General features: G+C 49.7%; 52 protein-coding genes and 1 pseudogene (1 of these 53 running past the window's edge). 17 read left to right on the top strand and 36 right to left on the bottom strand.

The window, feature by feature from the left end; genetic code table 11:
- A protein-coding gene (gene ilvB / locus AB1552_10430) for a biosynthetic-type acetolactate synthase large subunit (GenBank protein MEW6054183.1) crosses the window boundary here: on the bottom strand, positions 1 to 949 show its 5' portion. Its footprint begins 782 nt before the window's first position; the window shows 949 of its 1,731 coding nt (coding positions 1-949); the start codon lies at positions 947 to 949; the stop codon falls past the left edge of the window.
- 54 nt (positions 950 to 1,003) lie between these two features.
- Here ilvB and AB1552_10425 point away from each other — a divergent pair, with 54 nt between their 5' ends.
- The 3 genes from AB1552_10425 (at position 1,004) to AB1552_10415 (ending at position 2,963) form a co-directional block, all read left to right on the top strand.
- On the top strand, positions 1,004 to 1,222 hold the full coding sequence (locus AB1552_10425) for a hypothetical protein (GenBank protein MEW6054182.1): 219 nt from the start codon (positions 1,004 to 1,006) through the stop codon (positions 1,220 to 1,222).
- Between the two features lie 278 nt (positions 1,223 to 1,500).
- A complete protein-coding gene (locus AB1552_10420) occupies positions 1,501 to 1,992 on the top strand; it encodes a MerR family transcriptional regulator (protein ID MEW6054181.1) in 492 nt (163 codons plus the stop codon).
- A 416-nt stretch (positions 1,993 to 2,408) separates the two neighbouring features.
- Entirely contained in the window at positions 2,409 to 2,963 is a 555-nt protein-coding gene (locus AB1552_10415) for a flavin reductase family protein (GenBank protein ID MEW6054180.1), read from the top strand.
- Positions 2,964 to 3,034: 71 nt separating this feature from the next.
- Here the strand turns inward: AB1552_10415 and AB1552_10410 are convergent, their stop codons facing one another.
- From AB1552_10410 to AB1552_10365, 10 genes and pseudogenes are all read right to left on the bottom strand, one after another.
- Positions 3,035 to 3,316 carry a two-CW domain-containing protein gene (locus AB1552_10410; protein MEW6054179.1) on the bottom strand — a complete coding sequence of 94 codons (282 nt, stop codon included), beginning with the start codon at positions 3,314 to 3,316 and terminating at the stop codon, positions 3,035 to 3,037.
- Positions 3,317 to 3,486: 170 nt separating this feature from the next.
- On the bottom strand, positions 3,487 to 3,612 hold the full coding sequence (locus AB1552_10405) for a hypothetical protein (GenBank protein MEW6054178.1): 126 nt from the start codon (positions 3,610 to 3,612) through the stop codon (positions 3,487 to 3,489).
- 28 nt (positions 3,613 to 3,640) lie between these two features.
- Positions 3,641 to 4,876 (bottom strand): NrfD/PsrC family molybdoenzyme membrane anchor subunit, encoded by a 1,236-nt coding sequence (gene nrfD, locus AB1552_10400; protein MEW6054177.1) that lies wholly within the window; start codon positions 4,874 to 4,876, stop codon positions 3,641 to 3,643.
- The gene (locus tag AB1552_10395) at positions 4,869 to 5,756 is read right to left on the bottom strand and encodes a 4Fe-4S dicluster domain-containing protein (GenBank protein MEW6054176.1); all 888 of its coding nucleotides are present in this window, start codon (positions 5,754 to 5,756) and stop codon (positions 4,869 to 4,871) included. The genes nrfD (AB1552_10400) and AB1552_10395 overlap by 8 nt, the downstream gene beginning before the upstream one ends.
- Before the next feature lie 47 nt (positions 5,757 to 5,803).
- On the bottom strand, positions 5,804 to 7,504 hold the full coding sequence (hmcA, locus tag AB1552_10390) for a sulfate respiration complex hexadecaheme cytochrome HmcA (GenBank protein MEW6054175.1): 1,701 nt from the start codon (positions 7,502 to 7,504) through the stop codon (positions 5,804 to 5,806).
- Between the two features lie 34 nt (positions 7,505 to 7,538).
- Positions 7,539 to 8,855: pseudogene (locus AB1552_10385) on the bottom strand ((Fe-S)-binding protein).
- 40 nt (positions 8,856 to 8,895) lie between these two features.
- Positions 8,896 to 9,570, bottom strand: a complete 675-nt coding sequence (tmcC, locus tag AB1552_10380; GenBank protein ID MEW6054174.1) for a TmcC family electron transfer complex membrane anchor subunit — start codon at positions 9,568 to 9,570, stop codon at positions 8,896 to 8,898.
- 15 nt (positions 9,571 to 9,585) lie between these two features.
- Positions 9,586 to 10,842, bottom strand: a complete 1,257-nt coding sequence (gene tmcD, locus AB1552_10375; GenBank protein MEW6054173.1) for an electron transfer complex subunit TmcD — start codon at positions 10,840 to 10,842, stop codon at positions 9,586 to 9,588.
- A gap of 387 nt (positions 10,843 to 11,229) precedes the next feature.
- Positions 11,230 to 12,345: a hypothetical protein gene (locus AB1552_10370; protein MEW6054172.1), complete on the bottom strand. Its 1,116-nt coding sequence runs from the start codon at positions 12,343 to 12,345 to the stop codon at positions 11,230 to 11,232.
- Between the two features lie 54 nt (positions 12,346 to 12,399).
- Positions 12,400 to 13,560 (bottom strand): FAD/NAD(P)-binding oxidoreductase, encoded by a 1,161-nt coding sequence (locus tag AB1552_10365; protein ID MEW6054171.1) that lies wholly within the window; start codon positions 13,558 to 13,560, stop codon positions 12,400 to 12,402.
- Positions 13,561 to 13,834: 274 nt separating this feature from the next.
- On the opposite strand from AB1552_10365, the gene AB1552_10360 reads away from it, so the two are divergent.
- The 8 genes from AB1552_10360 to AB1552_10325 all read left to right on the top strand — a co-directional run bounded on the left by AB1552_10360 (position 13,835) and on the right by AB1552_10325 (position 20,546).
- Positions 13,835 to 13,996 (top strand): hypothetical protein, encoded by a 162-nt coding sequence (locus tag AB1552_10360; GenBank protein MEW6054170.1) that lies wholly within the window; start codon positions 13,835 to 13,837, stop codon positions 13,994 to 13,996.
- Between the two features lie 96 nt (positions 13,997 to 14,092).
- Complete coding sequence (locus AB1552_10355) at positions 14,093 to 14,464, top strand: TusE/DsrC/DsvC family sulfur relay protein (protein MEW6054169.1); 372 nt, start codon at positions 14,093 to 14,095, stop codon at positions 14,462 to 14,464.
- Entirely contained in the window at positions 14,454 to 14,807 is a 354-nt protein-coding gene (locus tag AB1552_10350) for a TusE/DsrC/DsvC family sulfur relay protein (GenBank protein ID MEW6054168.1), read from the top strand. Before AB1552_10355 ends, AB1552_10350 begins: the two co-directional genes overlap by 11 nt.
- Positions 14,808 to 14,889: 82 nt before the next feature.
- Complete coding sequence (locus AB1552_10345) at positions 14,890 to 15,639, top strand: radical SAM protein (GenBank protein MEW6054167.1); 750 nt, start codon at positions 14,890 to 14,892, stop codon at positions 15,637 to 15,639.
- Between the two features lie 326 nt (positions 15,640 to 15,965).
- A complete protein-coding gene (locus AB1552_10340; GenBank protein MEW6054166.1) occupies positions 15,966 to 16,721 on the top strand; it encodes an N-acyl homoserine lactonase family protein in 756 nt (251 codons plus the stop codon).
- A gap of 140 nt (positions 16,722 to 16,861) precedes the next feature.
- A complete protein-coding gene (locus tag AB1552_10335) occupies positions 16,862 to 17,350 on the top strand; it encodes an OsmC family protein (protein MEW6054165.1) in 489 nt (162 codons plus the stop codon).
- On the top strand, positions 17,343 to 18,527 hold the full coding sequence (locus AB1552_10330) for a DUF1343 domain-containing protein (protein ID MEW6054164.1): 1,185 nt from the start codon (positions 17,343 to 17,345) through the stop codon (positions 18,525 to 18,527). The genes AB1552_10335 and AB1552_10330 overlap by 8 nt, the downstream gene beginning before the upstream one ends.
- A gap of 42 nt (positions 18,528 to 18,569) precedes the next feature.
- A complete protein-coding gene (locus tag AB1552_10325) occupies positions 18,570 to 20,546 on the top strand; it encodes a phosphotransferase (protein MEW6054163.1) in 1,977 nt (658 codons plus the stop codon).
- Here AB1552_10325 and AB1552_10320 read toward each other — a convergent pair.
- The 16 genes from AB1552_10320 to AB1552_10245 form a co-directional block, all read right to left on the bottom strand.
- Positions 20,530 to 20,985: a hydrogenase maturation protease gene (locus tag AB1552_10320; protein MEW6054162.1), complete on the bottom strand. Its 456-nt coding sequence runs from the start codon at positions 20,983 to 20,985 to the stop codon at positions 20,530 to 20,532. The two genes, AB1552_10325 and AB1552_10320, sit on opposite strands and share 17 nt — an antisense overlap.
- 65 nt (positions 20,986 to 21,050) lie before the next feature.
- Complete coding sequence (gene nrfD / locus AB1552_10315; GenBank protein ID MEW6054161.1) at positions 21,051 to 22,277, bottom strand: NrfD/PsrC family molybdoenzyme membrane anchor subunit; 1,227 nt, start codon at positions 22,275 to 22,277, stop codon at positions 21,051 to 21,053.
- Positions 22,249 to 23,193, bottom strand: a complete 945-nt coding sequence (locus AB1552_10310; GenBank protein ID MEW6054160.1) for a 4Fe-4S dicluster domain-containing protein — start codon at positions 23,191 to 23,193, stop codon at positions 22,249 to 22,251. The genes nrfD (AB1552_10315) and AB1552_10310 overlap by 29 nt, the downstream gene beginning before the upstream one ends.
- An 82-nt stretch (positions 23,194 to 23,275) precedes the next feature.
- The gene (locus AB1552_10305) at positions 23,276 to 23,410 is read right to left on the bottom strand and encodes a hypothetical protein (GenBank protein MEW6054159.1); all 135 of its coding nucleotides are present in this window, start codon (positions 23,408 to 23,410) and stop codon (positions 23,276 to 23,278) included.
- Positions 23,411 to 23,423: 13 nt separating this feature from the next.
- Positions 23,424 to 25,013 (bottom strand): sulfate respiration complex hexadecaheme cytochrome HmcA, encoded by a 1,590-nt coding sequence (gene hmcA / locus AB1552_10300; GenBank protein MEW6054158.1) that lies wholly within the window; start codon positions 25,011 to 25,013, stop codon positions 23,424 to 23,426.
- Positions 24,991 to 26,352 (bottom strand): (Fe-S)-binding protein, encoded by a 1,362-nt coding sequence (locus AB1552_10295; GenBank protein MEW6054157.1) that lies wholly within the window; start codon positions 26,350 to 26,352, stop codon positions 24,991 to 24,993. The genes hmcA (AB1552_10300) and AB1552_10295 overlap by 23 nt, the downstream gene beginning before the upstream one ends.
- Positions 26,353 to 26,416: 64 nt before the next feature.
- Complete coding sequence (gene tmcC, locus AB1552_10290; GenBank protein MEW6054156.1) at positions 26,417 to 27,094, bottom strand: TmcC family electron transfer complex membrane anchor subunit; 678 nt, start codon at positions 27,092 to 27,094, stop codon at positions 26,417 to 26,419.
- A gap of 43 nt (positions 27,095 to 27,137) precedes the next feature.
- Positions 27,138 to 28,397, bottom strand: coding sequence for an electron transfer complex subunit TmcD (tmcD, locus tag AB1552_10285; protein MEW6054155.1), 1,260 nt, complete (start codon positions 28,395 to 28,397; stop codon positions 27,138 to 27,140).
- Between the two features lie 118 nt (positions 28,398 to 28,515).
- Entirely contained in the window at positions 28,516 to 28,812 is a 297-nt protein-coding gene (locus AB1552_10280; protein ID MEW6054154.1) for a DUF134 domain-containing protein, read from the bottom strand.
- 45 nt (positions 28,813 to 28,857) lie between these two features.
- The gene (locus AB1552_10275) at positions 28,858 to 29,358 is read right to left on the bottom strand and encodes a (Fe-S)-binding protein (protein MEW6054153.1); all 501 of its coding nucleotides are present in this window, start codon (positions 29,356 to 29,358) and stop codon (positions 28,858 to 28,860) included.
- A gap of 21 nt (positions 29,359 to 29,379) precedes the next feature.
- On the bottom strand, positions 29,380 to 30,192 hold the full coding sequence (locus AB1552_10270) for a (Fe-S)-binding protein (protein MEW6054152.1): 813 nt from the start codon (positions 30,190 to 30,192) through the stop codon (positions 29,380 to 29,382).
- The gene (tmcD, locus tag AB1552_10265) at positions 30,186 to 31,439 is read right to left on the bottom strand and encodes an electron transfer complex subunit TmcD (protein ID MEW6054151.1); all 1,254 of its coding nucleotides are present in this window, start codon (positions 31,437 to 31,439) and stop codon (positions 30,186 to 30,188) included. Before tmcD (AB1552_10265) ends, AB1552_10270 begins: the two co-directional genes overlap by 7 nt.
- A gap of 37 nt (positions 31,440 to 31,476) precedes the next feature.
- The gene (locus AB1552_10260; protein ID MEW6054150.1) at positions 31,477 to 31,845 is read right to left on the bottom strand and encodes a CGGC domain-containing protein; all 369 of its coding nucleotides are present in this window, start codon (positions 31,843 to 31,845) and stop codon (positions 31,477 to 31,479) included.
- Between the two features lie 111 nt (positions 31,846 to 31,956).
- Positions 31,957 to 33,012 (bottom strand): hypothetical protein, encoded by a 1,056-nt coding sequence (locus AB1552_10255; protein MEW6054149.1) that lies wholly within the window; start codon positions 33,010 to 33,012, stop codon positions 31,957 to 31,959.
- Between the two features lie 95 nt (positions 33,013 to 33,107).
- Positions 33,108 to 34,079, bottom strand: coding sequence for a porphobilinogen synthase (gene hemB / locus AB1552_10250; protein MEW6054148.1), 972 nt, complete (start codon positions 34,077 to 34,079; stop codon positions 33,108 to 33,110).
- Positions 34,080 to 34,201: 122 nt separating this feature from the next.
- Complete coding sequence (locus AB1552_10245; protein MEW6054147.1) at positions 34,202 to 34,546, bottom strand: iron-sulfur cluster assembly accessory protein; 345 nt, start codon at positions 34,544 to 34,546, stop codon at positions 34,202 to 34,204.
- 196 nt (positions 34,547 to 34,742) lie between these two features.
- Between AB1552_10245 and AB1552_10240 the strand changes: the two genes are divergently transcribed.
- The 5 genes from AB1552_10240 (at position 34,743) to AB1552_10220 (ending at position 43,966) form a co-directional block, all read left to right on the top strand.
- Positions 34,743 to 38,465 carry a PAS domain S-box protein gene (locus tag AB1552_10240; GenBank protein ID MEW6054146.1) on the top strand — a complete coding sequence of 1,241 codons (3,723 nt, stop codon included), beginning with the start codon at positions 34,743 to 34,745 and terminating at the stop codon, positions 38,463 to 38,465.
- 101 nt (positions 38,466 to 38,566) lie between these two features.
- Positions 38,567 to 39,976: an HD domain-containing phosphohydrolase gene (locus AB1552_10235; protein ID MEW6054145.1), complete on the top strand. Its 1,410-nt coding sequence runs from the start codon at positions 38,567 to 38,569 to the stop codon at positions 39,974 to 39,976.
- A 47-nt stretch (positions 39,977 to 40,023) separates the two neighbouring features.
- The gene (locus tag AB1552_10230; protein MEW6054144.1) at positions 40,024 to 42,594 is read left to right on the top strand and encodes an ATP-binding protein; all 2,571 of its coding nucleotides are present in this window, start codon (positions 40,024 to 40,026) and stop codon (positions 42,592 to 42,594) included.
- Entirely contained in the window at positions 42,587 to 42,961 is a 375-nt protein-coding gene (locus tag AB1552_10225) for a response regulator (protein ID MEW6054143.1), read from the top strand. The genes AB1552_10230 and AB1552_10225 overlap by 8 nt, the downstream gene beginning before the upstream one ends.
- Before the next feature lie 6 nt (positions 42,962 to 42,967).
- Positions 42,968 to 43,966, top strand: a complete 999-nt coding sequence (locus tag AB1552_10220; protein MEW6054142.1) for a response regulator — start codon at positions 42,968 to 42,970, stop codon at positions 43,964 to 43,966.
- 14 nt (positions 43,967 to 43,980) lie between these two features.
- Here the strand turns inward: AB1552_10220 and AB1552_10215 are convergent, their stop codons facing one another.
- The 9 genes from AB1552_10215 to AB1552_10175 all read right to left on the bottom strand — a co-directional run bounded on the left by AB1552_10215 (position 43,981) and on the right by AB1552_10175 (position 56,132).
- A complete protein-coding gene (locus AB1552_10215; protein MEW6054141.1) occupies positions 43,981 to 44,961 on the bottom strand; it encodes an NrpR regulatory domain-containing protein in 981 nt (326 codons plus the stop codon).
- Positions 44,962 to 45,015: 54 nt separating this feature from the next.
- Complete coding sequence (locus AB1552_10210) at positions 45,016 to 47,685, bottom strand: molybdopterin-dependent oxidoreductase (GenBank protein MEW6054140.1); 2,670 nt, start codon at positions 47,683 to 47,685, stop codon at positions 45,016 to 45,018.
- A gap of 32 nt (positions 47,686 to 47,717) precedes the next feature.
- Positions 47,718 to 49,340 carry a NuoF family protein gene (locus tag AB1552_10205; protein MEW6054139.1) on the bottom strand — a complete coding sequence of 541 codons (1,623 nt, stop codon included), beginning with the start codon at positions 49,338 to 49,340 and terminating at the stop codon, positions 47,718 to 47,720.
- Entirely contained in the window at positions 49,330 to 49,809 is a 480-nt protein-coding gene (gene nuoE / locus AB1552_10200) for an NADH-quinone oxidoreductase subunit NuoE (GenBank protein MEW6054138.1), read from the bottom strand. Before nuoE ends, AB1552_10205 begins: the two co-directional genes overlap by 11 nt.
- Before the next feature lie 15 nt (positions 49,810 to 49,824).
- Positions 49,825 to 50,046, bottom strand: a complete 222-nt coding sequence (locus AB1552_10195) for a hypothetical protein (protein MEW6054137.1) — start codon at positions 50,044 to 50,046, stop codon at positions 49,825 to 49,827.
- A 52-nt stretch (positions 50,047 to 50,098) separates the two neighbouring features.
- Positions 50,099 to 51,664: an FMN-binding glutamate synthase family protein gene (locus AB1552_10190; GenBank protein ID MEW6054136.1), complete on the bottom strand. Its 1,566-nt coding sequence runs from the start codon at positions 51,662 to 51,664 to the stop codon at positions 50,099 to 50,101.
- A gap of 441 nt (positions 51,665 to 52,105) precedes the next feature.
- Positions 52,106 to 53,080 (bottom strand): NrpR regulatory domain-containing protein, encoded by a 975-nt coding sequence (locus AB1552_10185; protein ID MEW6054135.1) that lies wholly within the window; start codon positions 53,078 to 53,080, stop codon positions 52,106 to 52,108.
- Between the two features lie 62 nt (positions 53,081 to 53,142).
- Entirely contained in the window at positions 53,143 to 54,744 is a 1,602-nt protein-coding gene (locus AB1552_10180) for an FMN-binding glutamate synthase family protein (GenBank protein MEW6054134.1), read from the bottom strand.
- A gap of 131 nt (positions 54,745 to 54,875) precedes the next feature.
- Positions 54,876 to 56,132, bottom strand: a complete 1,257-nt coding sequence (locus AB1552_10175; protein MEW6054133.1) for a helix-turn-helix domain-containing protein — start codon at positions 56,130 to 56,132, stop codon at positions 54,876 to 54,878.
- Between the two features lie 1,149 nt (positions 56,133 to 57,281).
- Here AB1552_10175 and AB1552_10170 point away from each other — a divergent pair.
- Positions 57,282 to 57,671, top strand: a 390-nt coding sequence (locus AB1552_10170) for a M48 family metalloprotease (protein MEW6054132.1), incomplete at its 3' end; no start/stop codon positions are given.

Below are 57,671 nucleotides of genomic sequence, written 5' to 3'. Positions count from 1 at the left end.
CAATGGGGATATCCACCCGCACATTTTTCTTGATTGATGTCGGATCAATATCAATATGGATTATCTTTGCATTCGGCGCAAAGGCATCAAGCTTGCCTGTTACCCTGTCGTCAAAACGCATTCCTATGGCTATCAGAAGATCTGAATCCTGGATCGCCTTGTTTGCATAATAGGTGCCGTGCATTCCCGGCATGCCCAAGGAAAGCTTGTTGCTTCCGGGAAATGACCCAAGTCCCATGAGTGTCATGGTAACCGGCAATTCGGTGATCTCGGCAAGCTCTTTGAGCTCTCTGGCTGCGCCTGAAAGGACAACGCCGCCTCCGGCTATGATCAGCGCCTTCCTCGATTTCGCGATCAAATGCGCTGCCTGGCTGATCATCCACCTGTTGCCCTCATAAGTCGGATTATAGCTCCGGATCTTTATTTCAGGCCATATGAATTCCGCCTTCGCAGAGGTCACGTCCTTGGGAAGATCAATAAGAACCGGTCCTGGACGGCCGGTGGATGCGATATGAAATGATTCCCTGACAATCTTCGCAATGTCTTTCACATCTTTGGCGAGAAAATTATATTTTGTGCATGGCCTTGAAATACCGACAATATCAGCCTCCTGAAATGCGTCATTTCCGATAAGCATCGTCGGCACCTGACCGGAAAAAACTACCAATGGAATTGAATCCATGGAAGCGGTTGCGATCCCTGTGATTGTATTGGTGGCGCCGGGCCCCGATGTCACCAGCACGACACCCGGCCTGCCGGTCGAACGTGCATAGCCATCCGCTGCGTGTACCGCACCCTGCTCATGTCTTGTAAGGATGAGCTGGATGTCCTTGTCATCATAGAGCAGGTCAAAAATATTCAGGATTACCCCACCGGGGTATCCAAAAATATGCTTGACCCCTTCACGTTTTAAACTCTCAACAAATATTTCGGCGCCTGATATTTTCATATGACAATCTGCTCCTTTGGAAATTACATCATTTTACCATAAATAGTTTCTGAGATGGTAATCACCCAGCCCGCATTGCGATCGTTCGGAATCCCGGTAGTCCTGCATCCGGAACAATACAAACTTCTCCGGCGAACGCTTTCCCGTCATCCCGGATTTTCCGGTCCGAAGGCATCCGAATATTTCGGCAGATTCTGTCCTCAGGGTGCGCTCATCACCCTGAAAAGACAGCCAAAACAGCACGCGGAGCAATGTGACAATCCGGTCCTGTGATGCCGGGGTTGAGACATGACGGGATACAAGGATATCGCTCAGATAAAATTAGTCAACATGTAGTTATAAAAATATGTTATTATATTATTTAAGTATTGCAATATGCATGTAACTTATATTTAAATATATAATATATGTCAAAAATACGGCGCCGGCACGTTGACGAAGATATGTGCAAAGAGCGCAGTCGCTAAACCGAAGCGTAATAAGGGTATATTTTGAACGTAATAGAGCACTTTGCTCATAAAAAACTTTTATTAGAGGGGGAGCAAGACTGTATGGCCAACAGAAAAAGGAGCTTCGACTTCATTGAGGAAAAAGACAAAAAAGATCTTCCGCTGTATACCATAGGAATTGTTTCAGAATTAGTCGGTACGACAAACCAGACACTGCGTCTTTATGAAAAGCACGGCCTTGTAAAACCGGACCGCAAGAACAAGAACAGGTTCTATTCTGAAAACGATATCAGATGGCTCCTCTGTTTACGCCTGCTGATTCACAAAAAGAAGATCAGCATCGAAGGCATCAAAAAGCTTCTCGAGTACGCTCCCTGCTGGGAAATTACCGGCTGCCCGGAAAAAATGAAAAGCGAATGCCGGGCGTATATCAATAATATCAAGCCTTGCTGGGAATACAATCACATGATCTGCAAAAGGAAACCTTCAGACACCTGTGATGACTGTATTGTGCTGCTCTCAAAAGGACAGCCAGGGAGAGAACCAAAAGAAGACGGAAACGGCAACGGTAACGGGTCTGAAGATTCCGTGTAACCTGCGGCAAAACTGGAGTAGTGGTGTATCAGTAGTGGTGTATCATGCACATACCAAATCTACAGCACCCCTGGAGCAGCACATGCTATCCGGCAGACAGTCATACTGAACCCGGCCCGGAATCCTGCTGCAAATAATACTCTTAGAAAGCGGGATTCCAACACACGTACTGAATGATACCCTGCCGGTCATATGCCTTGTACATCCGCCACGACCTCAGGGATATTCACTGACATCAAAACATTATCTTTCGGCATGAAAGAAGGCTCACCTTGTCTGCTCTCCAAAGGCAGTTTCCAATTTTTTTGATTCCTGATTATGGATAGACAAGATAAGCTATATATATTAGAATAATATATGATATATAAATTTAAAATTTATATATTAGAATACTGCATATTCCGGAGTGGTGGCATATGGCTGTAGTAGGTGAGTTTTGTGCTCTCGACAAAAAAACGATGGTGGAAGCCAGGGCGCTTGCTCTGGTTGGCTGCGGCATGTATGTAATCAGCTCCAGAAAGGGAGATAAATATAACTGCCAGATCGCCAATTCCCTTATTCAGGTTTCGTCAACTCCTCCAAAGGTTCTGGTGACTGTCAATAAGGAAGCCCTGACCCATGAATATATCCAGGAGAGCAAGGTATTCAGCGTGTCGGTGCTTTCATCAAATACACCTAAGAAATTTATCATGCTTCTGGGCTTCAGAAGCGGAAGGCAATCCGACAAGTTCAAGGAGCTCAGTTTCAAGACAGGTGTTTCAGGGACCCCGATTATACTGGAACACACTGTTGCCTATCTGGATTGTCAGGTGACGAACAGTTTTGACTGTGAAACCCATACCCTGTTTATTGGAAAAGTTATCGACGCAGAGCTGCTGAAGACTGACAAGCCGATGAGTTATGCCTACTATTGTGACGAATTGAAAGGAAAGACTCCCCCTGCTTCACCCACTTACCTGTGCGGATGCTGATAACAGAATTGCCTGCCGGTTCGGCGGGACCCCGGGAAAAGAGACCTCAGATTTTTTCTGTGTCCCCTGCATTATCCGATATGATAGATAAAATTATCGCCTTCTTCTTCTCTGACAACCTGAAAAACCATACATTGTGAACATTCCCATTGCTTCTTAAGCCGTTTCCCCTTCATCTTTATATCACACATTGTGCCAGATACTAACCAGCATGACCTGCCGCATCTCTTGCCGCGGTTAACACCCTCATATTTGTCATCAACAGCCGCGGGGCAGACTCCCAGTTCCTCTACTTTTGCACCACCGGGTTCCCTGCCGCACTTCTTAAATTCCCAACAATTAAGAACAGGCACGATTTACCTCTGTCAATATCATTTCTTGCAAAAGAAAAAAGCCGAATTTACCTAAAGGTTCCTTCTTTCGGAAACTCGGCCGTCCTCTGTTAAGATCCGCCGCATCTTCCCCTCCCTTCACTGAGGATTTGACATGAGAGGGAATTACCGCACAGACATTCGGAAAATATTCACCGAAGGTCATTCATGTTCACAAATCTCCAGAATGCCAGTATAACGATCAGAAAAGCGATGATAATCAGATATTCAGCGCCCTTTGATGCAAACATATCGTAATAGGTGAAGAGTTCTTCCATAGACCCCTCCTTCAACTTGTCTTTTTTCTCAATGCAGTTTCGCAGCCCATTCAGGAGGCTTTCTGAGCACCGGCATCCTGTTTACCATCCACCTGAACACCCAGACTTCGGTAAGGATAATAGACGCCGTGATAATCAATTCAATCGCTGAAGGCCAGTATTTTTCGCTTAACGGCACATACCAGTTATATGCGATAAAAGTATAGTTAAGCCTGTTGAGTATGATGCCAAGCATTGTCAGGATTGCAGCAAACTTGATAATCGATATATCTTTCCGCGTCGCGCCGCTGACGAACATGAGACAGGGAATGAGCACAAATCCGATGACCTCAAAAAGGTACCAGAATCCCATCGTGCTGTTTAAATAGGGAACGGCATGTTCGTGCACAAGAAGGATTGCCTTCAGGAAGAGGTACCCGAACATCGCCACCGCACATATCCTTGCGAGTCCAACCAGGATATCCTCATAGGAATGATGATGTTCTGCATCTATCTGATAGGCAAAGACTTTATGGCTTATCGAACCTTCAAAGATCACCATCGACAGCCCGGCGAAGATACTCGATACAAAATAAAGGATCGGGATAAAATCGGTATACCACAGGGGATGTATCTTGCTCTTGGCCATCATCATGAGCGCACCGAGACCTGACTGGTGGAGCGTCGAGAGGGTAATGCCAAATATGACCGCACCGAGTGTGAGGCCACCAAGTATTTTTCGCACCCTGCGCAGACCGAGCCATTCTGCGATGGCGGGAGAAAATTCAACGAGTTCTGCGAGCATATAGAGGAAGAAATGCCATGCTACAAGGAACATGACGGCATTCACACCAAAGTCATTCCCGACCATCGGGTTGTAGATATTCCACCAGCGCCCGATATCGAGCACGATCGCACCGGCGTAAAAAAGATATGCAAGGAATCCGTTGAGCACTGTTGCTCTTATAATAGGATGGTATTTTTCAGCTCTCAGGATATACACAATGAAACACAGCACATATGCGCCCCCTGCAAAGGCAACGCCGGTTACGACATCAAACCCGATCCAGAGTCCCCACGGGTATTCCTGATTCAGGTTTGTTATGGGTTGTCCAAGACCATACACAAGACGGAGTACGATAAAGACGTAACCGAGCAGCATGATTGGAAGTGAAATGATATTAAAAGGAGTAGCGATATGCCCTCTCGGTCTCAGTTCACCTTTCAGGTAGGTCCAGAATTCTCCAAAGCTCTTTATTTCAACTGCCGCAGTTTTTTCATCCATGATGTTCATCCTTTCCTTTACCATTTCCTTTTGTTGCCCGGTTAATGCCAAGCATAACAATAGGCCAGAGCACGAAAATAAAGGGTACTGCATAAAGGAATCCGGTACTGTACTCCGGATATGGAACAGTTCCGAGGTCTTTCCGGAACCCTATCTGCTCGAAGGGGACAGAAGAAAGATACAGGTGCGAGGTACCGCCAACCTCATATTCACCGAAGATATGGTCAATATATTTGTCAGGTCCCGTGGCGATCCTCCTCTTCCCTTCTTCAAGAATCTGTCTCCTCGTACCGAACATCAATGCCTGTGTAGGACATACCTCAACACATCCCGGGAGTCCGCCCTGATTAAACCTGTCCCAGCAGAGATTGCATTTCTGAATTCTCGGTATTGCTTTGCCATATTCAAACTTCGGAATGTCAAAAGGACATGAAATCATGCATAATCTGCAGCCGATGCAGTTCAGGTCCCAGGTCACCTGCCCGGTCTTCCGTTTCTTCATGGCTTTCACCAGGCATGCCGCAGTGCATCCAGGCTGGTTGCAGTGCATGCATCTCCTTGGCACGAAAACTGTTCCGCTGTCTGTCTCGTACCGGCTTATGACCGTATACTGGGTATCGGTAGTCTTCCGCTTCGTTTTCAGAACAGATTCATTGGTCGATTCTGATATGTCGGGAATCGGCAGACCGTTCACTTCTGCACACGCTTTTTCGCATCGCCTGCAGCCGATGCATCGTGTGGTATCCACAAGAATACCGTAAAATTCCTTCCCTTCCGGATTATGCCCCTGAGCTCCAGACAGGCGTGGTGACCAGAGGGATCCTCCGGCAGTTCCTGCCATCGTTGCTCCCATCAGTTTTAGAAATGCCCTTCTGTCCATCCTCGCTCCTCTCTATTCATTCGCTTTTTTCCAGTATTTAAAACCCGTCATTTTGGTCTCCAGACGTTCAAGGTCTTGCGCGTATTCTGAGATACGACCTGTTCGTTCTTCAGAGAAGTGATCTCAGCAGGACCTTCCTGTTTCTCCTTATGGCATTCGCTGCACTTTCTGCCTTTTTCAAGTTCCATCTTTTCATGGCAGCCCAGGCACTGACGGTGATATGCAGAAAGCAGTCTGGTTTTGTTGAGGTTCTGGCGGTCATATGCAGCCATATGGCAGTTCCTGCAGTACGGGGGAGTGTCTTTCTGCGCTTCAGCCCGGGTATCGCTCCTGTGATGACAGCCCTCACAAATCGTTTGAATATCCCGGTGAAAGTACGTTGCAAGCCTGCTGTCGTTTGAAACCTTTACCAGTTTGTCGATGATGTCACGGTGAGGAAACTTCGATGGTTCGAATTCCTTTTCCAGTATCTTAATCTCAACATCTTTCTTCACCTTCTGCTGGTCGAGTCCGGCAGCAGAAAGGGGTTTCGGCATTACCACCTTATCCTTCCTGCCGTTATGACATATGGCGCAGGTTTCTTTTTTCGGGTTCATCGTCTCAATGTCCATATCGGATATATAGTAATGGCAGCCCGCGCACTTCTTGTCTGCTTTCTTCCTGTTATGGCAGCCCGCACAACTGTGTTCAGAAAACACATCATGATATGCTCGCGCAATATTAATTCCGCTTCCTTCAGGCTTGCCAGTCAGGCTGTGACACTCCTTGCATGCCTTTAATGTCTCATGGTGACAGCTCCGGCATGTCCTTGAACTCGTTTCATGAGACTTATGATCAAATGTAACTCCCTTCATTTTCGAGTTCTCAATATCTATAAACAGCGTATTCTTCTGGTTGCGGTCAGGACGGGAAATTTTTTCAAGTTCTGAGACCGTTTTATACTTTCCCGTATGGCATTTTATGCATTCAGTAGGACATGCATCCTTTTCTCCCTTTTTGATATATTCTTCTTGATATTTTAAATGGCAGTTGAGACATTGCCGGTGGGAGGCCGTACGGATCGAAAGCCCTTTCCCGGCTGCCACACGGGTGATCTCGGCGTGTTCAGGTCCCCGTTTTTTCCCGAGCTCGTGACAGTAATAGCAGGATTCCTCTGCGCCTTCTTCATACACCAGCCGCAGTGCCTCATCCTCTTCATAAATATCGTACATATGATGACAGAGGCTGCAGTCATCCTTGCCGATCTTCTCCCTGAGCTTCGTGACATGCGTGTCGTGATGCGCAAAATCAAACTCAACGACCGGATAGATAATTTCCAGGTGCGCGGTTCTGTTCGAATGACAGTCAGCGCATATTACAGGTCCGGTTTCCTTGTTTTCGCTGCTTTTCTTTTTATGACAGTCGATGCATTCGTCATGGTAGGCATTCATTACAGACTTTTTGTCTTTTTTCTTGACATCCTTCGGAAAATCGAACTTTACCGAGCCATCCTCAGCTTCCGTATGGCAGGCATTGCACCCATCTGCCTTCAGGGCCTCTTCATGCTTCTTGTGATTGAATATGACCTGGGGACGCTCGAGTCTGCCAAAGATTTCCGTATGCGCAATTGCTATCAGGTTTTCGGGTTTTTCGACCTTCAGCATCTTCGGAGGAACAGGATTCCCCACAGAATAAACGGTACTTAAACCGTAAATAAGCAGGATAAGATACACTATGCTTACTCCCAAGATAATTATCTTTCTGTTCATGATTCAATCCTTCCCGGTTTATTCCTGATGGTTTTCACTCCTTTGGCAGCTCCATACACTGGAGCAGTACGTCCGAGAAAAATACCGCATGCATTTTCAGCTTGTAATGCTTGGTGAGATCTTCAATCCCACTATGGCAGTTGTGTCAAGGGGATATGATAATATGAGCGCCCGTGGCAGCAAACTGCTCGGCCTTGACCCTGTTGCCGATCATCCTCGTCATCTTGTACGGAGGTCCGCAGTTGATCACGCCTCCGCCGGCAATACAGCAGTAATTATGCATGCCGTTGGGATACGGATCCCGTATGTCTTCACATACCGCCTCGATGATATACCGGAGCATATCCTTGTAACCGGCATTCCTGACAATATTGCATGGCTCCTGATAGGTAACGGGTTCCGTGATCTTCCTGATGATTTTTATTCTTCCGTCCCTGATGAGTTCATAATAGAATTTCACTGCATGAACATATTCTATCGGTGACTGCTTCCATCCTAACCATTGCGGTGCCACATAACTTGCGGCGTTAAATGCGTGCCCTCACTCGCACATTACTATTCGCTTGACTTTCAGTTTGAAGGCTGCCTCAAAGTGTTTTCTTTCAACCCGCGCCATGGTCTCGAAATCGGCAACATGCATTGATATGTCACTGTTGTCCCAGCCATCGAACGACGGCATCGTCCAGTCAACCCCGGCAGCATGGAATATTTTTGCCGTTGCCGCAAGGAGCTGCGGTTTGAATTTCGGTTCAGGCGCAATCGGCGTATACATGATTTCCGCTCCCTCCTTGTCAAACGGAATGCGGGCGGTGGGATATTCCATTCTGACTTCTTCTTCCTGCCACTGAACGGTGTCAACCCAGTCATCCTGTTTCAGCCACATCATGTTGAGTGTCGCCGCATGACTATAGTTTGTATCCATTTCATACTGCGGCACTACTTTGAGAAGCAGGCAGATACGGCGGACGAGCGCCATCAGATACCATATGTCTATGCCATAAGGGCAGTAGAGACTGCACCTCCGGCAACGGTTGCATTCAGTGTATGCGATCCTTGAGCATTGGCGGATGAAATCAGGACTCACCTTGCCTTTCTTTTTGACCATTTCCCATAAGGTCAGTTTAACCTTGGCAACTGGCGAGTAAGTCGGATCCTTGTCATGCGAGAGATAATAGTGACAGGCCTCTGAACATAATGCACAGTGAATACAGGTTTCAAGATACGCCTTCAGCCGTGCCCCTGTTCCCTTGAGAACTGCATTAATCGTTTTTTCGATCTTTTCTGGTGTCAGTCGTTTTGCCGATTCATCGATGCCCAGATCGGCAATAGGGGTCCTTTCGTAGGTTATCATTTATTATCCTCCTCACACACATTAATACATTTCCTCATGGTTACCAGTCTGTCCCTTTCCGGAATGCGATTTCAGATCCCAGATATGCCCTTGTCAAAAAGAAATAGAACATATGTCCCAATCTGGTAAAAGGTATCGCGATAAGCATACCTGCACCGGCAATTATATGGAGAATAACCATTATCTTATACGGAAGAAGCCATTGGTGATACGCAAGAAAACCGGTTATGAACGGGGCGAATGCGATAGCAAGAATAAGGTAATCGGAAGAAAAGGTAACGAATCTTACCTGCGGGGCAAGAATCCTTCTCAGGAAGAAGAAGACACAGGTGACAATGACAATGAGAGTCATGATATCAGCAAGACTTTCGGGGAGCGTCCACCAGGTTATGCCCCAGGATTCGTACCAGAGAACATTGTGGGAAAGCAGGAATATCGGGGTAAATACAAGGCATATGTGAAACGCAAAAGTCATGGTGGTCATCACCCAGCGCTTTCTCCAGTTCACGCTCCCGAAAGGGAGCACCCAGTGAACAATCGACCGCAGGCTGTATTTGATATCGAGAAACGGTATCACCACTTTTTCTTTTTTGGCGAGCAGATACAATTCCCTTATTTTGTATACGCTCCCGCCGATGAATACAAAAAATGCAATCCAGACCAGGGGGCCTCTGACGAAACTATACAGAGACGGATCTTTTATAAAGTCATACATGTCTTTCTCCCTGCCTTATATTTCGTTTACCGGAACGACTCTGCGATAATATTTTCCGCCCTCCACGCATCTGAACAACACCTTGCTGCCGTCAGGGCTGAAGACCGGATTCCAGAGCGCATCGTGTCCCTTTTTTCCTATCCTGCCGTCAACGACCATGTAATATTTTTTGTCCTTTTCCGCCTTTGCGATTACCTTATCTCCTCCGGGGGCAAATATGGGGTCCCATACCATGTCAAAGGTACTGGCCCATGGAGCGCCGTCAACTGCTATCGTCCATCTGTTATGCTCTTTCACAATTGCGGCAACTCTTTTGCTGTCAGGGCTGAAAAAAGGAGACAAGACAGTTTCATCCCATGTCCTGTTCCACGGGATACCGTCAACTGCTATCGTCCATTTCGCGAAATCTGTCGCAACAATCGCAGCCAATTTTTTTCTGTCATTGCTGTACTTCTGTCCCCACAACTGGAAAAAATCTCCCCATACCGGTTTGCCGTTTACGGCCAGCGTCCATACCGCTCCTCTTTTTACAGGCGCAATGACATCTGAGGTTCCCGGAACAAAAAGAGGCTCCCATACGCAGCCGAACGTCTGCTCCCATGGGGTCCCGTCAACCGCAATGGTAAAGGCACCCACATCCAGCATTACCTCCGCAGCAACCTTGCTCCCGTCAGGACTGAACGTGAAACTCCATACGCTCATGAAATTCCTGTCCCATGGCTCCCCGTTTACTGCAATGGAATAGATTCCTTCTGCAAACGCAAAGATATCTGCAACCTTGATTGATTTCGTCTGGACGTTGGCAGCGGTCTTCTGCCCGTCAGAACTGATAGCGAGGTTCCGTGCATCAGCAAACCTGTTTTCCCAGACGTTTCCGTTCAGGACAATCCCGTACGTATTGTCTTTCTTGCAGTTGGCTACCGCGCCTTTTCTGTCGGGAGTAAGCTGGAGATTCCATATTGTGTCAAATTTCTCTTCCCACATTTCATGATCAACTGCGACCGCCCATTCATAATCCCTGTACGCCAGGGAATAAAGCTGATTATCCATGTTGAATCTCAGGAACCAGAGACGTTCGAAGGTTTCTTCCCATGCTTCACCGTTCACGCACGTGGTAAATCTCTTGTCATCGGTTTCTACTACCGCTGCGATTTTTTCGCCGTCATCGCTGGCGACCAATTCACGGACTGCGTGGAATGTCTTCTTCCACTGATTTATGTCCGCTACTTTCTTTTGACCTGTATCCCAATCCCACTCCGCTATATCCGCCATTTGTCGTATAGTGAAACCTCCTTTTCATAAAATTGGAAATGCTAAATATATTTTTAGAAAAATTGTACATATAGTTTTACTCTTTGTCAAGATATTTTTAGTAGATAAATTAAAATTATTTTTATATGTTAATTAAAATTGTAAATTTAGGTTATATATTTTCATGCTGAATGCGGAAAAACTGCTCAGAAGACCCGCCCCATACCATCCGATGTTCGCTTATATACAGGGTTACGAGCTTGAATCGACGTGCTTTGTTATCATTACTATAGAGCCGGGTCCGGTCGAGCTTTCCCGATCATGGTGTGGGCATTTGATGTAAAAAAAAACCCTGCAGTATTTCTGCAGGGTTTTTTAAATTCCAGTAACAGAGGGCGGTGGAAAAAACTATCCGACTTCCTTCTGTGCCTCTGCCAAGCTCCTTGGCAGATATTTTGCGAACTTGGTCAATATCAAAAGACCTTTTTGTACTTCCGGGTCCATGACAGCGGTGATGAGATTCTTGATTCCGGGTTTCACGGGATTGCTTCTGATATCCTGCAACGCAGTAATGGCACACTTGTCGATTCCTCTGATCATGAAGTTCATTTCTTTTGACACCATCAGCTTTGTCACCACGTCAAGTATGCCTGTCTTTCCGAACTCATCGAGAAAATCAACGAGTTTTTCAAACATCGCCATCTGCTCCCCAAGCTTATTAAGCATGCCCGGGATCTCCTGCTTCCCCAACAAGTCGAGAAGGATAATCAGTACGGGAATATCATCCCCGAGCTTCATAATCATCTCAAGTGTCTCTTCGCGTTCGTACTTCTCCCTCAGTTGAGTTATTGTCGGAGAGATGTCATGAGTAATTTTGTCGACAGCGGGAAGCATATCTTCGACCAGTCCTTTACCGACCGGGATCAAGCTCATCAGCTGCAGGAACAGCGGGATGTTGTCGCCCACCTTCTTCAGCAGGGCCAATGTTTCCTCCCGCTCGAACCGCTCACGCATGTCCTTGATGACCGGCGATGCGTCGTCAACGATCTTTTCCACCGCAGGCATCAGGTCCGCAAGCATTCCCTGTCCGATCTTCATCATGTCGAACAGCTGCAGGAACAGCGGGATGTTGTCGCCCACCTTCTTCAGCAGGGCCAATGTTTCCTCCCGCTCGAACCGCTCACGCATGTCCTTGATGACCGGCGATGCGTCGTCAGCGATCTTCTCCACCGCAGGCATCATGTCCGCAAGCAGCCCCTTCACAATCTTCATCATCTCGAAAAGCTGCAGGAATGTCGGGATGTTGTCGCCTACTTTACGGATCAGTTCAACGGTTTCATCACGCTCATATTTCTCTCTTAAGTCCTTTATGGTCGGATGTAAATCCTTCGAAATCTTCTCTAGGGCCGGACTCAGGTCAGCGAGCAGATTCTCTACCATGTGGAATTTGCTGTATATCTCATTAACCTGGGCAGCCATCTTTTCGTCGCCATTTGACGGTTTCAGCGTAGGTTTCTCTGCCATCTTAGCTCCTTTAAAAAAAATTTGTCACTTGTTAAAAAATCAGCTAATGACGGCCTACATTAAGCCCGGCATCATGAGATTCCAGTAAAGGCCTCTCAGCATATATACCTTGAGCACCCAGTTGATATAGCTTTCCTGCGCTGCTGATATGCTCTCGGTGTAGTTGAAGTGCGCAAACATGACTCTCTTGTCCCTGGTCAGAATCGGGCATATGATCTCACCATCATAAATATCCTTGTCAGACATCGGTTCGCCCTTAATCAGCGAACTCAGCCTGTTCGATAATATGGCTGCCTGCTTTCTTGCACCGGATGCTGTCTTCGATGTCGGAAAATCTGAAGCATCACCGAGAGTAAAAATATTGGCAGCATGTTTGCTGTTCATCTTGAATTTATCCGCCGCGACATAGCCGGAGGCATCCCCGATTCCTTCAGATTCCTGAATAACCTGCTCGCCTTCGTGGGAAGGAGTAAAGCAGCAGAGGTCATACCGCAGTTCTCTTCCGTCATAGCCTTTGATAATCTTTTTCTCGTGGTCGATCTCTGCGGGGACATAGTTTGCAACAACCTCAATATCCCTGTTTTCAAAAATCTTGCTCAGCTTTGACGCATACGGCTCTCTCGAAAAACTTTTCGGCATCGGGCTTGTGATGATGAATCTGAATTTATCCCTTTTCCCCATCCTTCTCATCGTGTCTTCAGCCATCGCGATGAATTTTATCGGAGCAGCAGGGCATTTGATCGGGAGGTCGGTTATCAGGGAGACGATCGTGCCCCCATCGATATTCTTAATGGCATCCCTCATCTTCAGAGCACCGTCAAAGGTATAGAACATGCCGAAATCACCGCCTTTATCGAGCGCCTCTTTTGCTCCTTCCGGTTCGCCATACACATAGGTTGCGCCTGTTGCGATGACAAGATAATCGTACGATAATTCTCCGTGCTCTTTTGTCACCACCTTGTTGTTCTGTGAATCTATCTTCAACGCCTCGTCGAAAATAAGATTAATACCATCCAGGAACTGGTCCCTCGTCGGTCTTATCAGGTCTTCCGGTTCCACAAGATCAAAGCAGAGAAGTGTATACCCGGGCTGATAGAGGTGTTTTTCGCTTCTTTCGATAACTACGATCTCCAGTTCATCCTTGTGAAACTTCCTTCTCATCTTGTTCGCAATCATTGTACCAGCACATCCGCCGCCTAAAACTAACAGTCTCATTTCATTTACCCCCTGTTTGATATTTAAATCTGATGGTTAACCAGGCTTATATAGATTAAATAGATTAATTCTAATGAGGGTGTTTGTCAACGTAAATTTTTGCTTTTAAAATACATTATATTTATAATTTTACGCCAAAAATTATCCGGGAACTCATCAACCCCTCTGTGTCCGTATGGCAACATTTAAACATACAATCGCTAGGTTTGTAAGACTTATTTCTTCCGGCACTGATGATGAGTTATTTATCAGTCGATACTCAGGGACCTGCTGAATGGCACCTCCTGAAAAAGACCGAAGTTGCAAGGGACAGCAGGAAGATACCGGGAAGCTGACACAGCGGTTTTCCCGGTATCTTTTCCATGTATTTCACTGTGCGGTGATGAATCCCGCTATCTGCCCCCTGAATGCAAAAACACTTTACGGATGCGGATAATACCAGTATGCAACCCCTTTATAAAAAAAGCTTGATTTTGATTTGCATATTAACTATAATTTTGATTATCAATATAATTATAAATTAATAATATATATGTCACCGATATCATTCAGGCCATCAGGCATCCAGAAAATCAATTGCGACGGGATCGTCTTTCATGTTGACGATCAGGGGTTTCTTCTGAACCCTGCGGACTGGAACGAATTTGTCGCATGCGCCCTTGCAAAAAAAGAAGGGAAAAAGGAACTCTCCCCTGTCATGCTGGGCATTCTGTATTTCATCAGAGACCACTATCAGAATAAAAACTCGTTTCCGTCTCTCAGTTTCGTTGCCCGAAGTCTCGAAAAACCGACAGGAAACGTCATGGCAATCTTTGGAAATCATGCAACAGCATGGAAAATAGCCGGACTTCCTCAGCCAAAAGAACCCCTATCCGGCATACATAATTATGAACATGGAAGATAAATTTGATCAACAACAGACAATCCACTGTGAAGGAATTGAGTTCAAGATAGACAACGAAGGATATCTTCTGAATCCGGACGACTGGAATGAATTTGTGGCGTGTGCTCTTGCAAAAACTCTCTTCAAAAAAGAAATAACCCCCGATATGCTGGAGATACTCTATTTCATACGAGGATATTACAAGCAAAATTATATTTTCCCTTCACTCACCATGGTCGCCAAGAGCATGCACAAGTCGACCGGAAGTGTTCTCAGGCTTTTCGGCAGCCATGCGGTGGCATGGAAAATGGCGGGTCTTCCTCAGCCCAAGAAAGAGCTTTCCTATCTGCTCGGCGGATTATGATGAAATAATTTTATAGTGCAGCGAGCCTGGCTCGATGCCCTTATCCCGTAAGCCGCACAACACTCTTTTTTAAGGGGACAGCATGAAACAACCCCAGAAGCCGTTTGATCCTGTCGCTCTCTCTTTATCCCTTGCTGAGGCAGTCTGCAAAAACTCCGGCATGAAATATACTGTCTTCTGCCGTTCCGGGCCCCACGGAGGGATATCCACAGGGTACTCTGCAGGCTGCTGTCTCAGATGCATCTTCTGCTGGGCTGACCAGTCAAGGGATGATCCCGAAAAATTCGGCAGATTCTATTCTCCGGAAGAGGCACTTGGGGAACTCTTGAAATATGCCAATCCGAAGGGAGTAAAAAGACTGAGGTTGTCAGGTGGTGAACCGACTGCCTGCCGTGATCATCTCTTCGGTCTTCTGGATGCCATGCAGGGAACGGATTCCATACTCACTCTCGAAACAAACGGCATTCTTCTCGGTGCTGACGAGGAATATGTGAAGAGGCTGAGCAAATTCAATCAGTTCCATGTCAGGGTATCCGTAAAAGCAGGGACAGCAGCAGGATTTCAAAGGATCACCGGCGCACATGGAGAGTTCTATCAGCTTCCTTTCAATGCCGTGAGTTCTCTTATAAAATATAAAATGTCTTTTCATGTGGCATCCATGACCGACACACGAATCATGCCGGCTGATGAAAAATCGGCTCTTGCAAAAAAATTGGCAGAAACCGGCTACAGGGATTTCCTTGAGGAAGAAACCTGCATTCCCCAGCCGGATACAATCAGAAGGCTCAAAGAGGCCGGCTTCACCGTGTTCAGTGAGGAGTGGATCGCCTGACCCTTGGTATCAATAATGCACTGAACTGCAGCGCGGGGAATCTCTGAATCAGCAGGTCCGTTACTGTCAGTCGCGCCAATCAATCATCAAACAATACCGCTTGTTATGTTTTATACTATTAGGAGAGGTCTGTGTATATTGAGTGATATAGTACCCAGTTCCAGCGATACGCATAGTCATTGCGAGTGTAATGAAGCAATCTCGCTTTATCATCTGAGATTGCCACGCTCCGAATGCTTTCGGGGCTCGCAATGACCTGTTTGCCAAACGTTTGAGTTGTTTATCGCTGGATCTGGGCATTAAATAAACTGTCAGAAGGAGAAATCATGGGAAATCCGGTTCAGTACAGAATTCATCCGATCGTGATGGGGACTAAGGCATTTGATAAGGGGATGATGACTTATCAGCATGACTACGGGCAGCCTTACACTATTCCCATCTACTGCTGGTATCTCGAAGGCAGCGACAGGAAAATCCTTGTGGATACGGGAGAGATGAGCCCGCTGCAGTCGCAGGAAAGGGAAAGCGCGATCGGCGGCAGGATTTATACGTTCGAAGAAGGGCTTGCGCGCTGGGGACTGAAACCTGAAGATATCGATATCGTAATCCATACGCATCTGCATAATGACCACTGCGAAAACGATGACAAGTGCGTGAATGCCGAGATCTATGTCCATGCAAAGGAACTGGAACGGATACACAACCCTCATCCTCTGGATTTCCGCTATAATGAGGATTTCATTGCAGACGTGGAAAAGAAAGGGCAGGTCAGAACGCTCACGGGAGATGCGGAAATCGTCCCGGGAATACGGGTTATGCATACCCCTGCGCATACCGAAGGCGGGTTGACGGTCCTGGTCGATACCGCCGGGGGAACAGCTGCCATAACCGGGTTCTGTCTCATCATGGAAAACTTTACCCCGCCGCCGAGGATACGCGCGATGGAAATGGAGGTCATTCCGCCGGGCACTCACGTCAACAGTTATGAGGCATACGACATCGTAATGAAAGTGAAGGAGATGGCCGATATCCTGATTCCGCTCCACGAGCCCGGGTTTGCTTCTGTGGATACCATTCCGTAAGACAGCAGACTTTTTCCATTAAGACCGGGTTTCCTTCACAGAGGGGGCAAATACGGTGCGCATCCCTGCATTCCCTTTCTGTCCGCTATAATAGGTACGCATAACATCGGAATGAATCTTATGAAAAGGAGAAATATCGAATGGAGGCAAGAGATCTCGAAGGTACTGATACCGGGCTGGAACAATCCCTGACCGGTGAAGGATATAAGGAAAACGTGGCGAATATCAGCAGGGGAATTCTTACGTGGGAGAAAGACCTGGTGTTTACCGCCAGAATACGGGGATACGCGATAGACTTCGACGCAGATGCGAAGGAAGGATGCATACCGACAGACAGTCTCCTCATGAGTCTGCCGGGTTGTCTGGGAATAGACATGGTCTTGTTCCTGAAAAAAATGAAAATGGAAATCACCAGGTTCGATATCGAAACCATCGGGGAGAGAAACCCTGTGCCGCCGAAATATTTCACGGCAGTACATATGAAGATCCGGATAGCAGGCAAAGGCATTACTCCCAAAAAGCTCGACCGCGCAATTTCACTCTCACAGGAGAAATACTGCTCTGTGCACCATTCCCTCCGGAAAGACATGAACATTACTGTAAGTTATGTGATTGAAGACAATGACTGAACAACCGGTTCTGGCAGGTATCGATCTGTGTGAAAAAAAATGGCCCCGTTCCCTGAAAGGCTGCCGCGCCGGACTTCTTGTCCATCCGGCCTCTGTGAACAGGCGGCTCGCACATTCTGTTTCGGTGCTCATGAAATCAAAAAAAATCATGGTTAAAGCCCTTTTCGGGCCGCAGCACGGAATCAGGGGAGAAACGCAGGATAACATGATCGAATGGGAAGGCTTCACCGACAGACAGACAGGGTTACCCGTATTCAGCCTTTACGGCCGTATCCGCAAGCCTGAACCTTCGATGCTGAACAATTTCGATGTCCTTATCATTGACCTGCAGGATGCAGGTTCGCGATATTATACCTTCATCTGGACGATGGAACTCTGCATGCAGGCCTGTATGGTAGCGAAGAAGTCACTGGTCATTCTGGACAGGCCGAATCCAATCGGCGGGCATCTCACCGAGGGACCTGTCCTGGATATGTCCTTTGCATCGTTTGTGGGACAGCGCCCTTTGCCGGTGCGCCACGGGATGACCGCCGGAGAAATCTGCGGGTACTTGCGCAAAGAATGGTATCCTTCGCTGGACTTTCATGTGATCCCGATGCATGGTTGGCAAAGGACGATGTGGTATGAGGATACCGGGCTTCCGTGGGTCATGCCTTCGCCAAACATGCCGACCCCGGATACTGCGCGCGTTTACCCCGGCATGTGCCTTCTTGAAGGAACTGAACTCAGCGAAGGGAGGGGAACGACAAGACCTTTTGAGATATTCGGCGCTCCGTTCATAGACCCCGACAGACTTGTCACGCTGCTCATGGAATACAGGCTTCCGGGTGTAGTCTTCAGGCCGGCTTTTTTTCAGCCGGCGTTTCAAAAACATGCGGGCAGATTGTGCGGCGGCGCCCAAATACATGTTACGCAGAAAGAGAGATTCAAACCCTTCAAGACCGGTGTTGCCATACTGAAAGCGACACATGATCTGTATCCTGATCAATTCGCATGGAAAACGCCCCCGTACGAATATGAGACGGAAAAGATGCCGATCGATATCCTTGCAGGCACTGACAGACTCAGGAAGGATATTGCACGCGGCGAGACGCTTGAAGAAATGGAAGCATGGTGGCAGGAGGAGTGCAGAAATTTCCGCAAAAATACCCGGGAGAAGTATTTGTTCTATGCCTGAAGATAACGCTTTCGATTGGGTGATATTCAGAGAAATCTTGGTATGAATGTCTCAGCATTCATCCTTGCTGCCGGTTTGGGTAAACGTCTGAGGCCGGTCACCGATCTTATTCCGAAACCGTTGCTCCCCCTGCTCGGCACACCTGTACTTGAAAGGATCCTCGAAAAAATATCAGCCCTGCCGGTAACGAATATAGGGATAAACCTCCACCATAAAAAACCGCTTCTTGAGAAGTGGATTGCAGAGTCTCCCTTCAACAAAATGCTTGTGTGCTTTCCGGAAGACCCGATCCTGGGGACCGGAGGCGCATTGAAAAACGCAGGCGGGTTCCTGAAACAGTCAGCGTTTCTTGTGCACAACGGGGATATCGTATCCGACATTGATCTTGAGAAACTCTTTGCCTTCCATCTGAATTCTGGGAACCTTGCCACTCTCGCCGTGCATACCCATCCGGAATTCAACCGTCTCGAGGTCAACGGGGACGGGATTCTTACAGGCTTTATCTCCTGCAGGAAATGGGCAGAGGGAGGATGGAAACCGGCCGCCTTTACCGGCATTGCAGTATACGAGCCGGATTTTCTCCAATTCCTGCCGGACGGGGTATCAAGTGTCGTTGATGCCTGGTTCAGGGCAATCGACGCAGGGAACAGGATCGGGACATTCGACGTGAGCGGCTCTTCCTGGAGTGACATCGGAACCCCGGCGTCCTATGTAAGGACTCTCTTTCAGGAGTTGAGAAAAAACGGCGAGTCGGTGTATATCCATCCTTCCGCAAAGAACTGCGCAGACGCAGCTATGGACGGGTATGTGGTGATAGAAAGCCAGGCGGTATTGCGTCGCGGCATATCGCTGCGCAACTGTGTCCTGCTGCCCGAAACAACCTTTCACGGTGTCCAGCAGGACGCTACCGCGTATGCGTCCGCCCCGGAGAGCGGAGGGGAAATACTTGAAAACTGCATTCTCGGTTCAGGCTTCCGGCTGAACTTCAGCGAAGAAGAGGTATTCGGAATCTCCGGAGAAGAAGCGATCCTGACAGGAACCGGCGGGTCTGACAGGCAGTACTACAGGATAAGGAAGAACGGCCGGACAGAGATTCTCATGCAGTGTTCTGAACACGATCCCGACTTCCTTCGGCACATTGAATATACCCGCTTTTTCCGGAAATACTCTGTGCCGGTGCCGGCATTGATCAGGGAACATGCTGACGGCAAAAGCGCTACCTTCGAAGACCTCGGTGACCTTTCCCTCTACAGCTGGCTGCGGTGTCCCCGAAGCAGGGAGAAAATAGACACCGTGTACAGGAAGGCAATCGATATCCTTGTCCTGCTCCATACATCAGTCACCGGGCATGTCGCAGAATGCCCTCCACTTCTGGAAAGGGTTTTTGACTACGGGCACCTGAGATGGGAAACAACCTATTTCCTTGAACGGTATGTTGCAGGAATCAGGAATATCAGACTCCGGAATCTTTCCGCGTTGAATGAAGAACTCCACAGACTTGCATTAATCACAGATTCATTTCCAAAGACTGTGATCCACAGGGATTTTCAGTCACAGAATATCATGATTACTCCGGGAGATGTCCCGGGACTCCTGGATTATCAGGGGGCAAGGGTCGGGCCTCCGGCCTATGATGTCGTTTCTCTTCTTTGGGACCCTTATTACCGTCTTGATGAAGTTGTGCGAGAATCCCTGCTGGATTATTATATTCAGAAGGGTTACTCCTCTTCTCCGGATGGAGAAAACGACTCACGGGGGACCGCTGGATATCTCAGAGTAATTTCTCAGGATGAAGCTACGCGTGAGTTGTCAGAAAGCGAATTCAGGGAAAGCCTCCTCTCCTGCCGGCTCCAGCGTCATATGCAGGCGCTCGGCGCATATGGTTTCTTGTCAGCGGTGAAGGGGAAAAACTATTTCCTTAAATATATTCCGGAAGGCCTGCGGCTGCTGAAACAGGATGCTATGCCTGTAAAGGACGAATACCCCCGGCTGTGGGAATTGATTACACAAGTCCTTTAATGAGGTCAACCGCAAGGGGTATCGCCTTTTCGACCGCGGGAGTGCACATGTCGGAAATCGTGGTAATGTCTTCTGCTTCAATGGCGATGATACGTATATCCTCCGCGATCATGCCGGGGAAGACCCTTTTCCCCAGCTCAAGCATTTCAGAGAAGTCCATATTGAGATGTGCTGAAAAGGAGTGTGCGGTCTGCCTGTCTCTAAAATCCTGGGGAGACAACTGATACACAGTGCCAGGGGCGCCCCCGCACTGAATCGCATCGACCAGAATAATCCTGTCGTATCCCTTAATTGCATCCAGGATATCAAGTCCTGTTAGCGCTTCCTGCAGATCAATATCTCCGCGCAGACGTTCCTTTCTGAGCGCCTCAATCACGTGCAGCCCTGCGCCGTCATCAGACCTGAGAGGGTTACCTATGCCAAGAACCAGTATTCTCACCCGTTTCCTCGCAGTCACTAACTTGTATATTCATAATCTTCTTCCTCAATACAGATGGGATGCGGTCAGTGTGATGATTCATAGTCCGGATGCTCATGCAGGATTGCCATGCGATTGACAATCCAGCGGAACGCAATGACCGCCATGGTAATGATGCCGACCGTGATGACCACTTCAGACCAGAGGGGGTAATACCGTTCCGGCGCATTCCAGTTAAAGGCGATGATCGAGGTATTGACCCGGTTGAGGACAATGCCGGTAATCGCAAGAAGGGCTGTCCATCTCGTGACTTTCGCATTGCGGTATCTGACCCCATAGGCAAAAAGAAATGCGGGAAGAAGCACGCATGCCAGCATTTCGAACAGGAACCAGAATCCATATGGTGTACTCAGGAGAGGCCAGGTATGCGCATGTGCCAGTCCGAGGAGCTTGAGGAAAAAATAGGTGAACAGCGCAGCTGAAGAGGCCTTTCCAAGGCTGATCGTCAGCCTGTCAAACCGGCCTGAATCAAAATGTTCAACCTTTTCTGTGAAAATTCGGCGGGTCAGTGCACTCTCAAAAATAACGATCGAAAGGCCGGCGATAATCGCCGATATCAGGAAATAAAGCGGAAGCAGTTCAGAATACCAGAGCGGATGCAGCTTGCCCGGCGCAATGAGAAACAATGCGCCAAGCGCAGACTGATGCCCTCCCGCAATAATGACCCCGAACACAGTCGCCCACACAGCCATTCTGCTGAACCACTGCCGGGCCTTTCTCATGTTGAGCCATTCCCACAATGCAGGGCTCCACTCCACGAAAAGCACCATGATATAGAGTGCGAAATGCCATGCGATGAGAAACATGATCGAAGACAGGCCGAATGAGACGACCATCGGATAAGGAAGGCGATAATAGCGGCCGAGGTCAAAGAGAAGCCCCAGAACTGCGAAGAGGTAGCCGAGCAGGCTCGTGAGAATGGCAGGCCTCACAAAATGATGGTATTCTTTCATGCCGAAAAGGTAATATGCTGTCCCTATGACCAGCCCTCCGGCAGCCAGTGCAATCCCGCTCAACACATCGATACCGATCCATATCCCCCATGGATTGGTATCAGAAAGATTGGTAGACGGGCCGAGTCCGTAGACCAGCCTGTAGATCATTACCGGGACAGAGACGATCAGGATCAGCGCTGCAATACCATTCGTGAGGGTAACACAGCTCTTCAGATATTCACGGAATGTCATTCCCATGAATATCTTTTTCCGGACCCAGGACGATGAATCAGCTTTTTCTGTCATGTTCTTCTGCATTTTTATCGTCTGCTGACACCCGGGTATCAGCGTTCTTTTTCCGTAATCGTGCAATTGCATGAAAGGCTGCAAAGACAAGCGGCCATGCAGCGACAATTTCGAGAACCTTCACCATAAACATAAACCCTTTGCCTGTATCCGGTATCGGCCTGGTGCCGAGATCCTGTCTCAATCCTATCTCTTCAAAAGGCACTGCAGACAGATAAAGCCAGCTTGTGCCTCCGACCTCATGCTCTCCGTACACGTAATCCACATATTTTTTCAGGTTGTTTCGTATCCTTTCATGTGCCACTGCAATCAGTTCTTTTCGTGGACCGAACCTGAGCGTTTCCGTGGGACAGACTTCAACACATGCCGGCAGACCGCCATCCCTGCGTATCCTGTCATAACAGAGCGTGCATTTGGTCACCCCCGGGCTCACCGGTTCGTGGTATTCATATGCAGGGATGTCAAAAGGGCACGCGATCATGCAGTAGCGGCATCCCACACAGACATCGGGATTGTAGATCACCGCTCCCCTTCCTGTTTTTGTGAATGCTTCCACAAAGCATGCTGAAACACAGGCGGGGTCCTGACAGTGCATACACTGTTTTTTTACATATACAGGCTCTGCATTCAGGGGATTGATGAACCTGTTCACAACGGTAAACGTATGCGCATGAGTGCGTCTGTAGGTCTCAAACACAGACTTGTTCTCATACGCCTTTATGGGCTGGTTGGGATTTTTGTTCCATTCATTGCATGCCCATTCACACTTTCTGCAGCCGTTGCAGAAGGTCGTATCGATGAGCACTCCATAGCCCTCTCCCCTGCTGTCAGGAGTCTGGCCAGCTCGCACCTTCGTGATAGAGCCGACAACTGCCGCACCTGCAAGCGCTGCGGACCTTATCAGAAAATTTCTTCTGCTGATACCCATTAATGCTCTCCGCCCTGCACTCTGGTGCGCCTGGTTCCTGTGCACAGCAGACTAAGCCTCGCACATTCCGGGACACACGGGTTCATATCCCCTCGTCTTCTTCCTCTGTCCTGTCAGTGCAGAGGAATCTGTAGAAGATGATAAAGACAAACAGAAAACCGACAGCGATCGCGTATTCATACCCCTTGCCGGAAAAAATCTGGTCTATGATATACATTCAGTCCTCCGGGTTAAAAAATATCATCCGGTCCTGTTTTTTTCGCCTTGTGACAGTCCTCACATCCCACCGCTCGTATCTTCATCTTTTCATGGCATGCCATGCACTGCCGGTGATAGACCGCAAGCAGCCTCGGCCTGTTCATGTCCTTCGGATCAAAAGTTACGGAATGGCAGTTCCTGCAATACGGCGGCTTATTCCGCGCTGCCTCCGCCCCTGCATCGCTCCTGTGATGGCAGCCCCTGCAGAGCGTCCTGACGTCCTGATGGAAATACGACGCCATCTTCGATTCATTCGATATGGCAGCCAGTTTCCTGATAATCCTGAGATGGGGAAACACTGCAGGCTCATATTCCTTTTCGAGCACGTTTACCGTTACTTTCTCAGGAACCTTCTCCGGGGTCAGTTCAGAAAGCGCACGCATTCCTGTCTGTACAGGAACCTCTCTTTTCCCGCTGTGGCATACCCCGCAGTACTCCCTTTGTTGGCCTTTCTTCTGCATATCCAGACCAGTGAGATGATGATGGCATCCCGCGCACTGCGTGTCCGCCTTTCTGGCATTGTGACATCCTGCACAACTGTAACCGGAAAATATGTCATGGTATGCATGTGCCGCAGAAATCCATGCGCCTTTCGAACTCCCCTTCGGCCCATGACACTCCCTGCATGCGCGTAATGTCTCATGATGGCAGCACCTGCAATGAGGGGTATTCTTTTCATGGAACGCATGGTCAAACTGCACTCCCTTCATCCTTCCATTTTCGCTATGAATAAGGTGTGTTTCAGGCTGGTCCCGGTCCGGACGCGACACCTTTGAAAGTTCTTCAATCGTCCTGTATCTGCCGGTATGGCACTGCGCACATGCAACAGGACCTGCCTTTGCGCCCTCCTTTGCACGATCCAGATGACAGTTGACGCACCGCGCATGAGAGACATTTCTGATACTGAGCCCCTTTGCAAGCGTCAGCTTTGTCTCTTCAGCCAGCGAAGGCCCTCTCTGTTCCTGTGCATCATGGCAATAATAGCAGGACTGCTCGGTTCCTTCCTCATAGACGAGTTCTTCATTGTAGCTGTGATGGCACAGGATGCAGCGCTTCTGAAGGCTCCTCACATGCTTCTCATGAGTGGTAAAATCAAAATCAACGCGTGGATATACAGTGCGCAGGGAATGCTTCTCTTCCGCATGACACTCCCCACAGCGCACAGGGCCCGCCTTCTTCTTTGCCTCGGTCATCCTGTTATGGCAGCCGATGCATTTTTTATGAAATCCATCCATGACATGTTCCCTGTTTCTGTCCATCAGCCTGAAAGGAAATGCGAAGATGAGATTGCCGTCATCAGTTCCCGGATGACAGGTGTCACAGCTTTCCTTTTCGGATGCCTCCACATGAAGTCCGTGGTCAAACAGCACACCCGGACGCTCCAGCCTCCCGAATATGTCTGCATGTGCAATTATCAGTCTGTCTTCCGGCTTCCCGTCATGTGTTTTTGTCTCTTCCCGGGAATAGGTGTCCCCTGTCAGCACCACAAAGAGTGCTGCACCAAAAAATGCCAGGATAATGGAGAAATACAGTATCCTCTTATACACCGCCCGTTCCTTCATTTTTTTGCTGCACCGCTCTCATTGCTTCGGGAACCTCCATGGTTTTCACTATCAATTCATTTGCAAACAGCACATGAAGTCCGAGCTTGTAGAAATCGCTCATCTCTTCGATTGTCTTGTGGCAGCTGTGGCAAGGGGCGATAACGATCTTTGCACCGGTTTCCCTGAACTGCCTGACCTTTATTCTCCCGCCCTCCATCCTGATGAATTTCCATGGCGGTCCGTAGTTGATCACTCCTCCGCCTGCACAGCAGCAGTAATTATGCTCCAGCTTCGGGGTCACCTCCCTAAAATCCTCGCAGGTTGCCCTGATGATATACCGGAGCATCTCTCCGAGTCCCCTGTTCCGCACAAAACTGCACGGGTCCTGCACCGTTACAGGCTCCTGGATTTTCCGGGCTATTCTGATCCTTCCGTCCCTGACAAGCTCGTAAAAAAACTGGATTGCGGACACATAGGGTACCGGCGGGGTTTTCCATCCGAGCCAGCGGGTCCCGTCGTAGACCGCAGCCCTGAATGCATGCCCGCATTCGCCTGCGAGGATTCTTCTGACCTTCAGACGGAACGCAGCCTCGAAATGCTTCCGTTCGATCATCCCCATGGTCTCGTAGTAACCTGCATGCATCGCCTGATTGGTATTTTCCCATCCGTCCGTGGACGGCATGGTCCAGTCAATCCCTGCCACATTCAGTATCCTTGCCATGTTGGCCAAAAGATGTGTCTTGAATGTAACCTCGTGGCTGTGGGGCGTATACATGTACTCGGCTCCCGTTTTGTCAAGGGGGATGCGGGCGTTGAGGATATCCATCCTGAGTTCTTCCTCGAGAAACTGGAGCGTATCCACATAGTCATCCTGGCCCACCCATGACTGCGTAAAGGTATGGATATGGCTGTTCGTATTGTCCTGGAGATACTGGGGTGCGACATTGAGGAGCCCGCAGATGCGGCGCACCAATGCAAGCAGGTACGCGATATCGATGCCGAAAGGACAGTACATGCTGCAGCGCCTGCAGAGATTGCATTCGGCAAAGGCAATCCTGGCATATTTCTTCACGGTTTCTCCGTCAGCCGGATGCTTCCTGCCCAATATGTCCCAAAGGGTCTGCCTGACTTTGCTGACCGGGGCATAGCTCGGGTCTCTCTTGTATGACAGGTAATAGTGGCAGGCCTCGGAGCAGAGCCCGCAGTGGATACAGGTCTCCACATACGTCCTCAGTCTCGCATCTGATTCCCTCTCAAGAACCCACCGCATAACCTTTTCGATCCTTTCGGGGGCAAGCCCTTTCGCCGTGTCATCCATACCGAGATCGGCGACGGGTTTTCGCTCAACCTTAAACACTCGTTACTCCCCGAAAAAACGATTCATCACTGATATGTTTCTGTATCATTATTAATAGTCCTTATTAATAGTCCTTCGAATGACGGACAGCCCCGAAGTCCGAACCGGTATATGCCCGGATAAGCCAGAAAAAGAGCATATGGCTCAATCTGGTAAACGGTATCGCAATCAGCATAATTTCCCCTGCAAGGATATGGATATTGAGCGCAAGCCTGTAATCAATCATGAGATGATGGAACGCCAGAAAACCTGTCACAAACGGAGCCGCAGCGATCGAGAGGATCACAAAATCTGAGGCGGACGTCACAAAACGGACTTCAGGCGAGACAAGCCTCCTGATCGCAAAAAACACGACGCACATGATGACAATGAAGGTCATTGCATCAGCGGTCCTTTCGGGAAGTGTCCACCACGCAATGTTCCATGATTCCTGTATGAGCATATTGTGCGCCAGAAGGAATACGGGGGTAAAGATGAGGCAGCCGTGGAACAGAAAGGTAATGATCGTCATCCATGGATGGTTTCTCATATTCGTGCTGGCAAACGGAATGATCCAGTGGAGGATGGAACGGAGGCTGTACTTCAGATCCATGTATGTATAAATGACTTTTGCGTTTCTTGAACGGTACACAAGGGAGATGACACGGTATGCGCTTCCACCGGTGAAAATAATGAACGCGAACCAGACCATCGGTCCCTTCAGAAATCTGTAGAACTCCATGCCTGTCAGAAAGTCATACATAAATATTTTTCATACCATTTCTTGCTCACCGCATCCCTTTTAATTAAATCTCTTCAACCTTCACCACTTTCCGGTAAAATTTCCCGTCCTCAATATAACGCATGAGCATTTTCGCGCCATCAGGGCTGAATACCGGCTCCCACATCTCTTCAAAGGTCCTCTGTCCGGCCCTTCCGTCAACCACGACCATATGCCTCCCGTTTTTTCTGGCTTTGGCAGCGACTCTCCTGCTGTCCGGACTGAACACAGGGTCCCATATCATGTCGAAATTCTCTTTCCATGGAATTCCGTCCACTGCAATCGTATATCTGTCCTTATCCTTCACGACTGCAGCGACTCTCCCGCTGTCCGGACTGAACGCAGGAAAAAGCACCGCGTCTCCGAACGTCATTTCCCATGGCAACCCGTCAACTGCAATCGTCCATACACCGAATTCAGGGGCAACAACCGCTGCGATGTGCTGTCCGTCAGGGCTGCACCTTTGCCCCCAAACCTGCGAGAACCTTTTTTCCCAGAGCAGCCTCCCGTTTATGGCAAGGGTCCACCCCTTCCCTGTTTTGACCGGAGCCACTGCATCTCTGTTCCCCGGTCTGAAGACCGGCTCCCATATTCCGGGGAATGACGTTCCCCAGATATTTCCATCAACCGCAACCGAAAAATCGAGGTGGTCCAGCTTCACCCCGGCTGCAATACTCGCACTGTCGGAACTGAAGGTCATGCCCCAGATTCCGAGAAAATGGCTGTCCCACGCCTTCCCGTCAACCGCAACAGTAAGTGCTTTCTCTGCGAAACCTGCTATGTCGAGAGTGGCAATCCTTTTCGTCTTAACCCGTGTTGCCGTACTCCTGCCGTTAGGGCTCATGACCAGATCCCGTGTTTCAACGAACCTGTGTTCCCATGTGTTGCCGTTCAGGGCAACACCGAACCCGTTGTCTTTCTTGATGTTTACCGCGATCCCCTCTCCGTCAGCACTGAAAGTCATATTCCATACAAAATCATATGTCTCTTCCCAGGGGGTCCCGTCGACGACAACAGTCCATTCGTAGTCACGGAGCACTGCACAGGCAAGCCGGTGATCAGGCAAAAATTTCAGTGACCATACCCTCTCATACGCCTCGCCCCAGATTTTTCCGTTCACGCAAGGAGCAACCTTCTGTTTCTCCTGCTCAACAACCGCTGCGACCTTTTCACCGTCATTGCTTACTACAAATTCCTGGACAACGGGAAATCTGTCCCGCCATTCCCTGACGTCAGAAACCATTTTTTCCGCGGTATCCCAGTCCCAGTGATTTTTTTCTGTCATTGTACAGTGAAGTGATTTCTTGAAAATCTATGATAGCACAGGTGCCCGGTGCCCGCACTCGCTTCCGTTTGCGGGTATTTCGCGACAATGCTGAAGAATGCATTGTTCTGGAACATCATCATGAAACAGGTGCCGACTGTCGTTTCTCTATGCGCAGTGCCCTGCCTTTCACCAGGCATTCTGCAACCTTTCTGCGGGCCTGTTCCAGAATTCTGCCGAATGTCTGTCGTGATATTTTCATCCTCCCAGCTGCATCCTGATGATAAAGCCCTTCATAGTCAGCAAGCCTGACGGCCTCGAACTCATCGATACTGAGAGAGACCTCTTCGAGTTCTGACAGAGGGATCGCCCTCGGCTTGAAATACGTCGCATGAGGTGTATATTTTACACACCTGCATTTTTTGGGTCTTGCCATGGATAATTATAGGCATATGCCCATAATTATGTCAATGAGGCGCACTCAGCCGGATACCCTGAGGGGCTCCGGGATCTCCATTGTTCTGACAAGCAGCTCACTGATGAAAATGACGTTCATGTCAGCGTGGTAATGATGCATCATTTCCTCTATGGTCTTATGACAGCTGTGGCACGGCGCAATCACGGTCTTTGCCCCTGTATCCCTGAGCTGTTTCATTTTCACGCGTCCGCCTTCCATCCTGATGAATTTCCAGGGAGGGCCGTAGTTGATCACCCCCGAACCCGCACCGCAGCAGTAATTATGCTCATACCGGGGGGTCACATCCCTGAAGTCCTCGCAGGTCGCCTCGATGATGGAACGGAGCATATCCCCCAGCCCCCTGTTCCGGACGATGCTGCACGGTTCCTGCACTGTAACAGGTTCCTGAATTTTCTTTGCGATCTTCAGTCTTTCGTCCCTTATAAGCTCATAGAAAAATTGCGTCGGCTGGAGATACTCCAGAGGCGGTTGCCTCCATCCTAACCACCGTGAGCCGTCATACACTGCGGCCCTGAATGAGTGGCCTCATTCACTGGTCATGATTTTTTTCACCTTAAGCCTCATGGCAGCTTCAAAATGCTTTTTCTCGACCATGGCCATTGTCTCGTAGTCTCCCATATGCATAGCCTGGTTGGTGCTGTCCCAGCCGTCGGCGGACGGCATCGTCCAGTCAACCCCTGCAACCGTCATGATTTTCGCGATATTCGACAGGATATTGGTCTTGAACTTCGTCTCAAGGCTGTGCGGGGAATACATGATCTCCGCGCCTGTCCTGTCAAGGGGGATGCGGGCGTTCCTGAGTTCCATCCTGAGTTCATCCTCAACAAACTGTACCGTGTCCACCCAGTCGTCCTGGGCAACCCATGCCTGGGTATAAGTATACATGTGGCTGTTTGCCTGATCCTGGAGGGCCCGGGGAACAACCTCCAGAAGTCCGCAGATACGCCGCACCAGTGACATCAGGTACGCGATGTCTATACCAAAGGGGCAGTACATGCTGCAGCGCTTGCAGAGATTGCACTCAGTAAAAGCTATCCTCGCATACCTTTTTATGCGTTCTCCGTCCATTCTGCCCTTATGCTTCAGCATGTCCCACAGGGTCTGTCTCACCTTGCTGACCGGTGCATAGGTGGGATCCCTTCTGTATGAGCGGTAAAAATGACATGCCTCCGAACAGAGACTGCAGTGGATGCAGGTCTCGACAAATGTCTGAAACCTCGGATCAGCTTCTTTTTCAAGGACCCATTTGATTACTCTTCCGATTTTTTCTGGGGTAAGGTTTCTGGCCGTTTCATCCATGCCCGGATCGGAAACAGGTTTCCTTCTGACCTCTAACATTGATATTCTCCGACCAGAGATATTCTCCGGTAATACCTGCCGCCTTCAATATATCTCAACAAGATCTTCTCCCCGTCTCCGCTGAACACCGGATCCCAGAGCATCTCATATGATTCGCTGCCGGTCTTTCCGTTTATCACCAGGAAGAACCTCCCGTTCTTTTCGGCCCTTGCAGCAGCTTTCCTTCCGTCCGGGCTGAAAAGAGGGTCCCATATCATGTCGAAATCCTTCTCCCATGGTTTCCCGTCTACCGCGATGGTATATCGGTTCTTCTCCTTCACGATTGCCGCAACCCTGCTTCCATCCGGACTGAACACAGGGAACAGCACCGCGTCACTGAACGTCCGTTTCCATGGCAGGCCGTCAACCGCAATCGTCCAGTCGCCGAATTTCGTTGCTACTACCGCAGCGATCCTCTCGCCATCGGGGCTCCATCTCTGCCCCCAGAGCTGGGTGAACCTCCGGTTCCAGATGATCTCCCCGTTTCTCGCAAGAGTCCACCCCCATTCCGTCTTTACCGGAGCGATAACATCTTTGCAATGGGGATGGAACACCGGTTCCCACACCTGGAGAAAACGCTCGTGCCATGGCTTCCCATCGACCGACACAGAAAATTCCATCCGGTCCGTCCTGATTCCTGCTGCTACCCCTGTACTGTCATTGCTGAAGGTCATACCGGAGACGCTCAGGAAATTGTCATTCCATTTCTCTCCGTTCACCGCAACTGATATGATCTTCTCTGCAAAACCGAAGATGTCCTGTTCCGCAATTCTCTTCACTTTTACACGTGATGCGGTTTTTCTTCCGTCAGGACTGATGGCGAGATCACGCGCTTCAGGAAATCTGTGCGACCAGGCTCTTCCGTTCAGAGACACCCCGAATTCGTTTTCCTCTTTGATATTCACCGCGATGTCCCTCCCTTCAGGGCTGAAGGTCATATTCCACACGTAATCATACCGCTGTTCCCACGGTACTTCATCCACCGCAACGGTCCATGCAAAATCACGCAGGACTGCACATGCGAGGCGGGCATCAGGGGTAAATCTGAGCGACCACGCCCTTTCATAGGTATCATGCCAGAGATCCCCGTTCAGACAGGGAGCAACCTGCTTTTGTCCGATTTCGACGACAGCGGCTATCTTTTCCCCGTCGCCGCTGACCGCCAGTTCATGTACGACAGGGAACCTCTCCCGCCATCCGGAAATGTCCGCAATACATTTCTGTTTAGTATCCCAGTCTTCTGACACGCTCATCTGCTATTCCACGCTTCATGAATACTCTGGGTTAATAGGGATGCGTCCCCATGATCACCTCTTTTTTGAAATTTGCCTCTATTTTATTCTTGAGATCCTCGAAATCGATCGGGCATTTCGCGGTTTTTGTTGCCTTCATCATGCAGGTCCCCAAATGAATCGCGTCAAAGTCCCTGTCGTAGAGTTTTCCCATATCCATCATGAGGGCTACCTTCGGCATAATCACCCCGGGGCAGCCGCCGCAGTCATCCATCCCGATAATCTCGATATCGTAATCCTTCCAGCGTTCGTACTCTCCGGCCTTCTCGGACACGCCTTTAAAACATTTCAGGCAGCCCCCGACACAACTGACTCCTTTTACATTCCTGCATGCAATGACTGCGATTCTTTTCTTTGCCATGAATTCCTCCCTTGCGGTATTCAGTCACACCTGCTTCATCAGATCTGATACGGTATCAGAGCAGCTTTCGTGCATTCCTGATCCATTCAAAGAACAGTCAATCAGATAATTTTACTTGCCCATCGGCATCGCCAGTTTTTTCATCTGTGTCTCAGACAGCGGGGTCCCGTATCCGGCATACTGAAGAAGCGGCTTCGGGGGATTCTTGATCGGAATCCATCTGCCGTCCCGGTAATCCTGATAGACAGAGTTATACGTTACCCCTTCAGCAACCGGGATCACTGCCTTTATATGCTTGAGTTCCCCGTTTTCGAGCCAGGTCAGATCCAGCGATCCTTTCAGCACCTGCCGGACAACCTCAGTAGCATGGCAATCATCGCATTTCCTGCCATCTTTCATAATGGAGTGGCTGTTCTGGGGCGCAAACATGAGAAAGGTTCTGTTTTCAGGAACGACATAGGTCTGCATGGTCGCGGAGGTAACCCTGCCGTTATAGTTCATGAGATAGACCCATCCGGAAAGCTTGATATCAACGCGCACGCGTTCATTCACCAGCGTGCCGATATGACAGTTCGTGCAACTGACTACATGCCGCACATGGCATGCGGTGCAGTCCAGTTTATCTCCATGTACAGTATGCGCAGTGCTCTTCCTCACCTCCTGATGACAATTCCCGCATCGTGCGTCAAGCGCCCCCTGCTGTTTCATGGATTGATATTCTGTTCCATCGCCGTGAACTTCTCTTGCCGTATGACAGTCCATGCACTGCATCTGCCTGATGACATGCACATCTGTCTGGTTTAAATCCTTGTCGATCTTCATGATTGTCTTTTCACGCTTGTGGCAACGGAGGCATATTTCCTGGTTTCGCGCCTCCTTCACTGAATACGCCTGTGCACTTCCGTTTCCTGTTTTATGACAGGTATCGCATGAAGACACATGGCAACTGATGCAGTCAAGCCTGTCACTGGTATACGGTATGCCGGTGAGAGTCTCCAGCCCGCCGTTCTTTTTGTCATACCAGTATGCCATCCCCCGTGTGGTGTAGTGCAGACTGGAAAGGTAAAAGCAGTCCTCTTTCGTCATCTCCCCGGGATACACTGAATGCACGCCAGCACTCCCTAACAGACAGGATATGCACAGCAGAAGGAGCAGTCTTAGTTTCATAAATAACCTCCGATTTAGTTTATATAATAATTATAATTTTATGTACAAGGTAATTGTAAAAGGAAAGCGATGGCGGGGTCAAGCAAAAATCTTGTTTACGCGTTCAGAATTTTTGCTGCTTCTTTCGCGAAATAGGTAAGAATCAGGTCTGCACCTGCCCTCCTGATCGAAGTAAGTATCTCCATCATGACACGCTGTTCGTCAATCCAGCCAAGCCTGCCGGCAGCTTTCACAAGTGAATACTCGCCGCTGACATTGTAGGCTGCAACCGGGATGTCAAAGGTATTTCTCACGTCGGAAATGACATCAAGATACGACAGGGCAGGCTTTACCATTACAATATCCGCACCTTCTTCGATATCGAGTGCAACCTCTTTCAGCGCTTCCCTTCTGTTTGCGGGGTCCATTTGGTAGGAACGCCTGTCGCCGAACTGAGGGGCTGACTCTGCAGCTTCCCTGAAAGGCCCGTAAAACGCCGACGCGTATTTTGCCGCATACGACATTATCGGGATTTCGGGCATTCCTTCTTCATCCAGTGCAATGCGAATTGCCTCAACCCTTCCGTCCATCATATCCGACGGGGCAACCATATCAGCCCCTGCCCGCGCGTGTGACACCGCCTCCTTTGCCAGAAGTTCGAGGGTCGGGTCATTCCGGACATCCCCGGATTCTATGATTCCGCAGTGGCCGTGGCTGGTATATTCGCACATGCAGACATCGGTAATGACGTAAAGGTCGGGGATTTTGTCCTTTATTGCCCTTACTGCCCTCTGCACAACCCCATGCTCGTCATATGCGCCTGATCCGGTTTCGTCCTTATATTCCGGAATGCCAAAAAGAAGCACAGAAGGGATACCGAGCGAATGGACTTCTCTGGCATGCCTTACAACCCTGTCAACCGATTCCTGGAAGCAGCCCGGCATCGATGAAATCTCTTTTTTCACGCCTTTGCCGAAAGTGACAAAAAGGGGATAGATGAAATTATCAGGAGAAAGTGACGTCTCACGCACCATTCTCCTGATCGCGGGATTCTTACGTAACCGTCTCGGCCTGTGGATTGGAAACATGTTTTTTTCTGTGGGTTATGACCTTCACCCTACCGGGGGAAAACAGGCGGGCGCCAGAAGCATTCCCTCCCCAATCCCCCTTTATCCCCTCCCGCAAAGGGAAGGGGTTTCGGAGCAAATTACTATCCGCAGGAGCTGCACCCTGAATTGTCGGTGCCGCATCCTGACGCGCCGGGATTGCATGAGGAAACTCCTCCGGTAAAGATAAATCCTTCTCCCTCCTCGCCGACATAGTAATCGAGCTCTCTTCCCTCGAGGGTATCCAGTGTCTGTTTATCCATATAGATCCTGAGGCCGTTCTTCTCCACAACCTCATCATGCGGCATTTTCTTTTCCTGCAGATCAAGTCCATAGGACGGACCACAGCAGCTTTGTCCAGCAACAAATATCTTTATGCCCCAGTCAGCTTTGCCTTCATTGGCCAGCACCGCCTTGGCCTTTTCCGCAGCCTTATCTGTAATTGTCATTCCTTCGTACCTCCAAAAGTATATTGATTTAGCATAGTAAATTGTATATAAAAAAAGCAAACCGGTAACAGCAAAATGATAATGTCCTTGAAATTCCCCGGGATTCTGCTACTATTGAATGAGGGTATTTTTCGTAATGCACCCATGAAAAATCCATTGCAGATACTTCATCTGACGATTTGTGGGAAGGGAAGCCTTGGCATCTCAGCCTAACACAAAGACTCCCCGTAATCTGATCGCCGTCTTTCTTTTCCTGTCCATTGGCATCGGTCTCCTCGGATACCTTTTCTACACAGACCAGCAGAAAAAGGTCAGAGATCTCCGGGAAAAGGAACTCGCGACTGTCGCAGATTTGAAGGTCGGCGAGATTTCAAGGTGGCGCAAGGAACGCCTCGCAGATGCCACCGTTCTTTTCAAGACACCTTTTTTTGCCTCTCACATCCGGCAGTTAATCCGTGAGCCGGCAGACGCAGAAACTCAACGTGCGCTGCTCGGATGGATGACATCAATAAAAGATATTTACGATTACAGGAGCGTCGTTCTTTTTGACGGTACGGGAACACTTTTGCTATCGACTGATCGCGACGAAGAAATATCCGGGCCTCACACGCAACAGCTGGTGCATGACGCATTGCAGTCGTGGAAGGTTCTGCTCACAGATTTCCACCGCAGTGAAAAGACCGGGGATATCAGCATCGGGCTGGTGGTCCCGGTCATTGATGCAGAAAATTCCCGTGCCATTACAATCGGCATGTTTCTTTTCCTGATTGATCCCGGCCAGTTCCTTTATCCACTCATCCAGACCTGGCCTTCGCCGAGCAAGACAGCGGAGACACTGCTGGTGAGGCGGGAAGGGGAAGAGGTTGTTTTCCTGAACGAACTTCGTCATCAGAAAAATACCGCGCTTCTGCTCCGCTTACCGCTCGCACAGAAGACCCTTCCGGCAGCGATGGCAGTCCTTGGCAAGGAAGGCATCGTTTCAGGGGTTGATTATCGTGGTGTCCCTGTGCTTGCAGCCCTCAAAGCCGTCCCTGACTCGCCATGGTTCATTGTCTCCAAAATCGATCAGAAGGAGATATATGCATTTTACAGTCTCCGTTTCAGGCTCATCCCGATACTCATATTCTCACTGATCGCAGGAGCAGGACTGGTAATAGTCGCCATGTGGCGACACCAGCAGTCTGAATTCTACCGCAGGCAGTACGAGACTGAAGCAGAACGCCTCCTGTTTGCACAGCGCTACGAATATCTCACAAAGCATGCCAATGATATCATCCTGCTGACTGACAAAGCCGGAAAGATCCTGGATGCAAATAAACGCGCTTCTGCCTTTTACGGATATTCATATGATGAACTGCTGCGCCTGAATCTCAGGGATTTGCGGACCTCTGCAGCCCGCCCCCACCTGAACGGGCAGATGAAATCGGTTGAAGCGCTCAACGGCCTGATATACGAAACCGAACATCAGCGGAAAGACGGATCGGCATTCCCTGTGGAAGATAGCTCACGCGTTATGGAGGTCGGAGGGAATAAGTACTATCAGCATATCATACGGGACATCTCGGAACGCAAGGAGAACGAAAGGAGATTGTTCCATGCAAACAGGCTGTACGCGGTACTGAGCCAGATCAACCAGGTTATCGTACGAACGCATGACCGGGAACACCTTTTGCAGGAGGTATGCAGGGTAGCGGTTGAATATGGCGGGTTCAGGATGGCATGGGTCGGCCTTACAGATCCTCTCTCGAAAAAAGTAACACCGGTGTCTGGCAGCGGAATTGAGGACGGGTATCTGGAAATGATGCGTACTTCCTACGAAAACCTGCCTGAAAATGTCGGCCCGGCGGGCAGGGCGATCCGTGAGGGAAGACATTATGTATGCAACTATATCATAAACGACCCTGACATGGCCCCATGGCGCGAAGAGGCAACGCAGCGCCACTACCGTTCTTTTGCGGCATTCCCGCTCAAAACCGGCGGCACAGTAACAGGAGTCTTCAGTCTCTATTCATCAGAAGCGCATTTCTTCAGCGAACAGGAAGTCAGGCTCCTTGAAGAGGTAACCATGGATATCTCATACGGACTCGATAATCTGGCACAGGAAAAAAGACGCCAGATATCAGAGGAAAAGCTTCAGGAGAGCGAGGCAAGGCTCCAGAGCATCTTCCGGGCCGCGCCGGTTGGGATAGGCCTCGTCTCGTCTCCGGACAGGATACTGCTTCAGGTGAATGACAGTGTATGCGAAATGCTCGGCTATCTGCCCGAAGAGCTTATTGGAAAAAGCGCTGAGATGCTTTATCCGACAAAGGAAGACTTTGAGTATGTCGGCAGGGAAAAATACCGTCAGATACAGGAAAAGGGGATCGGCACCGTAGAAACCCGGTGGAAACGGAAAGACGGGAGCATCCTCGATGTTATCCTCAGCTCATCTCCGATCGATCCTTCCAGGCTGTCACTCGGCGTTACCTTTGCGGCGCTGGACATCACCGAAAGAAAACGTGCAGAGGAAGACATAAAGAGATATCACGAGCATCTCGAGGAACTCGTAAAAGAACGGACAGCCGAACTGGAAAAATCCAAGGACATTCTTCTTCGTGAAATCGATGTGAGGAAACAGGCTGAAGTGCAGATTCAAATGCAAAATACCGTATTATCGGCAATCAACAGGATACTTTTTGAAACCGTTCAGTACGAGACAGAAGAAGAAGTCGCGAAAGCATTCCTTGCCATAGCCGAGAATCTTACCGGAAGCAGGTTCGGTTTTGTCGCAAAGATTACTACCAAAAGCCGGGCAGACACGCTTGCGATAAGCAATCCCGGATGGGATGCATGTGCCATGCCGCATTCAGTCGCGGTTGAATCTCTCAGAAATATGGAAATACTGAGCTATTGGGGAAGGGTGCTGAGAGAAGAGAAATCCCAGATAGTCAATAATCCGGATTCTGACCCTGACAGCCGGGGGATTCCCGAAGGACATCCCACGATCACCTCATTCATGGGAGTTCCTCTGAGATACAAGGGGAAAACGATCGGACTGATCGGACTCGCAAACAAGGAAACAGGGTATGACCGTAATGATCAGCAGGCGATCGAGACTGTATCAGCCGCTTTTGTTGAGGTACTGAACCGGAAGCGCGCAGAAAGGATAATTCACATACTTAACAGGGAACTCGAACAGCAGGTGCAGAACCTGTTTGCCGCCAATAAAGAACTCGAGGCATTCAGTTACTCAGTGTCCCATGACCTTCGTGCCCCGCTTCGCCACATAAGCGGGTTTATCGATCTGCTGAATGTCAGGACATCTTCTCTTCTGGACGACACAGGACGTCATTACCTTAACATCATTTCAGATTCCGCCAAACGGATGGGGAATCTTATTGATGACCTGCTTGCGTTCTCACGCATAGGCCGCGCTGAACTGCAAAAGACAAAGATTGATGTCATGTATCTGCTGAAAGAAGTAATCCGGGCTTTCCAGCCTGACCTGAAGGAGAGGGATGTCCATTGGGACATCGCACCATTGCCTGAAGTGTCAGCAGACCGCTCAATGCTCCGGCTCGTATTGGAAAACCTCCTTTCGAATGCGCTGAAATTTACGCGAACAAGGGAACAGGCGCGGATTGAGATCGGTTGTAATATAAAGAACAATGAATACGAATTTTTCATTAAGGACAACGGCGTCGGATTCGATATGAGATATGCGGACAAACTCTTCGGCGTGTTCCAGCGCTTGCACCACCAGGAGGATTTCGAGGGTACCGGCATCGGGCTTGCCAATGTCAGGCGCATTGTCCACCGCCACGGCGGCAGGACCCGGGCAGAAGGAAAGGTTGACGGAGGGGCAACGTTCTTTTTTTCACTGCCAGGGGAAAAAACAATAGCGGACTCCGGACAAGATACCACAGACAATATCCCATAGTCTTTTTCCCTGCCGCGGTTTCCTGCGGATAACATGGCACGATATGTTGCCGCGGCTTTACTTTTTTGATAGCATCTTATGCAGGGATAAAGCACCGTTAGATGAAAACATCTTTACATATCCTGTATCTTGAAGATGAGCCGAATGATGTGGAACTGGTGCAGTCAACCCTTGTCGCAGGGGGAATTGACTGCCGCATCGTGCGGGCAGAAACACGCGAAGAGTTCCTCCAAAGTCTTACCCGGTGCGAATTCGACCTGATCCTTGGCGACTACCGGCTTCCCGCCTTTGACGGCATCGAAGCACTCGAGATCGCAAAGGAAAAGTGTCCGGATACCCCGTTTATTTTTGTGACCGGCACAATGGGTGAAGAAACTGCGATCGAGACACTGAAGAGCGGCGCGACTGACTATGTAATGAAACAGCGGCTGCTGCGGCTCGTCCCGGTCGTGAAACGGGCATTGAAGGAATCTGCGGAACACAGGGAGAAAAAACAGGCAGAGGAAAAAATCAGGCAGGCAGCGACAGAATGGAGAGAGACCTTCGATTCAATGCCTTACGGGGTAATGCTCATCGACGCTGACCTGAATATTACACGGGCAAATCAGTCTATTTCTGCGCTTTTCGGGGTACCGCTCGATCAAGTGCTGGGGAAAAAATGTCACGAGATCATCCATAACGGGAAGAGCCCGATAGAAGAATGCCCGCTGCCCAAACTCAGTGCCACAAGGAAAACCGCAGAAGTGGATTTCCGCGAGACCCGGATGGAAAAGCATTTTCAGGGATACAGTACGATTATATATGATGACGCAGGTGCGGTTAAAGGATACATATTGTCGCTGCTTGACATCACAGAAGCCAAAGAAAAGGAAAAAAAACTCCTGGATAGCCGTAACGCATTTTTCAATATGCTTAAGGAAACCGATTTCGCATACAAGGAACTGCAGACAATATACACCGGTCTTATCCATGCCTTTGTCAATGCCATTGACGCAAAAAGCCCATGGACTAAGGGTCATTCAGAACGGGTGACGCATTATTCGGTAACCATAGCAAAAAGTATGGGAATTAAAGACAAGGATATCGAGGAACTGAGGATTGCCGCACTACTCCATGATATCGGCAAGATAGGCACCTACGACACTATTCTCGACAAGCCCGACCGTCTTACCGACGAGGAATTCGCCCTCGTGAAGATGCATCCTGCAAAAGGGGCTGATATCCTGAAACCAGTCAAACAGTTGAGCCATCTTGTGCCCGTCATCAGGCATCATCATGAACGAATAGACGGGAGAGGATACCCTCATGGACTGAAAGGTGACGAAATTCCTCTTGGCTCGCGGATAGTCCATATTGCCGATTCATTCGACTCAATGACCGCAGACCGTCCCTACAGGCCGGCGCCAGGAAGGGAATATGCGATATCCGAACTCAGACGCTGTGCCGGCACCCAATTCGATGCTGAGATTGCCGGGCTGTTCGTCACGATCCTGGAAGGGCCGGCAATATAACGGCGGCTCAGGATAAAGAACATTTTCATAACGCTGCAGATAACGACATGAACAACAGGCACAAAAAACCGTCCGGCATTCCCTGGCACCTCATTATCTTTTTTCTGGTGCTTTCTACAGGCATTGGTGCAATAGGGTACTACTATTACAGGGGTCAGCTGGAAAACGCAATGAAAGAAAAAATGAAAGAACTCAGTGCCATCGCCGACCTGAAAGTCGAACAGATAGAACACTGGCGCGAAGAACGGATGATTGATGCAAGCTACATTTACAATAATCCCGTGATTGCCGACCAGATCATGCATTTGCAGAAAAACCCTTCATCTTCAGTACACAGGAGAGATATTCTTGGATGGATGAAGCCTGTGCAAGAGAACCGGCATTATGAACAAATGTACCTTTTCGACAGAGAGATGAATGTCCTGATTGCTCTCCCGGAACAGCACGGCGAGTTCTGTCCGGAAATGAAGATGCATCTTGAACAGGCAATGCATACAAAACGTGTCCTCATGACTGATCTTTTCCGGAACAGGGCATTACATATTTACATGGATATTGTGATTCCTCTTATTGCACCTGCCGGGGAGGATACCCCGATAGCCGGTTTTGTCGTACTCAGGATAAACCCGAATGATTTCCTGTATCCCCTGATCCTGTCGTGGCCTGTACCGAGCACAACCGCCGAGAGCTTACTGATCCGGCATGAAGGCGGTGAGGTCATCTTTCTGAACGAACTGCGCCACAGGAAAAATACTGCCTTTATCATGCGTTTCCCTGTCACAAAAAAGGACCTTCCTGCGGCAATGGCGTCGAGAGGGATCAAAGGAGAGGTTGAAGGCATCGACTATCGGGGGGTACCGGTCCTCGCAGCAATAAGAAATATCCATGATTCACCGTGGCATCTTATTGCAAAAGTGGACAAAAGCGAGGTCCTTTCACTTCATCATTTACAATTCAGGCTCATCGCCTCCCTCTCAGGCATTCTGATCATTGCTTTGGGATTAATCGCAGGTATGCTCTGGCGGCATCAGCAGGCACAATTCTACCGCAGACATGAGGAAAGATTCAGGCAGTTGTTTGAAAACATGAGCAGCGGAGTAGCGGTATATGAGACAACGGATAACGGAGAAAATTTTCTCTTTGTTGACATGAACCATGCAGCAGAACGTATAACCCATGTAAGCCGGACCGATATTGTTGGGGAAAATGTCACTGATGCATTTCCGGGTATCAGAGAAATGGGCCTGCTCGAGGTCTTCCAGAGGGTCTGGAGATCCGGCACTCCGGAAACATATCCGGCAACACGATACACGGATGAAAAATTATCATTCTGGGTGCACAATTATGTCTATAAACTGCCATCCGGTGAGCTTGTTGCCATATTCGATGACATTACCGAACGCAAACAGGCTGAGGAGGCGTTGCATTACCAAGAGGCTCTTTTAAAGGAAACCGGAAGGATTGCAAAGGTCGGGGGCTGGGAATTTGACACGGCAAGTCTCAGAGGAACATGGACTGATGAAGTGGCACATATCCACGATTTTGATCCGGATGACGAGACGAATGTGGAAATAGGCCTGAGTTATTATCAGGGTGAATCCCGCACCAGGATTGAGACGGCAGTCAAAGAAGCGATTGAGATGGGAAAGCCCTATGACCTTGAACTGGAAATGACCACACCGAAAGGAAATCACAAATGGGTCAGAACGATCGGCCATCCGATTGTCGAAGATGGCAAGGTTGTGAAAGTGCGCGGTTCCTTTCAGGACATCACCGAACAGAAGCATGCAGAGAAGGAATTGCGCATCTACAGGGACCACCTCGAAACTCTGGTCCAGGAACGGACTGCCGAACTCGAACAGGCGAATGTGCGGCTGAGGGAACTCGACCGTCTGAAGTCCATGTTCATCGCCAGCATGAGCCATGAACTGAGGACGCCGCTGAATTCCATCATCGGGTTCACCGGCATTATCCTCCAGGGCATGGTCGGTCCTCTGAACGAAGAACAGCAGAAACAGCTTACGATGGTGAAAAACAGCGCACGTCACCTGCTTGATCTCATCAACGACATCATCGATCTGAGCAAGATCGAGGCGGGAAAAGTGCAGTTGTTTGTCGAGGAATTCGACCTCAGCATCCTCATGCAGGAAGTTTTCAGTTCATTCAGGAACTCAGCAGAGAAAAAAGGTCTCGGGTTCTCCCTTCACATGCCTGATTCCGTTGTGGTCGTGAGCGACAGAAAAAGGATACAACAGGTCATGCTCAACCTCGTCGGGAATGCCATTAAGTTTACGGATAAAGGCTCGGTAAAAATCGTCGCGCGATACGGGGAGCAGGGGACAGACAGGAAAGGCCGGGAACCCTCGGACGACGGGTTTATAGAAATCACTGTCGAGGATACCGGCATCGGCATCCGGCAGGAAGATATGAACAAGCTGTTTACCGCTTTTGGAATGGTACGTGTCGAAGGGATGCCGGTTCAGGAGGGGACAGGGCTCGGCCTGTATCTCTCAAAAAAGCTTGCGGCGCTTCTTGGCGGTACCATAACCGCCGCAAGCGAATTCGGCAAAGGGAGCCGTTTTTCTTTTACACTCCCAGTACGGAGGGGTTATGCCTAAGAGAATCTTGATCGTGGAAGACAACGAGAACAATATGTACCTCATTACCTTCATTCTTAAAAACAGAGGGTACGGGGTCATTCAGGCGTGGACAGGTGAGGAAGGGATCGCGCTTGCCGGAAAGGAAAAGCCTGACCTGATCGTCATGGACATCATGCTCCCGGGAATCGACGGATTTGAGACAACTAAAAAAATACGGGCATCGGATGACCTGAAACAGATTCCGGTTGTTGCCCTTACCTCCTATGCCATGGTCGGCGACAGGGAGAAGGCGATCGAGGCAGGCTGCACCGGATACATCGAAAAGCCGATCAATCCTGACACATTTATGGAAGAACTTGAGAAATACCTTCAGGCAAAGGGATGAAGGAAGATGAAAATCCTTATTGTGGATGACAGGGAAGACAATGTATATATGCTGAAAACCCTCCTTGAAGGCAGCGGGTTCGAGGTCGCCGCTGCAGGCAACGGAGAAGACGCGCTTGCGGTCATGGAAACAGAAAAGATTGACATGATCATTTCTGACATCCTCATGCCCAGAATGGACGGGTTCCAGCTATGCAGGAAAGTGAAAGGCGAGGAAACGCTGAAAAACATCCCCTTTGCGTTTTATACCGCCTCCTACACGGACGACAGGGACGAGGAACTGGCGATGAAGATCGGTGCCGACCTCTATATCAGAAAACCGGTCGAACCTCCGGAGTTGCTGGAGATTATCCGTAATCTCATCGAAAAGTCCGGCGAGGGCAGGGTCCGTTCCGAACCGCCTGCACAGGAGGAACACGAGGAGGTACTGAAGCTTTACAATGAACGGCTCATCAGCAAGCTGGAGCAGAAGATGGCAGACCTGAAAAGGGAAATCTCCGAGCGCAAAAAGGCAGAACATGAAAGGGACTACCTCTTCAATCTTTCGCTGGACATGCTCTGTATCGCCGGGTTTGACGGCTATTTCAGGCAGTTGAACCCTGAATGGGAAAAAGTGCTCGGCTGGCCGAGAGAAGAACTGATGTCAAAGCCCTTTCTTGAGTTTGTGCATCCTGATGACAGACAGCCATCTGTCATCGCCATGCAGGCGCTGTCAGACGGGAAAGAAGTCCGCGATTTTGAAACCCGCTATCTCAGCAAAGACGGCCCCTTCCGTTGGATCTCATGGAACTGTTTCCCGATGGTCGAAGAAAAGCTGGTTTTAGGGGTTGCGCGTGACATTACCGAGCAGAAAAAAGTACAGAAGGAACTGCAGAAGCGAATTAAGGAGCTCGAGGAATTCTATGATATCGCCATCGGACGGGAACTCAAGATGATTGAGCTGAAGAATGAGATCAGCGAGCTGAAGAACCGGTTAGCAAAGTATGAAGCGGTTGAAGAAGAATGAAAAGCCGCAAAGTCCTAAAGGAGTTCTCTGAAGTCCCCAAGGTCCGCAAATGCATGCAGAGTCGACATCGCCTTTGTGACCGACGGTATCCCTGATTCTTCGAGTGCGGCGATCGGGTTCAGTCCTCCGACGATTACCATACCCGCTTTATCCATACCCACCGGCATTTCCAGAAGCGGCTGATTGGGGTTGCCGATAAGCAGTATGCCCCGGATGCTATTCTGCTCCATCACTCTGCGCATCTCGTCCGCCTTTTCCATGCTCACCACCGGTATTTCCCTGAAGCTTGCCAGGACCTTTCCCGAATGATTTCTTACTGCCCCTGTAACATCCGTCATCCTGCTCTTTATGAATATCTCGAGCGGGTCAAGAGACGAACCTTCGTAACTGATGAGTGCCGTGTATCGCGAGGGCTCGGAGTCCTCAATCTGCAGCACCCCTCCGAATCTGGATGTGACCGGGATACCCGCCTTCAGGAAAATCCCGTTAATCGTCACGCTGCATACCGTACCGAATCCCACCTGTCCCTCAGGGACAGCGACCGCTCCGATCTTTTCACCTGCCCTCCTGAGCATGACTTTATCAGACATCACATACGGGGAGGCAAACACCGGTTCCATGACGGCAATCGCGTCACTCAGATGCTCTTCAGGAAACCAAGAGACATTCAGGATGACATCGCCCTGGTTGTGTGCAAAGTCCAGGTTTGTAAGGTACGAGAGGGTCTCGATCCTGCTGATCACAAACCCGACCTTTTCTGATACAAGCGCCTGCGGGAGTTCCTCCCTGCCCTTCCCGGTGATCATTCTTCCCTCTTTTCCGAACACCCGGGTAAACCCCCGTTCATCGAGTATCCTGAGATGGTAACGGACAGTCCTTTCTGTGAGATTAATCCCGTGCAGCTTCAACTGCCGTGATATCTCCCGTGAACCGAGCACAGTACCCTGGTGCTGTTCCAGTATTTTCAGAATTGCCAGCATAGTCCTGTTCATCATGCATTCCTTCTGCGCTGCCGCCCCGTGCACGCAGGAAAGCTCTGCAGGCTCCTGTTACACACCACGGGCAGCAATTTCACTGTTTCCGGATCTTTTCCTGCGTTGCCTTCCCTTTTCGAATCTGACGGCGCATATTTTCATCTCCGGCGTCCCGGACATTTCATCACGCACCGGATTCATCAGCTGATTGATCTTTTCCTGCTCCATCCGTATGACCGCAATCCCGGAAGGAGTTCCATGCGATATCCGCGCATCGGTCTCTATGGCGCCATGCCGGGAAATGATCCGAATCGTCTCACCATCAGGGATTTCAAAATCGTCGGCATCCCTTTGATTGATCTCTACACAATTCTTCGTCCTCAGCGTGCAGAGCCCCCCGACTTTCTCCGACACGATGTCTGAAGAATAGAGATCGCATTCAGTGGTCAGGATAATCGGGTAATCCACATCGGTTACCTCGGCCGGTGATGCATACCGGAGAGGGAACAGCCTGAACCTGCCTATTTGTTCGGGCATGCTCTGAATAACGGAAAGCACCTCGGACAGTATGTCATCGTCATTTCCGTAGGCAAAGCCGGTGTTTTTCATCCTTGTTGCCAGTTCGCTCAGTATCGCCCAGTCAGCACGCGAATTCCCTTCCGGCTCGAGTGCTTTCCTTATGCTCTGCGCCTTTCCCTCAGTATTGATGATCGTGCCGTTCTTTTCGGCAAAGCTCGCCGCCGGCAGGATCACATGGGCATATTTTGCCGTTTCAGTAAGGAACATATCCTGATACACGACAAATTTAGCCTTTTTCAGCGCAGCGTGCACTTTTTTCGCGGGAGCAAGGGATGAAGCCGGGTCCGCTCCGATAATATAGAGCGCCTTGATTCTTCCTGCGAGCGTGGCATCGAATATTTCTGCAAGGGTGAGACCTGGAGCGGGATTCAGGGTGCAGTCCCACAGCGATTCAAATTTTTCCCGTATCTCCGGGGAACCAACAGGCTGATAGCACGGATAGTAATCCGGCATGCATCCCATATCGCACGCCCCCAGTGCATTGCTCTGCTCCGCAAGGGGATTGAGCGCAAGGGGATGCATGATGTTTGCGGTAAGGATTGCAAGGTTTATCAGCGCACGTACATTGTCCGTCCCGTGAGAATACTGGGTAATTCCGGATCCCCAGAAAACCGCTGCAGGCTTGCGAGATGCATATATCCGTGCGGCATCCTCGATGAGATCCCGGGGAACACCGGTTATTCTCTCAACCCTTCCAAGGGAAAATTCATCGACAGATTCCCTGAACTCCCCGAAATTGCTGCAATACATCTCTGTGAATGCACGGTCAGACAGCTCCTCTTCAACGATTACACTGCACATGCCCATAATAACCGCCAGTTCCGTACCGGGATAGGGCTTCAGCCACTTTTCCGCGCGGAGGGAAAGGTCAGTTTCATTCGGGCTGATAACAAGAAGACTGGCACCGTGTTCGACGGCCCGTAGTATTTTCAGTCCGAGTACAGGATGCGATTGGGTGATGTTTGCACCTGCAACAAGGACAGAAGCCGCCTGTTCAATCTGCTCCGGAATGTGTCCGGCCGCACCCGGGAAGCCGTTTTCATCTGCAGTATGCGGAGCAAACCCGACACATTGTCCCGTATTACGGAATGCGGAGATATTCGGACCATAGTACAGCCTTGCCGGGGTGTCGATGTTATTGCTGGACATAACTGCCCGGGCGAATTTCTGCGCCACATAGGCGTCTTCATTGCTGAAACGTACTGATGCGATGAGCGCAAACTCGTCTCCCTGGAACTTCTGCAGATTTCTGGCGATCAGGCCGAGGGCTTCATCCCAGGAGGATTCTGTACACTCCCCTTTTCCCGAACCTGCCTTCCCTCTTATTAAGGGGTTTTTCAGTCTGTCAGGTGAATGCACAAACCCCATGCCAAACCTTCCTCTTACGCAGAGATTGCCATAATTGACCGGGTTTGCCGCATCACCCTTCACATGAACGATTTTATGGTCTCTGATGCCGAGATAGATCCCGCATCCTACACCGCAGTGCGGGCATACAGACCTGATCTGCTGCAGCGGTTTCTCCGGATTTCTTACCGCAAGCGCGCCGACAGGACAGCGGATCACGCACTCTCCGCATGAAACACATGATGATTCTGCTATCGCCTTATCACCAAATGCGGATATTTTTGTATGAATGCCCCTTCCCGCAAAATCGATGGCATCGACTTTCGCAATCTCACGACAGGTACTTACACAGAGGCCACAGAGGATGCACTTGTTGTGATCCCGCTGGAAAAAAGGATTTGAATCATCAACAGGCAATCCAGACTGCGGCAGCCGCAGGTTCTGACGGATTTTCTGCTTGTCGATCTTCATATATGCCATGATCTTCTGCAGCGCACACTGCCCTTTCTTCAGGCAGTTCCTGCAGTCCATATGATGGTTGGCAACGATCATCTCGACTACAGGCCGTCTTGCCCTGTCGACCTCATCACTGTGAGTGGATATCGTCATCCCTTCCTGCACAGGGGTTCGGCAGGAAGTCACCAGTTTGCCGTTGTCAAGCGCGACCAGGCAGACACGGCATGCCCCTGCAGGTTTCAGATCCGGGTGAAAACAGAGGTGCGGGATATAGATTTTGTTCTCCAAAGCCGTTTCAAGGATGGTTGCACCCTGCCAGGTCTCTGTCTTTCTGCCGTCAATTATGCAGCCAACTCTTCCCATCGGGCCCTCCTTTTCTCAGTCAGGCAATTGATTCATTCTATGCCGCATACTCCTGCCGGACAACGTTTGTCATGTATATGCGCTTCATACTCATCCCGGAAATAGCGGATCGTGGTAATCACGGGGTTGGGAGCCGTTTTGCCAAGTCCGCATATCGAACCCTTTTTTATAGAGTCTCCCATTTCAAGGAGGAGTCCGATGTCCCCCGGCCTTCCTTTCCCCCTTGTAATATCCTCCAGTATCTCGAACATCTGGCGGGTCCCGAGCCTGCAAGGGATGCACTGGCCGCAGGATTCTCTCTGGTTAAAATCAAGGAAGTAGCGTGCGACATCCACCATGCAGGTATCCTGGTCCATTACCACCAGCCCCCCCGATCCCATGATCGAGCCAGCCTTCGTAAGCGAGTCGAAATCCACCGGCATGTCTACCATATCTGCCGGGAGGCATCCGCCCGAGGGTCCTCCGGTCTGAACCGCTTTCAGTTCCTTTCCGTCCTCAACTCCGCCGCCGATATCAAAGATTATCTCTCTCAGCGTTGCCCCCATCGGGACCTCGATGAGACCACAGTTCCTGACCTTTCCGGTAAGAGAAAAGACCGCGGTGCCCTTGCATTTCTCTGTCCCCCTCCGGGCAAACCACTCTGAACCGTTCGTGATAATCAAGGGGATATTCGCAAAAGTTTTCACATTGTTGAGAAGCGTCGGTCTGTTCCACAGTCCTTCTTCTGTAGTCCGCGGACGCGGCATCGGTTTCGGCATCCCCCTCTTGCCTTCTATTGAGCGGACCAGGGCTGTTGATTCTCCGCACACAAATGCGCCCGCGCCCTGGAATATCTCCAGATCAAAGCTGAACTCACTGTCCAGGATGTTCTCTCCCAGCAGGCCTTCCTGCCTCGCCTGTTCTATCGCGGTCTTCAGCCGGCTGACTGCAAGAGGATACTCTGCCCTCACATAGATGAACCCCTTGTGCGCTCCTATTGCGTAGCCGGCAATAATCATTCCCTCAATGACCGAATGAGGATTTCCCTCCATGACCGAACGGTCCTGGAATGCTCCGGGGTCACCTTCATCGGCATTGCAGATGACATACTTAATGTCTCCCGGCGCGCTGCGGCAGGATTCCCATTTCCGGCCGGCGGGAAAGCCTGCTCCTCCCAGCCCCCTCAGCCCCGATCGGGTCACCTCCGCGAGAATTGCCTCAGGGGTCATATGAGAGATCGCCTTATGCAATGCCTTGTACCCGCCAACCTGAATGTAGTCGTCAATATTTTCAGGATCAATGCTGCCGCAGTGCTGTAATATTGTCCTTTCCTGCCTGCTGTAGAAAGGAATCTTCCGGTAGTGCACAATCGGGGTATGGGTAAGGGGATCATGATACAGGAGCCGGTTCACGGGTACGCGTCCCGGTGCAAGGGATTCGACTACCTCGGGCAAATCCTCGTTTTTCACCTTCGTGTAGAAAATACCCTCCGGTTCGATCACCACTAACGGTCCCTGCTGGCAGAACCCGTGGCATCCTGTGCGTTTTACCAGGATGTCACCGTTCTCCGCATCGCTTTTGAATTCCTCCGTGAGCGCAGTGCAGAGATGTTCGGCGCCTCCCGAAACACAGCCGGTGCCCTGACATATAAGGATCGTACGCTGGTTATCCGGCACTCGTGCCTCCGTTGCCATTTCCGTTTCCGTCGAAAAGGTTTTTCGCCTTTTCCGGGGTCATGTCCCCTGCAACTTCCCTGTTTATCCGTATGCAGGGGGCAAGCGCACAGCAGCCAATACAGGCAACTGTTTCAAGGGTGTATTCGAGGTCCTCGGATGTCTCGCCTTCCTTCAGATGAATCGAGTCCTCGATCTCGTGGAGGATCCGGGGTGCGCCGCGAATATGACAGGCAGTGCCCCTGCACACCGCCACTCTTTTTTTGCCCAGTGGCAGTGTTCTGAACTGGGCATAAAAGGATGCGATTGAATACAGATGGCTCTCCGGGACATTCACAAACCGCGCGATTTCCCGCATTACCTCCTCAGGCAGGTACCCGAGGTTCTCCTGCACCTCCTGCAGGATCGGGACAATCTCATTTCTTGTTCCCCTGTACGATGCCAGGATCTGGTCTATGATCTCTTCTTCCATGTTCTTGCCCTTTCCTTACTTCTTTCCGAAATCCTCGCGCATCCATACGCGTTTCCTTCTGAGGTTCTTGTCAAAACTGAGTATGGAGCACATTGCGCGGCAGATTCCGCATCTGTTGCATTTGTTGGTATCCGCATATACGTTGTTGTCCTTCTCCGAGATACTGATTGCTCCGGCAGGACAGCTGACCATGCAAAAGGGTGATGCACAGAATTTATAGCAGATCAAATTAAGCATTGTTTTCTCCTCTCTATTGATTCAGGCGTTTTTTACCAGTGCAATCATTATCTCAGCCCAGGATATTCTCAGCTTCTTTCATATCAACGTCCATGAGATAGGGAATCCCGGAAACCTCGGCAGCTTCCCTTGTCAGCGACATGATGTCGTCCCTGTCGATGTATTTCAGTGCGAACTTGCGGGTGCCTGCCATAAGCTGTTTGAGCCCGACCGCAAGCCTGTCATAATAGGTGTAGATGCCGATTGCCGCAGGAGGTATCTTTTTAATATCCTTGCCGAATTTTTCCTTGAGCTGTGCGGCCCCGTTAAAGGTTCTCATGAGCGCTTCCTCATATTCCTTTCCTTTTCCGTATGCCTCTTCAATGAGCTGGCCCTGGGTCTTGCCAACCATGCCCGCGGTCAGTGTCGAACGCCCCATGCAGATCGCCTTTACAAAAGGCGCGCCGAGCGCGATCGCCTTGAAAATATGGTCCTCAAGCACGATTCCGCCTGCGATGGCGACTGAAGGAATGAATTCACCTTTCTCTTTCAGCCTCCTGAGGTATTTGTAAAGCAGGCATTCAAGATACACGGTCGGGATTCCCCATTCATTCATCATTCTCCATGGGCTCATGCCCGTTCCTCCGCCTGCGCCGTCGACGGTGAGGAGGTCCATCTTTGCCATCGACGAATACTTCACCGCACGCGCCAGATCAACCGGCCTGTATGCGCCTGTTTTGAGTGTTACATATTTGGCGCCGATCTTCCGCACCCGTTCCGCTTCCTTCATAAACGACTCCTCATCCACCATGCCAAGCCGCGAATGGCGTTCGAATTCCGCGATACCTCCCAGTTTGTGCGCTTCCTGCACCGACTTGTTTTCAGGGTCCGGGAGGACAATGTACCCGCGTTTCTTGAGCTGCAGCGCTCTGTCCAGCGTCGGGAGCTTCACTTCACCTCCGATGCACTTTGCGCCCTGCCCCCATTTGAGCTCTATGCCCTCAACACCGAGTTTTTCCACCGCATATTCCGCAACTCCGAGTCGGGTATCTTCAACATTCAGCTGCACAAGCATGGTCCCGTATCCGTCATACCAGTCCTTGTAAATCTTCACCCTTCTGGCGAGTTCAGGGGAATTGGTGATCCTTCCGTTCTTGATTTCCGCCTTTGGGTCCATTCCGCAGACATTCTCCCCGCAGACGAGTATGGAACCGCTGATGGCAGCGCCCACCGCCGTTCCCTCCCAGTTTACCCGCGCAATCTCCGTGGACCCGAGTGCGCCGGTGAAGACCGGTACCTTCATCGGTATTTTTGTCCCCTGACCGCTGATTTCCGTCTCAACGCTTACCGCAGGAAACGTCGCCTTGTCAGGGTCTGCTTCCGCACCTACTGCGCCGACACAGGTTCCATGGATATTGAAGTGAGAAAAATCCACGGGATAATCCTTTTCAGAACCGGAAATAACCTTTCCAAACGGCTGCGGATAGATGATTTCCCGCCCCCGAAGAGCGGATCTTCCCACCTCGCAGTACCCGGGACATCCGTCAACGCAGTTGACGCACAGACCGGACATGGGCGAAGGGGATACCCTCGTCGTTGTTACAGTTGCGGCACTTGCATTCGGTTTGCTGAGAGTCATGTTCTCCTCCTTTGGTGGTAAGTATTTCTTATTTTCATGAACGTGATTTCAGTATTTCTTGTGCACGAAGGCAAAAAAATCCCTTATATCACCTCCCCTTTTTTCATTATCGGGGCACCTTTTCTTCAGGGACATACGTTGAGGGCAACTTTTGCAGGAAAGCAAGGCACAAAAATGTGTTATGTATCTGACCGTCTTCATTTTCGTCGGCAAACGGTTACCTATTGCTTTCTCACAGCATATGAAAGGAATGCATAAAAGTCAAGCAAAAAATGTTGCGCTCAGAAACCCTTCAGTGAAGGGTTTCTGCGTTCATTAATTATGTAATAATTTGGAATTATCTTAAGGTATGTACTGTGGAGATTGAACGAAAAACTGCCGGAGCATCAGGGGGGAAGGCTATGCCGGAGAGCGGTGCAGAGAACCGCCGGATACGGGCAGTTACAGGATTTCCCTGAATTTCACGAGGTCAGTAAACCGGCAGAGCGTTGACATTGCCTTGCTTACTGTAGTTATGCCTGCTTCCTCAAGCGCGGCGATCGGATTCAGCCCGCCTACAATGATCATCCCCGCCTTGTCCATGCTCACCGGCATTTCAAGAAGCGGCTGATTCGGTTTTCCGATCATAAGGATGCCACCGATTCCTTTTTCCCGCAGCGTCTTCTGTAACTGTACGGCCCTTTCGACACTGACGACAGGGATTTCCCTGAAGCTCGCAAGTATCTTGCCTGAATGATTCTTCACCGCGCCCTTAACATCCGTCATCCTGCTTTTTATGAATATCTCAAGGGGGTCCATTGACGATCCTTCATACCCGATCAGTGCGGTAAACCGCTGGGGGTCTGAATTTATCTGGAGCACTCCGCCGAATTTCGAAGAAACCGGAATGCCGTTCTTGAGAAATATTCCGTTTATCGTCACACTGCAGACAGTGCCGAACCCTGCCTGGCCTTCGGGCACGGGTATATCCCCGATATTTTCGCCGCTCCTTTTCAGAACAACCTTATCGGACATGACATAGGGAGAGGAAAATACCGGTTTCATGATCCTGAGCGCCTCGCTGATCCTGTCTTCCGGAAAATAGGAGAGATTCAGGATAATGTTTCCTTCCTGCGTGTCGAGATCGAAATCCGTGAGATAGGAGAGTGTTTCAATCCTGCTGATCACAAAACCGATCTTTGTGGAGACAAGCGCCTGGGAGAGTTCCTCCCTGCCCTTCGGGGTGATCATTCTGCCCTCCTTGCCGAATACCCTGGTGAACCCCCGCTCATCAAGGATTCTGAGATGGTACCTTACCGTCCTTTCGGTGAGGTCCAGCCCGTGCATCTTCAACTGCCGTGATATGGCCCTGGAACCGCATATCTTTTCCGACTCCTTGTCGAGAACGCTCAGAATGGCAAGCATCGTTTTCGTCATAAACGCACGTCTCCTTTTCAAGCAGCGGGGATACCTTCACAGTATCCCCGCCCTGTTCAACACTATACCGCTGCCTTTGCAATCGTTTCAATACCGAAAAGTATCCTGTCAGCTTCTTCCATATCTGATTCCATTACATAAGGAATACCGGTCACCTCGGTCGCTTCCTTCGTCAGTGATACGAGGTCGGACCTGTCGATGTACTGGATCGCAAATTTCCTTGCACCAGCCATAAGCTGCTGTAGGCCTATCTGCAGTCTGTCACAGAAGGTGTACATCCCGATCGCGCCGAGAGGGATCTTTTTGTAGGCCTTCCCGTACTTTGCCTTCAATGTCTCGGCGCTCACGAATATTTTTTCCGCAGAGTCACCGTATTTCTTGATTTCCGCAGGTAGCTTGTCGTCCTGGATCCATCTCTGGATATTCTTTCCGACCATGGCAGGTACCATTGTGGCTCTGCCCATGCATACCGCTTTCACGAACGGTGCGCCCAGCGCAATTGCCTTGAACACATGATCCTCAAGCGCAAAACCTCCCGCAATCGCGAGATCCGGCACATATTTGCCCCTTGCCCGTAATTCTTCCGCGAATTTGTATGCGAGGGCTTCAAGGTAAATGGTCGGGATTCCCCATTCGTTCATCATCCTCCACGGGCTCATTCCGGTTCCGCCGCCTGCACCGTCAATGGTAAGAAGGTCTATCTGGGCATCCGATGCAAACTTCATCGCCCTGGCGAGATCCGCAACCCTGTAGGCGCCTGTCTTCAGAGAAACGAACTTTGCCCCGATCTTCCTGAGATATTCGACACTCTTCATGAACCCTTCATACTCTACCATCCCGAGTCTTGAATGCCTTTCGAATTCCCTGAATGCCCCTTCCTTGAATGCCTTCTGGACAACCTTGTCATCGGGGTCGGGAAGTACGACATATCCCCTCCTTTTCAGTTCGAGCGCCCTGTCGAGGGTTTTCAGCTTCACCTCTCCACCGATATTCTTTGCTCCCTGCCCCCATTTCAGCTCGAGGCATTCAACCCCGAGTTTTTCGACCGCATACTCAGGAGAGCTGAGCCTTGCATCCTCAACGTTCTGCTGAAGAATAATTGCGCCATGGGTATCTTTCCAGTCGTTGAATGTTTTTACTCTTCTTGCAAGTTCAGGGGAATTGACCACTCTCCCGTTCTTGATCTCGGCATCAGGGTCCATGCCCACGACATTCTCGCCGATTACCACCATGATGCCCGAGACGGCGGCACCCACTGCCAGCCCTTCCCAGTTGTCCTTCGCAATGTTGGTCGATCCGAGCGCGCCGGTGAAAACCGGGACTTTCAGGCTGACCTTGTGATCCCTTCCAAGTGTCACTTCAGTGGAAACATTCGAAAAAAGCGCCTTGTCAGAATCCGCTTCCATTCCTATTGCGCCGATACATGTCCCCTGGATGTTCAGATGGGAATAGTCCACCGGGTACTCCTTTGTTGCTCCGGCGGTTACCTTGCCGAAAGGCTGGGGATACAGCACCTCCCTGCCTCTGTAGGAAGATTTTCCGATCTCGCATATACCCGGGCAGCCGTCAAGGCAGACTGAACATATGCCTGAATATGGCGCCGGGTCCTGTACCCTGTTTTTCGTTCCTGTCGCAGCGCTTGCGTTCGGTGTTCCGTAATTCATCTTTTTTCCTCCTCATAGTTTAGTATTATTTAACAGATAAATGTTAAATTTCAGTATTTATTAACTTCCCGGGCAAAAAAAATCCTTCAGACTGAACAACCCTACCATTTTTCAGCACTTAAATGCTGCGCTTAAGCGCTTACCAAAAAGATTTCTGCGCTATCACCCCCTTCGTTTTTCAATAAAGATGCGGATTCCTTGCTCAGGAACAGGGAATCCCCCGCTCCAAGCATCTCACCTTTACCGTCAATCACTACCGAAATATCCCCTTTCAGGACATGTAATAATTTTTTCCCTCCGGCAGGTATTACCTGGCCTTTCACTTTCGCATAAGGTTCTATGACAATCAGGGTTCCGGACATTTTGCCGTTACTGACGATGCCAAAACTTTTTGCGCCGCTCTCTTTCTGCACGATATTGGCAAAGACCTTTTCCTTTCTGATAAGCCACGGTTTCTCTCCTGATTTTTTTTCAAGGGTGTCCGAGAGGCTTACCCCGAGGGCATTACAGATCTGAATGAATGAATGCAGGGACGGGGTGATCTGGTTGTTTTCCATCTGCGAAATGAAACTCGGGGTCAGATCAACCTTCTCTGCAAGCTCCTTCTGGCTCATTCCCGCTTTTGTGCGCAGATCCTTTATTTTCGTGCCTATATCGTAGGCAGGCTCCTTTCTGACGGTCGTGATCGATATGGTTTTTTCGCTTATTTCGTATGCATGCGGCTTGAATGCTTCCCTGTTGGGACGCCCTTCAAGTTTCAGTGCCTTGATCCAGAGTTTGTCCTTTCTTTTGTACAACTCAAGGACTACCTGGGTAATATGCCGCAGATTTGCCTTGAACTTCTGACTGTGCGCGTCCTTTTCGAGGAGCCAGTAGGCGACCGTTCCGAGGTCATACAGCCGCGGGCAGATATAGGTAAAAAATTTGTACGTCCTGTTTTCATCTCCCCAGAGGTCCTGCATGCCGGTCAGGCTGTCAAAGATATATCTGCCGCCTGACTGGAATTTGTCCTCAAGGGAATTGAGGAGGGAAGTAAAATCATCGATATTTCTCGGGTCTCCAACCCTGATTACGTTATACCCTGTGTTGTTGTCGTAAAACTTTGTAAACGCCCTGTCATTCTTGCCTTTTCCTGAAGTAAAGCAGTCAAGAAGGATGAATTTCTCTTTCGAGGGAATGTCTCCGATCTTCTGAAAGATCGTCTGCGGCGATTTGTTGAAGCTGACATAAATGACATCCCTGTTCTCGGAAAAGGACTGCCGTATGAAATTCAGTATGAAGATTTCTGGGGCGGTGCCCGCCTCCACTTCCCAGACGACATTATCTCCGACGTAGAGCGAATCTACAAGCCTGTCCAGATCCTTTATGCCGGAGTCAATTCTCGCCATGGTAATCGGTAAACGGTTGCCTATTGGCTTTTAATCTAAAAATTCGGGAAGCCGTTTGTCAAGGGAGAATTCAGGAAACAAGCATGTGACTGACCTTCCAATAAGCAATCGCTAACTTATACCCGCCCGGTGCCTCTTTAATTGACGCCATCAGGCAGGGCGAATTGCCTCATCAAAAATCTATATAAAAACGATTCGTTGCCTTATTTAAGAATCTATAAGAAAAAATCGGGGACTGTAAAATATGACGTATCTTGCTTTGAATATGAGACGTTTTATTAATGGAGTAGCAAAAAAAACGGGGGGAAGTTTCACAGATGATGTTCGAAGGGTATATAATCGATGCCATCACGAACGGAGTTCATGCAGCGACTTGGACAACAGAACCCTTTCAGAACCTTTATGACAGGCATATACCTGGCTGGAGAGAGGACAATTTCAGCCTCTGATATGCTTCTAAGCATCCCGAAATACGAGGTCTGGGAGGCCCATGCCTTGCCTTGGCGAAAAATGGATTGATTCAGCATGCAAACCGAGAAACCGGAGCAGTACTTGGTCTAAGGATGCCTCATCGCTTTATGATAAATTTGGAGAATGTTTTTATTCCCCTTTTCTATCATGACAGGGACCGCTTCATCGAAATAATGCGCTCTGCCATTGCTCTGAACGGTTCTTTCTTTAATACCCAGTGATGCTGGAGTATGTGTTGAGAGCGTATTTCTGAACATATCACCGATTTTCCTGGTATGCCAGACCTTGTACGAATAAGAATAATAGAGGAAATAAAGGAGCAAGCATGAAATATCTGGAAAGGGTTAAAAGAGCCATCATATAGATCTGGCGGTGGCAAACAATCCCTGATTACATCATTATTTGACGTTGTGGGCATGATCGTTTTTTTTCAATAGCCAACTGGGTTCTCGGCATTGTATTGAAATGAAGTTCTGCGCTTTTTTTGCTACACTATACATTGTCGGTTCCACAGGATCAGCAATCAGAATTCATTGCATTTGAGCAATGATGGAACTGGAAATTCTATCCAGAAACAAGTCCTGGATATGATATTAAACGAATAATCCAGGATGAAACAGGCAGGATTCCGGTCTGTATGAAAGACGGGGAAATTCTTTGCCGGAAAAGGAGGGAACAATGCGCAGAGTACTATATTTCCTGATAACCAACCTGGCGATTGTAATAGTGCTGGGAATTGTGTTGAGAATTCTCGGTGTTGAACCTTATCTGACCGCGTACGGACTCAATTACCAGTCTCTCCTTATATTTTCTGCTGTTTTCGGTATGGGCGGGGCATTCATAAGTCTTGCGCTCTCGAAGTGGAGCGCAAAGAGACTTACAAGGGCGCAGGTGATCACTTCGCCTGCAAGTGAAACAGAGCGTTGGCTCGTCAAAACGACAGGAGAACTTGCTTCCAGGGCGGGCATAGGAATGCCCGAGGTTGCCATATTTCCCTCTGATGACATGAATGCGTTTGCAACTGGCATGAAGCGGAACAACGCCCTTGTAGCTGTCTCAAACGGGATG

It is taken from the genome of Nitrospirota bacterium, assembly GCA_040754395.1.
In the GTDB taxonomy this organism is placed as follows: domain Bacteria; phylum Nitrospirota; class Thermodesulfovibrionia; order Thermodesulfovibrionales; family SM23-35; genus JBFMCL01.
This window is presented reverse-complemented; position numbering and strand designations above follow the sequence as displayed.

Bases quoted from the DNA above. Each gene is read 5' to 3' on its own strand.
- AB1552_10425 (MEW6054182.1), top strand. From the start codon at position 1,004: ATGGTAATCACCCAGCCCGCATTGCGATCGTTCGGAATCCCGGTAGTC.
- AB1552_10420 (MEW6054181.1), top strand. From the start codon at position 1,501: ATGGCCAACAGAAAAAGGAGCTTCGACTTCATTGAGGAAAAAGACAAA.
- AB1552_10415 (MEW6054180.1), top strand. From the start codon at position 2,409: ATGGCTGTAGTAGGTGAGTTTTGTGCTCTCGACAAAAAAACGATGGTG.
- AB1552_10405 (MEW6054178.1), bottom strand. From the start codon at position 3,612: ATGGAAGAACTCTTCACCTATTACGATATGTTTGCATCAAAGGGCGCT.
- nrfD (MEW6054177.1), bottom strand. From the start codon at position 4,876: ATGGATGAAAAAACTGCGGCAGTTGAAATAAAGAGCTTTGGAGAATTC.
- AB1552_10395 (MEW6054176.1), bottom strand. From the start codon at position 5,756: ATGGACAGAAGGGCATTTCTAAAACTGATGGGAGCAACGATGGCAGGA.
- hmcA (MEW6054175.1), bottom strand. From the start codon at position 7,504: ATGAACAGAAAGATAATTATCTTGGGAGTAAGCATAGTGTATCTTATC.
- tmcC (MEW6054174.1), bottom strand. From the start codon at position 9,570: ATGTATGACTTTATAAAAGATCCGTCTCTGTATAGTTTCGTCAGAGGC.
- tmcD (MEW6054173.1), bottom strand. From the start codon at position 10,842: ATGGCGGATATAGCGGAGTGGGATTGGGATACAGGTCAAAAGAAAGTA.
- AB1552_10370 (MEW6054172.1), bottom strand. From the start codon at position 12,345: ATGGCAGAGAAACCTACGCTGAAACCGTCAAATGGCGACGAAAAGATG.
- AB1552_10365 (MEW6054171.1), bottom strand. From the start codon at position 13,560: ATGAGACTGTTAGTTTTAGGCGGCGGATGTGCTGGTACAATGATTGCG.
- AB1552_10360 (MEW6054170.1), top strand. From the start codon at position 13,835: ATGGCACCTCCTGAAAAAGACCGAAGTTGCAAGGGACAGCAGGAAGAT.
- AB1552_10355 (MEW6054169.1), top strand. From the start codon at position 14,093: ATGTCACCGATATCATTCAGGCCATCAGGCATCCAGAAAATCAATTGC.
- AB1552_10350 (MEW6054168.1), top strand. From the start codon at position 14,454: ATGGAAGATAAATTTGATCAACAACAGACAATCCACTGTGAAGGAATT.
- AB1552_10345 (MEW6054167.1), top strand. From the start codon at position 14,890: ATGAAACAACCCCAGAAGCCGTTTGATCCTGTCGCTCTCTCTTTATCC.
- AB1552_10340 (MEW6054166.1), top strand. From the start codon at position 15,966: ATGGGAAATCCGGTTCAGTACAGAATTCATCCGATCGTGATGGGGACT.
- AB1552_10335 (MEW6054165.1), top strand. From the start codon at position 16,862: ATGGAGGCAAGAGATCTCGAAGGTACTGATACCGGGCTGGAACAATCC.
- AB1552_10330 (MEW6054164.1), top strand. From the start codon at position 17,343: ATGACTGAACAACCGGTTCTGGCAGGTATCGATCTGTGTGAAAAAAAA.
- AB1552_10325 (MEW6054163.1), top strand. From the start codon at position 18,570: ATGAATGTCTCAGCATTCATCCTTGCTGCCGGTTTGGGTAAACGTCTG.
- nrfD (MEW6054161.1), bottom strand. From the start codon at position 22,277: ATGCAGAAGAACATGACAGAAAAAGCTGATTCATCGTCCTGGGTCCGG.
- AB1552_10310 (MEW6054160.1), bottom strand. From the start codon at position 23,193: ATGGGTATCAGCAGAAGAAATTTTCTGATAAGGTCCGCAGCGCTTGCA.
- AB1552_10305 (MEW6054159.1), bottom strand. From the start codon at position 23,410: ATGTATATCATAGACCAGATTTTTTCCGGCAAGGGGTATGAATACGCG.
- hmcA (MEW6054158.1), bottom strand. From the start codon at position 25,013: ATGAAGGAACGGGCGGTGTATAAGAGGATACTGTATTTCTCCATTATC.
- tmcC (MEW6054156.1), bottom strand. From the start codon at position 27,094: ATGTATGACTTTCTGACAGGCATGGAGTTCTACAGATTTCTGAAGGGA.
- tmcD (MEW6054155.1), bottom strand. From the start codon at position 28,397: ATGACAGAAAAAAATCACTGGGACTGGGATACCGCGGAAAAAATGGTT.
- AB1552_10280 (MEW6054154.1), bottom strand. From the start codon at position 28,812: ATGGCAAGACCCAAAAAATGCAGGTGTGTAAAATATACACCTCATGCG.
- AB1552_10270 (MEW6054152.1), bottom strand. From the start codon at position 30,192: ATGTTAGAGGTCAGAAGGAAACCTGTTTCCGATCCGGGCATGGATGAA.
- AB1552_10260 (MEW6054150.1), bottom strand. From the start codon at position 31,845: ATGGCAAAGAAAAGAATCGCAGTCATTGCATGCAGGAATGTAAAAGGA.
- AB1552_10255 (MEW6054149.1), bottom strand. From the start codon at position 33,012: ATGAAACTAAGACTGCTCCTTCTGCTGTGCATATCCTGTCTGTTAGGG.
- hemB (MEW6054148.1), bottom strand. From the start codon at position 34,079: ATGTTTCCAATCCACAGGCCGAGACGGTTACGTAAGAATCCCGCGATC.
- AB1552_10245 (MEW6054147.1), bottom strand. From the start codon at position 34,546: ATGACAATTACAGATAAGGCTGCGGAAAAGGCCAAGGCGGTGCTGGCC.
- AB1552_10235 (MEW6054145.1), top strand. From the start codon at position 38,567: ATGAAAACATCTTTACATATCCTGTATCTTGAAGATGAGCCGAATGAT.
- AB1552_10230 (MEW6054144.1), top strand. From the start codon at position 40,024: ATGAACAACAGGCACAAAAAACCGTCCGGCATTCCCTGGCACCTCATT.
- AB1552_10225 (MEW6054143.1), top strand. From the start codon at position 42,587: ATGCCTAAGAGAATCTTGATCGTGGAAGACAACGAGAACAATATGTAC.
- AB1552_10220 (MEW6054142.1), top strand. From the start codon at position 42,968: ATGAAAATCCTTATTGTGGATGACAGGGAAGACAATGTATATATGCTG.
- AB1552_10215 (MEW6054141.1), bottom strand. From the start codon at position 44,961: ATGATGAACAGGACTATGCTGGCAATTCTGAAAATACTGGAACAGCAC.
- AB1552_10210 (MEW6054140.1), bottom strand. From the start codon at position 47,685: ATGGGAAGAGTTGGCTGCATAATTGACGGCAGAAAGACAGAGACCTGG.
- nuoE (MEW6054138.1), bottom strand. From the start codon at position 49,809: ATGGAAGAAGAGATCATAGACCAGATCCTGGCATCGTACAGGGGAACA.
- AB1552_10195 (MEW6054137.1), bottom strand. From the start codon at position 50,046: ATGCTTAATTTGATCTGCTATAAATTCTGTGCATCACCCTTTTGCATG.
- AB1552_10190 (MEW6054136.1), bottom strand. From the start codon at position 51,664: ATGACTCTCAGCAAACCGAATGCAAGTGCCGCAACTGTAACAACGACG.
- AB1552_10185 (MEW6054135.1), bottom strand. From the start codon at position 53,080: ATGACGAAAACGATGCTTGCCATTCTGAGCGTTCTCGACAAGGAGTCG.
- AB1552_10180 (MEW6054134.1), bottom strand. From the start codon at position 54,744: ATGAATTACGGAACACCGAACGCAAGCGCTGCGACAGGAACGAAAAAC.
- AB1552_10175 (MEW6054133.1), bottom strand. From the start codon at position 56,132: ATGGCGAGAATTGACTCCGGCATAAAGGATCTGGACAGGCTTGTAGAT.